The sequence below is a fragment of the Streptomyces sp. UH6 genome (genome assembly GCF_013421635.1).
GTDB lineage: Bacteria > Actinomycetota > Actinomycetes > Streptomycetales > Streptomycetaceae > Streptomyces > Streptomyces abyssomicinicus.
The window spans coordinates 1-46,219 of the sequence record NZ_JACADT010000003.1; the positions used below are offsets into that span (position 1 = coordinate 1).

A 46,219-nucleotide genomic window follows, 5' to 3' on the forward strand; every position below is an offset into this window, starting at 1 on the left:
CCAGCCACGACCGCTGGCTGCGCAGGCGCTGGCAGGGGCGGGAGATCCAGGTCCGCCCCGACCGCGAGGGGTAGCTTCCCGTGCCGGGACCTGCCGCCGTGGCGCGCGGCCACGGGGCGGGTCCGCGGGCCCGACGCCCGGATCCGGAAGCGCCCGGACCGGAGCCCGGGGGCGCATGCCGTCTCCTTCAGCGGTGGTGGACGCTGACCGCGTATCCGCCGCCGTCGTAGGGGTCCGCGTCCCACGTCGCGAAGCGGTCGACGAGGGTGAGGCCCGCCGCACCGCAGTGGTCGTCGTACTGGCGCAGGGTGAGGCTGGGCGGCACCGGCAGGTGATCCGCGTCCAGGCCGAAGCCGGACACCAGCAGGCCGCCCGGACGCAGCGCCGCGGTCAGGCGCTCGAGCGCCGCGGCGACGGTTCCCTCGGCGACCAGCTGGAAGACGTTCCCCGCGACGACGACCAGGTCGAAGTCCGCGGCGACGCCGAGGGCCCGCGGGTCGAGGTCGGCCAGGTCGGCCTGGTACCAGGGCAGCTCCGGCGCCTCACGCCGGGCCACCGCCAGCATCGACGCGTCCAGGTCCACGCCGACGCAGTCGTACCCGAGCTCCGCCAGCCGGATCATGACCCGGCCGGTGCCGCACCCCGCGTCCAGCACCCGTGCCCCGGGCGGCACGAGCGCGGCGCAGAACCGCGCCTCCCCGTGCACGTCCTTGCCGCTGCGGGCCAGTGCGGCGAACCGTGCGGCGTAGTCCTCCCCGGACGTTCCCCCGGTCAAGTCGTTCCAACGGCTCATGCGGCTCATGCGGCTCACTATAGGTTCGCGCCGATCAACGGCCCCGGTCGCCCGGGGTCCGCCGCCCGCACCGAATCGCGCCGGGTGGGAGAGCGGCCTAGTCTCGTGAGAGGTGCGGTGCGTCCGTCCACGCCCGGAGCATGGCCAGGACCACGGAGTCCGGGCCACCGACCGCCCGGCGTCGTACGCCTCCCGCCCCGGACAAGAACCCCGCGGCCGCCGTCGGCCCTCGCGCCCGCCGTCGCGGGACCCCTTCCTGAGCAGGAACGCAGGGACCCTCATGACGCACGAACACGAACCCGGCTCCGAGGCGGAAGGCGGCCCGGAGAACGACCGGTATCTCCCCGACGCCGGCGCCGCCCCCGTTCACGCCACGGCAGGGGAGTCCGACGCCCCGCCCCTGCCGCGGGACGACGAGGAAGGGCCGGCCGCGAAGGTCCTCGTGGTGCAGATGGGCCATTGCTTCCGCACCTCGGGCGCCACCGGCACGCCCGGTGAGCAGGTGTTCGCGAAGGCGGTGGCCGACGCGTGTGCCGCAGAGCTGGCGAAGCCGGGCCCGCCGGGCCGGGAACTCTGGCACCTGCGGGTCATCAAGGCCGACGAGCCCGTGGAGCAGTACGCCGGTGACGCGTTCGTCGCCTTCCACTGCGACGGATCACTCCATCAGAGCGCACGGGGCGCGAGCGTCGGCTACCGCGACGCCGCCGGACAGTCCCTCGCGCAGGCGTGGAAGCACGCCTACGAGCAGCGCGGCTGGTCCGGTGGCTTCCGCGACGACAACTACACCGAGAACCTGAAGAAGTACTACGGCACCCGGAAGGCCGACGAGGCAGGAAATCGGCGCGCGTTCATCGCCGAGTGCGGGTTCCTCACCAATCAGCACGACAAGGCCCTCCTCACCGGACCGGGCGGCGTCGACCGTGTGGTCCACGCGCTGTTCGACGCACTGGGCGTCTGAACCCCGACCGTCACCCGTTCGGGCTAATGCCCGGCTTCCGGGTCTCGCCGTTCGCGCAGGCAGGGCGGACGGTCCCGCGTCTTTCGCCGGCAGCGGCCCGCCAACGGTGGCGTGGCGTCCGGTGGGGCGTTTGGCTGGATACACGGGTGCGGCCCAGCGGCACCGGCGCGTCGCACCGCGCCGGCTGCCCCCGGCCCGCATCCGTACGACGGAACACAAGACACCACGACACGACACGACACGACGAACCGCAAGGAGGGCAGTCCGATGGCCAACGAAGCCGGCGGGAACACCCCGCTCGACACGGTCAGGGAGAGCCTCGAGCAGGCGTTCTCCGACGTCAACCGTGTCCTCGGCCTGCAGGGACTGCGTGCCGAGGGGGCGGATTCGCCCCAGGCCCACGTGGGCGGAGCCAGCACCTATTCGATCGGCTGCAGCGCGTACAGCCTGGGATGCGGCGGCACCCGGACCATGGAGCAGTGAGGAGGTCCGATGCGACAACCACCCCGCCGAGGCCCCGGCACCTGCCCCGGCCTCGGCAGCGGCAGCGGCGGTTGAGGCGCCGTGGACCGCCTGGCGGGGACGGCCACCCATCACTACGGTCTCGTCGACTCCCGGTACTACGAGCCCCTCTCGCGGCGACCGATCACCCCCGAGTACCGCGACGCCCTCCACCGGCTGCTGCCGGAGGACTGGGCCCTGCGGCACGGCGACATCTGGTTGCACGCACTGCGCCCGCCGGACACGGCCCGCCGGGAGGCGGAGACGCCCGCCCAGGGCTTCAAGATCCACGTGTCCTCCTCCCCCGCGCACGCGCTGCGGCTCCTCGATCTCGTGGTGCCCGTCTGCGTGGACCACGGCGTGGCGTTCAAGACCGCCGCCGACCCGGTGCTGCTCGGCGTACTCAACTCCAAACTCCAGGAGCGCGGCCGGTCGGGCAAGTTCATGACCGTCTACCCTCCTGACGAACAGGTCTTCACCGAGCTGATCGAGGCGCTGTACCGGCGCACGGTCGACGAGGCGGTCGAAGGCCCGTACATCCTGTCGGACCGTCGCTACCGGGACAGCAGGGTGCTCTTCTACCGCTACGGCGGTTTCCGCCCGCCCCGGCGGCTCAACGTCGACGGCACCCAGAGCTTTCCTCTCACGTCGCCCACCGGCACGCACGTGGCCGACGAGCGCCTGCCGTACTTCCAGCTCCCCCACTGGGTCCGCGATCCCTTCGCCTCCCCTTCCGGGACCGCCCCCGGGGACGCCCCCGCGGACGGCCCGGACACGAACGGCCAGGAGGGTGATGGCCCCGAAGCTGACGGCACGGAGGGTGCCGGCACCGTGCTGCACGGCCGCTACCGCGTCGAGGGCGCGCTCGCCTTCTCCAACGCGGGCGGCGTGTACCACGGCACGGACACCCTCACCTCCGCCCCGGTCGTCGTCAAGGAAGCCCGCCGGCTCACCAACTCCTGGACGAGCGAGGACCGTACCTGGGACGCGGTCGACGTGCTGTGCCACGAGTACGACATGGTGTGCCACCTGCGAGGGCTGGACTTCGTCCCCCGGCCGGTCGACCTCTTCCGCGAGTGGGAGCACACCTTCCTGGTCGAGGAGCGCGTCGAGGGCATCGCCCTCCACGACTTCTGGGCACGGGACGACACCATCCTCGCCCCCTACATCCGCCGACAGGGGCGGCTGGACCGGTTCGTCCCCCGCTTCCGGGAAGTGGCCGAACGCCTGATCACGATGGTGGAGGAGGTACACGCGCGCGGTGTGCTGCTCGGCGACCTCTCCCCGAACAACATCCTGATCGACCCCGTGACCCTGCGCATGCGGTTCATCGACTTCGAGTGCGCCGTCCGCGAGGACGACGAGGCGGCGATGCTGGAGTACGGGGGGCGGCTGGGCACCCCCGGATTCGTCCACCCGGAGCGCCCCTCCCGCGACAGGCTGCTGCCGCACGACGACTGGTACGCCGTCGGCATGATCCTCTACGGCTGCGTGCTTCCGGTGACGGCGTTGTTCGGCCTCAACCCGGCGGCGGAGGAACGCTTCCTGGACGAGTTCGTCGCACTGGGGGTGCCGGCCCGGGTGAAGGCCCTGGTCACACATCTGACGGCCGGCTCCGTCGACGCGGCGAAGGCCGTACTCGCCACCTGGGACGAGGACGGGACCGACACCGGGGGCGCGTTCGGGGCGGGGCTGCGGCCGACGGCCGGCGGGGCCCCGCCGGAGCGGGCCCCGGACGGTCTCGTCCCGGAGGTGCACCGGACCCTGGACGGCCTGGTGGACGGCCTGCTGCGGACGGCGGACGACCGGCGCTCCGACCGTCTGTGGCCCTCCGACCCCATGGTCTTCGCGACCCACCCGCTCGGTGTCGCCCACGGCGCCTGCGGCCCGGCGCTCCTTCTGGACGCGGTGACCCGGGAGCCGCTGCCCGAGGAGATCACCTCCTGGATGCTGCGACGCCCCGTCGGCACGGACACCTGCCCGCCCGGTCTCTACCTCGGTCTCGCCGGCATCGCCTGGACCTTTCACGACCTCGGCCTGACGGACAGGGCCGAGGAGTTGATGGCGGCGCTGTACGCGTCCCCGCTGCTGTACGAGGAACCCGGTGTGTTCCTGGGGGCCGCCGGATGGGGCACGGCCGCCCTGCGCCTGCACGCCGCGACCGGGGCACAGGTCCACCTCGACCACGCCGTGCGGGCGGGCGAACACCTCCTCACCACCGCACAGCACGACGGCGCGACCTCCTACTGGCGGTGCGGCCTGGACGACTCGGTGCACCACGGCCACGGCTACGGCGCGAGCGGGATCGCGCTGTTCCTGCTCCACCTGCATCACGCGACCGGCGACGACCGCTACCGGTCCTGCGCCGTCCGCGCCCTGGAGTTCGACCTGGCGCACGCCACCGTCGGCGAGCTGGGCATGCAGTGGCCGCGGATCCGGGGCGGGACGGTCGTCTACCCGTACTGGATCCACGGCAGCGCAGGCGTCGGCAGCACGCTGGTGCGCTTCCACCATGTGCTCGGCGGGGAGCGCTACGGAGACCTCGCCCGGCGCGTCGCGGACGACACCTACGTCAAGTACACCTACACACCGGGGCTGTTCGAGGGCCTCTCCGGCATCGGCGAGTTCATGCTCGACATGCACTGCTTCACCGGTGAGGAGCGCTACCGCCGTCGTGCCCTCGACATCGCCGAGACCCTTCTGTGGTTCGCCGTCGAGAGCGAGGACGGCACGGCGTTCCCCGGCAGATCACTCACCCGCGTCTCCCACGACTACGCGACCGGCTCGGCCGGCGTCGGCCTGTTCCTGTCCCGCCTCGTCCGGCCCCGTGCCCGGGCGTTCGTCGACCTCGATGCGACGGCGCCGTCATGAACGCCGCCAACTCTTGTTTCCCCGGCAGCCGTTGACGCGAAGCCGGCCGGCGACGCCACCCTGCTGAAGTAGACCCGGACGCCCGCCCGTTCACCGCGTGCCGGACACCAGTCCTACGCGGTGGGCGAGGACGACGGCCTGGACGCGGTCGCGCAGGTTGAGTTTCGCCAGGATGCGCGACACGTAGGTCTTGACGGTCTCGGGCGTGATGAACATCGCCGCGGCGATCTCCGCGTTCGACAGCCCCTCGGCGATCAGCTGGAGCACTTCCAGCTCGCGGGGCGTCAGCGCGCGCACGACCTCCTGTCGGGCCGGCCGGGAGGGGTCGGCCGGCCGCAGGTGCCGGGCGTAGTGGCCGATGAGGTGGCGGGTGACGGCGGGTGCCAGCAGGGCCTCGCCCCGGGCGACGGTGCGGATGCCGTTGACCAGTTCCGCCGGAGGCGCGTCCTTGAGGAGGAAGCCGCTCGCTCCGGCGCGCAGCGCGTCGTAGACGTAGGCGTCGACGTTGAAGGTGGTGACGACGAGGATCTTCGGCGCGCCTTCGACGTCGGGACCGGCCAGTTGCCGCGTCGCCTCGATGCCGTCGAGCAGGGGCATCCGGATGTCCATCACGACCACCTCGGGGCGCAGCCTGCGCGCCGCATCCACCGCCTCGTGGCCGTTCTCGGCCTCTCCGACGACCTCCATGTCGGGCTGCGCGGAGAAGATGGTGGCGTAGCCGGTCCGCACCAGCGCCTGGTCGTCGCAGACGAGCACACGGATCGGCGGCGTCACGTCGCTCACGGGGTCACTCGCATCGCTCACGGGGTCACTCCTGCACACGGAGACCTGAACACCGGGTCACTCCTGAAGGGGCTTCGACGGAATCGTGGCGCGGACCTCGAACCCGCCCTCGGGCCGGGGACCGGCCTCCAGTTCACCACCGAGCATCCGCACCCGCGCACGCAGCCCGGCCAGCCCTCGCCCGCCCGCGGGGCCCGGTGTCCACGTGACGGGTGCGGCGAGCGGCCCGTCGGTGGTCACCTGGAGCTCGACGTGCTCCTCGCCGTGCCGGAGCAGCACCCGTGTCGGCTGTCCGGCCGCGTGCTTCATGGCGTTGGTGAGCGCCTCCTGCACCACCCGGTACGAGGCGAGTTCCACGTCCACGCTCCGCGGCCGCCGTTCGCCGCGCTCGCTGAACTCGACCGGCTGTCCCGACCGGCGGCCCTGCTCGACCAGGTCCGCCACGCGCCCCAGGGCCGGCGCCCGGTCTCCACGCTGCGGGCCCTCACGGAACAGGCCTTCACGCTCCGGTTCCCGGCGCGCCGGCTCCGCACGCGCGGACTCCGCACGCGCCAGGTCCTCGGACGCCGACTCGCCGGTCGCCTCCAGGACGCCGAGCAGGTACCGCAGTTCCGTCAGCGCACGACGACCGGTGTCGCTGACGGCCGTCAGCCCCTGGCCGGCACGGTCCGGGGCGGACGTGAGCAGGAACTGCGCCGCGTCGGCCTGGACCACCATGGCCGTCACGTGGTGGGTGACCACGTCGTGCAGCTCGCGGGCGATCCGCGCCCGCTCCGCGGCCGTGGCCGCCTCGGCAGCCGTCCGCCGCCGGTTCGCCTCTTCCGCGCGCCGCCCGCGCACCGTGCTCCCCACCAGCCATACCGCGGCCGGGGCCACGTAGAACGCGAGGTAGTCCGGTACCGACTGCGGTGAGCCGAAGCGGTCGAGGACGACGGCCAGCACGACGTAGCCCGAACTCGCCACCACGGCCGCATCACGGCGGAAGCGGACCTGGTGGGCCCCGGCGGAGTACAGGGCCAGGTACAGCCCCATGCTCGCGAACGTGGTCGTGAAGCCCAACGCCTGGTGCACGGCGAACGCGCCCGCGACGACGGCCAGACAGGCGGCGGGCCATCTGCGGCGGACCGCCAGCGGCAGGGTCTGCGCCAGGACCAGCCCGACGCCCAGCGGGCTCGCCGGCCGCTCGGGCAGATCGCCGATCTGCGCGCCGAGGTGGGACAGCGTCGGAACGGCCGTCAGCAGGGTGAGCGTCAGGGCGAGGACGCCGTCCTTGAGGAAGACGCTCCGCTCCTGCCACCACTCGACCGGCACGTGGAGCGGCGAGAGGCTCCCGGGTGCCTGCTGGGACATCACTTCCCCTTCCTCCGACCGGCCGGTCTCAGTGGCCCGCCCGTCGGCGGTTCTTGACGCCACCGTTCCGACGGGCGAGGACGAGCATCGTGACGGCGAGGGCCACACCGATGAGGGCGGCCACGGTCGACGTCTCCATGCCGAAGCCGCCTCCGGTCAGGAGGTCGGAGCCGTGGACGTCGACGGTGAACAGGCCTTCGGGGGTGTGTCCGGAGACCGGGATGCCGAGCAGCTGTTCCGTGGTGTTCCAGGCGAAGTGCAGGCCCACGACGAACCAGATACTACGCCGCCACAGGAACGCGGCGCCGAGCAGGAGTCCCGCCTCCAGTGCGATCGCCAGGCCGCTCCAGGCGCTCGCCCCCGGGGCGCCCACGTGGGCGACGCCGAAGAACAGCGAGGTGATCACGAGGGCGGCCCGGCTGCCCCACATCTGCTCCAGGGCCTGCAGGGCAAGACCGCGGAACATCAACTCCTCGGTGACCGCGGCGCCGATCTGCACCGTGACCGCGGCCCAGCCGACCGACATGACGCCGTTGCCCGCCCAGGAGAACGAGTAGCCTCCGAACGCCGTGATCAGGAGGGCGGAGACGAGGATGAAGCCCAGCCCGATCCCGCCGCCGAGCAGCGCCTCCCGGCCTGCGCCGTGCCAGGCCGTCTCCGGCGTGGAGCGCCGCGCCACACGGCGCATGACCAGCCAGTACACGGCCCACGCTGCCGCGGCGCCCAGCACCGGTACCGGGCCGCGTCCGGTCGCGGTCAGGCCCGCGACCAGGCCGACGCCGACCATCCCCGTCAGCATCCAGCCGAGCGGCGAGCGCGCGATCCGGCGGAGACGGCCGCCGTCTTCGTCACGGTCCTCGTCCCGGCCGGAGCCTTCCTGCTGTGCGGCGGACGTCGTGTCCATGGTGCCCTCCCAGGGGTGGCCGCCCCTGCGGCGACCTCACGACCACGCTAGAAATCCCGCGGCGCCCGCGAATCACCCGCGTGTGGACAGCTCCTGTAGCTCTCACGGGGGATGCGCCACGCCGCGCGCTCCGGGGACTGCCGGGCCGCTTCCCCGGCCTTGCGCCTCGCGGCGTCCGTCGTAGCGGTCGGCGAGGGCTCGTGCCGTCTCCGCGATGCGATCGCGCAGTTCGGCCGGTGCCACGACCTCGACATCGGTGCCCAGTCCCAGGAACTCCCGGTGGGCGTGATCGACCGACTCGATGGGCACGCGGGCCTCCGTCCATCCGCCGTCGGCCGCGGGTGTGACGCCGAGGCGGCGGGCACCCTCCGGGGTGAGCCGTACCAGCGCCTGCGAGGTGTGCAGTCGCGCTCGGAAACCGGCCAGGTGGGCATCCCAGTACGCGGCCAGGCGGAACCCGTCCGGAGCGGCGAACTCCTCATCCAGGGGCCGGAGTTCGAGGATCTGGTCCACTCGATAGGTGCGGACCCCGGAAGGCCCGCCGGCGACCGTGTACCAGCGGCCGGCCTTGAGGACGAGCCCGTACGGCTCCACCCGTCGCTCGATCTCCTCCGGCGCCCGCCAGCGCCGGTACCGCAGGACCACAGCCCGGTGCGTCCACACCGCGGTGGCGACGGCGGCCAGGTGAGGCACCGGGTCGGTGTCGCCGTACCAGCCGGGGGCGTCGAGCAGGAAGCGTTCCTGGATCCGCGCGGCGTGTTCGCGCAGCTGCGCCGGGAGGGCTGCCCGCAGCTTGAGCTGGGCGGTGGCGAGGGCCTCGCCGAGGCCCAGCTCGGCGGCGGTGCCGGGGAGTGCGGCGAGGAACGCCGCCTGCGCCTCGTCCGCCGTCAGTCCGGTGAGCCGGGTCCGGTAGCCTTCGACCAGCCGGTAGCCACCCGCGTGTCCGGCTTCACCGTACAAGGGGATACCGGCGGCGCCGAGCGCCTCGACGTCCCGGTAGACGGTCCGGACGGAGACCTCCAGTTCCCCGGCCAGCTGCCGGGCCGTCATCCGGCCCCGGTGCTGGAGCAGCAGGAGCAGGGTGACCAGACGACTCGCACGCATGCCGGTCAGTATCCGGTCCACTGACAGGAGATGTCAGCGGACCGGCCCTAACCTGCGGCGCATGGACGACACCTGGTCCTCGGACCGCACGCACACCGGGAAGGCCACCGCATGAGCATCGTCGAACTCCGGCAGTACACCCTGCGTCCCGGCGCCCGGGAGACCCTGATCGAGCTGTTCGAGCGCGAGTTCGTGACCGGTCAGCAGGCGGTCGGCATCACCGTCGGCGGCCGGTTCCGTGACCTGGACGACCCGGACCGCTTCGTCTGGCTGCGCGCCTTCCCGGACATGGCACACCGCCGGCGCATGCTGGAGGCGTTCTACACCGGTCCGGTCTGGCAGGAGCACCGCGACGCGGCCAACGCCACCATGCTCGACAGTGACGACGTCCTCCTGCTGCGGGGGCCGGGCTTCCTGCCGGAGCCGGGGACGACCCGGGTGCCGGCGACCGTCTGCCACCCCACCGACACGGCCGGCTTCGACGCGTACGCGGCCCGGCACCTGGGCCCGGGCCACGCGCTGCACCGCACCGAGCACGCCGAGAACGACTTCCCCCGCCTGCCCGTGCGGACCGGTGAGGACGTCCGGGTATGGTTCGGCCCGGCCGAGCCGGCGCCGTGGCCGTCCCGACGGCTGCGGCTGGAACCCGTGCGGGAGCGGCCCTGATCCGTTTCGTCCGGACCGGCGGGCTGACCCCAGGAAGAGGCAACCATGTGGCGCCGGGCGTAGTCCTACCGGTGTGCCCCTCCCCTGATCCTGCGTGGCCGTGGCAGCACGGCACACCTCGAAGGCCGGTCGCTCCTGCTGGAGCAGAACGGCCTGCCGCCGTGACAGCCTTCGTCTCGGCGGTGACCTCGGTGCTGCCCGAGGGACGAGCTGCTCTCGACGGCATGGAGCTGGTGACCGAGGTGACGCCCGAGGCCCCGGCATGGCGTCTGTTCCTGACACGGCACTCCGTGGCGGTCACCGCGGCCGGGTGCATGGTGGTCCTCCGGGTCGTCCTCGTGCGGCATGTCGCGGTGACCGGAGAGCCCGGGCAGTGGCTCCTGCCCGTCTTCGGGGCGCCGCTGCTGCTCGCCGCAGGCCGACGGGAACGCACCTCCGTGGGCAGCGGGAAGATCTTCAGCCGCGACCCGCGCAGGATCGAGGTGCGCTACGACCCACGCCACCCCGACAAGCTCTACGCCCCTCAGCCCGCGCTCCTGTACGTCGTCGTCGGGGTCGTCGTCACGCCCATGCTGGCGGGCCTCCTCGCCCTGGGGCTGTCGCTCACGCTCGGGCAGCTCGTCGACACGCTCACAGCGGGTTGACGCACCTGCGGGACGGTCGTTCCGTTCCGCCGGGACACCACCTCCAGCCACCCGCGGTGGCACCGCGCCGGGCACAGGAGGACAGCTGAGCGGTGTGTACGAGCACCTCGTGATGTCGGTGCCCCCCGCCATAATGCGGGATCATCGAGCACACGTTCTGGAGGCCGGCTCGTGCCCGCACTGCATGACTTCACCACCTGGCAGCCCCTGCTGCGCCTGTTGTACGCCGCCCACGCGGAAGCGCTCACGGCGCCCGGCGGGCATGTGGCGGGGCAGATCGGTCCCGGAGGGTGGAGTGTTCCGCTGCCCTTCCGGGCGCCGCGGCCGGGGCGCGCCTCGCAGGTCTCCGACAACCAGGAGCAGTTCGACGCCGTGGGCCGGCTCGTCGACGCGCTCAAGGAGAACGGGGACGCCGATGTCTCCTTCGTGGTGGAGGCCTCTCCTCTTCCCGGCGGCGTCCGGCTGCACCTGATCAGCCTGGGCTCCTCCGCCGAACCGGGGGTCGCGACCGCGCACCCGGGCACGCTCCTCCTTGCCGACGGAGCGCTGCCCGAGCCGGTACGCCGCCTGCCCGAGCCGGTGCCGGGAGCGGGGCCGGCACCGTCCGCGGACGGGGAGCTGCTCCGGCGCACACTGCGCGAACGGCTCCCGGGAGCGGTGGGAGCCTCCGCCGAGGAGATCGCGGCGGCCGAGGCGCGTCTGGGCGTGCCGCTGCCCGCCGAGTTGAGGTCCCTGTACCAGGTCGTCCGGGGCCGGTACGAGGACTGGGACGACCTCCGGGAGCCGTACGACACCGTCGGCTGCGAGCTCCTCCCGCTCGACGAGGTGTACGTCGCCGACGCGGCCTCCCGGCATGTGCTGTGGAAGTTCGGCGCCATGGAGGCGGTCGTGACGGGGCCGGAGGACGCCGTGCAGGGGCTCGTCGGTTCGCCGGGCTGGATAGTCTTCGGTGACAACGGCGGCGGGGACCGGATCGCCGTCGACCTCACACCGGGTCCCGACGGGCACGTCGGGCAGGTGATCATCATCGGTCACGAGGGGAACATCGGAGCGGGCCTGGTCGCCGACTCCCTCACCGACATGGTCGTGCACCGTCACTTCGACGGCCGACCGGTCAGGACGGTCGAACGGCCGCCACTCGTCGCCCACGTCAACCACCGCTCCGTCCCCAGCATCGAGGCCGCGGCCCACCCTGGCCTGGAGGTCCTCAGTCTCGGGGTCTGGAAGAAGGAACCTCTCAGCCTCTCCCCCGTCTTCGGCCTGCCGCGCCTTCGGACCCTCTCGGCCCGTCCCGGTACTCTCGCCGATCCCCGTGAGATCGCGCGGCTCACCCATCTCGAGTACCTGGAACTCCCGCCCGCGGAATGGCGCGCCCTCCTCGACGCGGGGGCTGTGCCCCCGGGGCTTCTCGCCGCCGGCATCGAGGCCCACCGGCAGCGGGACAATCCGCTGCGGACCATCGACCTCGCGAACGAGATCCTCGCCCTCCATGGCCGGCCGCCGGTCGCCGACGTCACCGTGCTGGAGGGGGTGGCCTCGTAGGAGCGGTGGAGAGGCGTGCCGTGGAGAGGCGTGCCGCGAGGGCGTGCCTCTGCGGCGGTGGAGCGGTACGTGGACGCTCCCTCCCGGCACCTTGACGCGTCAGGCGGGCTCCCCGAGCTTGGTCACGAGCAGCCCTCCCCCGACGACGTGGCGTGGGCGACGCAGGGGCTCGACTCGCCGGAGCAGAGGACCGATGTGCTCGGCCGGGCCTGCGCGGCCATCTGGACCGGGCGCTCCGTCAGGCGTCCGGGCGCAGCGGCTTCGTCTTCCAGGTGGTCCTCCACAACCTCCCCGGCCGCGCGTGCGTCCACGCCGCCCGGCAGGGCGAACCCGGGCCCGGCGAACTCGAGGCGTACAAGGCGCGGTACGTCGACCCGATCGCCGCGATCCTCGGCCACCCGAAGTACGCCGCGCTGCGGATCGTGACCGTCGTCGAGCCCGGTTCGGTGCTGGACCTGGCCATGAACGCCGTCGACTCGCCGAGCCGTTCGCCCTTGTGCCGGACGATCCTGGGCAACGGCGACTACGTCACGGCATCGGGTACGCCCTGGCCAGGCTGGGGGCCGTCGCGCACACCTACAACCACCTCGACGCCGGGCACCACGCCGCCCTCGGGTATCCCTGCACCGCCGGGCCCTACGTGGAACTCCTGCGGCAGGCCGCTCCGGCCTCCGGCAGCACCCCCGGCAACGTCCACGGCGTCATCGCCGACACCGCCGAGTACTTCGCGCTGCACGAGCCGTACTTCTCGGCCGGCGACGTCGTGAACGGCGCTCCGGTCCACCGGTCGAGGTGGGTGGACCGGAACTCCTACGTCGTCGAGTTGCCGTTCGTGCACGACCTCCGCGCCGGTCTGGTCGACGGCGGATTCCCCGTCGGGATCGGGGCTCTGATCGGCACCTCCCGCAACGGCTGGGGCGGTCCGGCCCGGCCGTCGGGCCCGGGCCCGACGACGAGTGTGGACGCCTACGTGGACGGCAGCCGCGTCGACCGGTGCGATGCGTGACGCACCGCCGTACGGCGGTTGGTTCCCTGCCGCGTTCGGCAATTGGTGCGCAACGCCCACCCGCCGCCGACGGGCTGAGGCGACCTGCTGGTGTTCCGACGGGCGACCCCGCCTCGGGCAGCAGCAGCCACAGCCCCACGAGAGCGCCGCCGGCAGGTCGAACCCAGCGGCCCGCTGGCCGCCCCGGACCTCTTCGGAACGGCTGCGGGCGGGGTGGCCGGATCAGAACCGGAACACGTAGTTGCTGAGGATCGAGGCGTCGCAGTCGCCGCCGTACGTCTTGGTGAAGGACACCGGCTGCAGGCGCCAGGTGCCGGTGACGGTGACGGTGACGGGCCTCCAGACCGGAGGACAGCCGGTGTTCGGAACGTAGGGGAGCTTGTCGAACCGTCCGTCGACGGCGATGAGTTTGGTGCACGCGTCCTCGGCCGTCGGATGGGTCCCGCCGGTGGATTCGCACCGGAGGGTGACCTGCCTGCTCGAGCCGTCGGACAAGGTGGTCTTGGTGATGGTCAGGTTCGTCAGGGAGAAGGAGGCGGACGAAGCCGCGGAAGGCGTGGAAGCCTGGTCCGCCGCCGCGGCCGGTACGACGGACCCTGCCGTCGCGGCGAGGCCCGCGGCCAGGAGAATTCCGAGTCTGCTTCTCATGTTCCTCCGATCGTCGGCACTTTGTTCCGCTGAGCACCAAAATCGCGCGCCCGGAGGCTCCGGACAAGGCGGACATCAGCCTCTTTCACCGCCGCCGGCTCGTCGCGTGGCACGGCGTAACCCGGGTCAGGGGGTGAGGAAGCCCGCGCGCTGTCGCCGCCCGGCCCGCGTCCGCCCACCGCCGGGCGGTGTCCGACGCCCCTCAACCCCGGCTGAGGGGGAGCGCTGCCCGAGATGTCCCGCGCGCGGCCTCGGCGTATCTCCCGCGGGGAAGGGTGACGCCCGCGGGGGGAGGTGAAAGGGTGTCCGGTGGCCGGGGCAGACGGCTCCGGGTGACACGCCCGGGCAGTCGTTCCCGGTGTCACTGCGGCGCACGCCGGTCCGAGGAAGGCACTCATGACGAGGTTCCCCAGTTCCGACCCGGTCACCCCCGTCCCCGACGAGGGCCGACTGGCCACGGTCGGCCGCACCCTCTTCGCCAGGCTCGCGGCCGACCCGGTGTTGCGCGTCGTGGCCCTCCCCGACGGCCTCGGCGTCTGCCTCGTGCACACCGTCCGCGGCGGCGGCAAGATCTACGTCGCGCCCGACGAGACGGCCCTCTTCGTGGGCTCCGCGGTCGATTTCCAGGCCGGTCTCGCGGCGTTCCGGGACGGCGCGCGCACGCCACCCGAGAAGTTCGGCGTCGACCGGCAGGCCGCGGGCACCTGATCGCTCCCCCGGTCGCCGTTGCCGGCCCACCCGGCAACCGCGTGGTGAAGGCCGCCAAGGCCGCCACCCCGGGCGGAGCCCGGGCTCGGGCCCGCAAAGGAGGGTCCGTCCGGACGTCCCTCGCGCGGCTTCGGCGCTCGGAGCGGCGCGGTCGCCAGACTACGGACCATGAGTCGATCGTCAGCTGCTGGCTCCTCCCTTGCCAAGATCGGTGCGAACGACGGCGCACACGGACCTCTCCTGCTGCGCCTGGCACGGTGGGGGTGGCTGGTCCCTGGCCTCTTCCTGATCGGGGTGGTGGTCCTGGGCGTGTGGGCCTGGCCCTCCCCCGATGCCGACAACTGGCTGCTGATGGTTCCCCTCCTGGCGGCGGCCCTGTGCTCGGTGCGGGTGACGGCACTGTTCAGCTGCGCGGTCCTGCTGGTGAACCGGCTGGTCCCGGTCGCCCTGTCGACTCCGAGCCCGCGCCTGAACGGCCTCCTCCTCGATCTGTGCGTGGGCATCCTCGCGGTGCTGGTCGCGGTGCTGCGTTCCCGCACCCGGGCGTACATGACGCACTTGCAGAACGCGCTGCTCACCGCCCGCCAGGTCGTCGTACGACCCATCCCGCTCGGCTGGGGCGGTGTGGAGTCCTCCACCGCCTACCTGCCCGCGGACACCGAGTCCCGGATGAGCGGAGATTTCTACGACATCCTGACCACCCCTCATGGCACCAGGCTGGTACTGGGCGACGTGCAGGGCAAGGGACTGGCCGCGCTGTCGACAGCCGGAGCGGTGGTCGGCGCCTTCCGCGAGGCCGGGTACCACGAGGCCGACCTCGCGGTGCTCGCCGCGCGGTTGGACGACAGCCTGCGCCGCCACAACACGCTCATGGCCGCGAACGACAGCGGCCACGAGCCGCGGTTCGTCACCGCCGTGGTCATCGCCTTCCTCGAGGACGGGACGCACGCGGACGTGATCAACTTCGGGCACGAGGGCCCGCTCGTGTTCGGACGCGAGGGAATGCGTCAGCTTCCGCAGGAGCGCAACCCTCCCCTGGGCCTGATCGAACTGACCGGTACCCGGACACGGATCGACCGCGTCCGGCTGGAGAGGGAAGAGACCGTGCTGCTGGTGACCGACGGCGTCACCGAAGCCAGGAACAAGCAGGGCGACTTCTTCCCCCTCTCGGCGTGGGCGGACCAGCTGGCCCGCACCTCGGCCGACGGGACTCCGCCGCCCCCGCACGTCCTGCTGAACCGACTGGTGAAGGCGCTCACCGCCCACACCTCGGGGCACCTGGACGACGACGCCACCCTGCTCGCCGTACGCCGGCCGACGACAAGCCGCAGCGTGACGGACTGACGGTCTGCCGGCGCCGCGCCCTGCCCGGCCTCGGGCCGCGGGTGGACCCGTCGTCGACGGACGGTCCCCGGACTCCCCCGGGACGTCACCCGCGGCGGCGATGCCACGATGATCGCCATCGGCGCCTTCCTGCCGGTGGACCCCAGGTTCCCGCTGGTGGACCTGGCCCGCCGAGGATCCCGTCCCACCCCACCCCACACGCACCCGAAGGACACGGGCTCGCGGAAAACCGGTTCCCACCAGGTCGTCTTCGGCCTGACACTGGCGTCGAACGCGGTGCTCGCACCGGGCAGGCTCACCTGCCCCTGCCCGCGCCGACCGACGGACGACCGTCCCGCAACCCGAGCTGGAGCCACCCGCCGTGACCGCACCCGACCTCGCCGCCCTCAACAGCGCGACGAAGTACCCGAGCATCCCCACCTACCACCGCCTGGACCCGAAGAACGGCAACCTCCTCGAGGACCGGACCCCTTTCACGGGTGATGTCCTCCTCACCGAGAAGGTCGACGGCACCAACGGGCGGATCGTCCTGCTCCCCGACGGCGACTACTTCATCGGCTCGCGCGAGGAACTCCTGCACGCGCGAGGCGACCGCGTCCACAACCCCGCCCTCGGCATCGTCGACGAGCTGAGGCCGCTCGCCGACCGGCTCGAGCCCCGCGACGCGCACGGCCGCGTCACCGTGTTCTTCCTCGAGGTGTACGGCCGCAAGATCGGCGGCGCGGCCAAGCAGTACACCGGCGGGAACGGGGTCGGCCACCGTCTGTTCGACGTCGCGCTCCTGCGGCCCGATGTCCTCGACCGGGGTCTCGAACAGATATCGTCCTGGCGCGACGCCGGCGGTCAGGACTTCGGCGACGAGGCCGCCCTCCAGGAGATCGCCGGCACCCACGGCATCCCCCTCGTCCCCCGCCTCACGACGGTCCCCGGCGGCGAGCTCCCCGCAGGCGTCGACGGCATGGCCGCCTTCCTCGCCGAGCGTCTGCCCGCCACCCGGGTCGCCCTCGACGACGAAGCCGGCGGCACACCGGAGGGCATCGTCTTGCGTACCCCCGACCGGTCCGTCATCGCCAAGGCGCGCTTCCAGGACTACGCGCGCACGTTGAAGCGCCGGGCACGGCGCTGAACCCACGCGTGGGGAGCCTCCGCGGCCACCCCCGGCGTCGCCCGCCGCAGCGCCTGCCGGTCGGCACCGCCGACCGGCAGAGCGGCACGTGGGCGGGCAGGCTCCTCGTCCCCTTCCGCTCCGTCACGCCACGGGCTGTCGGTCCATGGCCGCCTCCAGAAGCACGGTGACCGACGGCGCGCCCACACCGATGACCCATCCCGCCAGAGACATCGCGAACTCGTCGGCGCCGCGATCGTCGTCGGGCCCCACCCGCCGTCGGCCACTCCCTCGACCTGAGCGCGATGCCGGGCCGGCGGACATCGACGCTTCCGTCCCCCGTCAGGCTCGCCGCCCCTGCCGGTGGATCGCGGACTCAGTTCACCGGCGGACCGTCGCCAGCCCGCCGTCGTCGCCCGCCGTCCGGCTCGAGTCCGCCCGGCGCGGGCCGTCGCCGAGGGCGCGCAGGATGTCCTCGACGCTCTGCTTGGCGTCGCCGAAGAGCATGCTGCTGTTCTCGCGGAAGAACAGCGGGTTCTGCACGCCCGCGTAGCCGGAGGCCATGGACCGCTTGAAGACGACGACCTGCTCCGCGTCCCAGACCCGCAGGACCGGCATGCCCGCGATCGGGCTGGCCGGATCGTCCAACGCCGCAGGGTTGACGGTGTCGTTGGCGCCGATGACCAGTACCACGGACGTGTCGGCGAAGTCGTCGTTGATCTCGTCCATCTCCAGGACGACGTCGTACGGCACCTTCGCCTCGGCCAGGAGCACGTTCATGTGTCCCGGCAGACGACCGGCGACAGGGTGCACGCCGAAACGCACCTGGACACCCCGATCCCGCAGTCGGCGCGTCAGTTCGGCGACCGGGTGCTGGGCCTGGGCGACGGCCATGCCGTAGCCAGGGGTGATGATCACCGAGCGGGCCTGCGCCAGCGCCTCGGCCACCTCCTCGGCGCGCGTCTCGCGGTGTTCGCCCTGCTCCTCGCCCCCGCCGGACGGTGCCTCGATGCCGAACCCGCCCGCGATGACGGAGAGGAAGGAACGGTTCATGGCCTTGCACATGATGTAGGACAGGTAGGCGCCGGAGGAGCCGACCAGCGCGCCGGTGACGATGAGCAGGTCGTTGTCGAGCAGGAATCCCGCCGCGGCCGCCGCCCAGCCCGAGTAGCTGTTCAGCATGGAGACGACGACGGGCATGTCGCCGCCGCCGATCGAGGCGACGAGATGCCAGCCGAGCGCCAGCGCCAGTACCGTCACCGCGATCATCAACGCCAGGCTCGGGCTGATCACGAACCAGACGGTGAGCAGCACGAAGACGCCGAGCGCGCCCAGGTTGAGCGCGTTCTTGCCCGGCAGCACCAGCGGACGGGAGTTGATGCGCGCCGACAGTTTCAGGTACGCGACGATCGAGCCGGTGAAGGTGACCGCGCCGATGAAGATGCCGATGAACACCTCGGCGTGGTGGATGCCCAGCAGGCCGGCGTCGGCGAGGGCCTGGCGCGCCCTGTCGTCGGTCTCCGCCTCCAGGTAGCTGTTCCAGCCCACGAACACCGCGGCCAGGCCGACGAAGCTGTGCAACACCGCGATCAGTTCGGGCATCTGCGTCATCTCGACCCGGCGCGCCTGCCACAGCCCGATCACCGCGCCGAGCAGCATCGCGGGCACGATCAGCGCGAGCGCGCGGGCGGTGCCGGACTGCGCCGCCACCACGGCGGTGGCGACCAGCGCGAGCGCCATGCCGGCGATGCCGTACACGACACCGGCTCGCGACGTGCGGTGCTGGGACAGCCCGGCCAGGCTGAGGATGAAGAGCAGGGCGGCGACCAGGTCCGCCGCGTGAGAGGCCGTCAGGGAGGTCATCTCGGCTCAGCCTTTCGAGAACATGGAGAGCATGCGGCGGGTGACGGCGAAGCCGCCGAAGATGTTGACGCTCGTCAGCAGGATCGCCGTGAAGGACAGGACGGTGACGACGGTGCTCTCGTGGCCGATCTGGAGCAGGGCACCGACCACGATGATTCCGGAGATCGCGTTGGTCACCGACATGAGCGGTGTGTGGAGCGCGTGGTGCACCTTCCCGATGACGTAGTAGCCGATCACCACGGCGAGGGTGAACACCGTGAAGTTCTGGGCGAGTTGGGCGGGGGCGAAGGCCACCAGCAGGAACATCGCCAGCATGCCGAGCCCGATCAGGCCGAAGCGTCCCGCGCGTGTGGAGCGGGACGGCTCCTTCCCCGCATCGGTGGGGGTGGTCGCGGTCTGCGCGGCGGGGGCGGCCGGGGCGGCCGACACCGCGACGGGCGGGGGCGGCCAGGTGACGTCGCCGTCGCGGACCACGGTCACGGCCCGCTGCACCACGTCGTCGAAGTCGATCGACAGCTGTCCGTCCTTGCCGGGGGTGAGCAGCTTGACCAGGTTCAGCACGTTGGTACCGAACAGCTGTGAGGCCTGGGCGGGCAGCCGGGAGGCCAGGTCGGTGTAGCCGAGGAGGGTGACGCCGTTGTCGGTCACCACCGCCCGCCCCGGCACCGTCCCCTCGACGTTGCCGCCCTGGGCCGCCGCCATGTCGACGACGACGCTGCCCGGCTTCATGACGGCGACGTCCTCGGCCGTCAGCAGGCGCGGCGCCGGCCGCCCCGGGATCAGCGCGGTGGTGATCACGATGTCCACGTCGCCGGCCTGTTCGTGGTAGAGCTCGGCGGCGGCGCGGTCGTAGTCGGCGGAGGTCGCCTTGGCGTAGCCGTCGGTGCTCGCCTCCTGGTCCACGTCCACCGCGAGGTACTCGCCGCCCAGTGACTTGACCTGGTCCGCGACCTCCGGCCGGGGGTCGGTGGCGCGCACGATCGCGCCGAGGCTGGACGCGGCGCCGATCGCCGCGAGACCGGCCACACCCGCGCCCGCCACCAGAACCTTCGCCGGCGGCACCTTGCCCGCCGCGGTGACCTGGCCGGTGAAGAACCGTCCGAAGACGTGGGCGGCCTCGATGACCGCGCGGTATCCGGCGATGTTCGCCATCGAGGACAGCACGTCCATCGACTGCGCGCGGGAGATGCGCGGCACCACGTCGAGGGCGAGGGCGGTCACGCCGGCGGCGGACAGCACCTCCAGCAGCTCGGGCTTCTGCGCCGGGGCCAGCAGACCCACGACGGTGGCGCCCGACCGCAGCCGCGCGATCTCCGGCTCGGAGGGGGCGTTCACCTTCAGGACGACATCCGCGTCCCAGGCCTCGCCGATTCCGGCACCGGCCTCGGCGTACGCCTGATCGGTGAAGCCGGAGGCCTCACCGGCCCCGGGTTCGACGACGACCTCGTAGCCGAGCTTCAGCAGCGAACGCACGGTCGTGGGTGTCGCCGCGACCCGTGTCTCCCCGTGGACGGACTCGACCACAACGCCTATGCGCTGGGGATGACGGTGCGTGGGTTCTTGGGCAGACATGTCCTGTATCTCTCGTCGGAAGAGGGCATGAGGGTGATCTGCGTGCGGGGAGGGCGTACGGCACCTCCCTTTGATCGCTGGAACCTACCGGCCGCACAGGTGCGGGCCAACGAGAGCGGACGGTGATGTGTTTCACCCTTGTGGTACAGGCCCTGGACGGTGGAACGGGCGACACCGAACCGGAAAGGCACTCCGACGGCGCACGCCCGACTGACCGACAGCGCGGCCCGGTATGCCCTGACAGGTCCTTCCTCGTCCGCGCCCTCGACAAACGGGCCTCGGCCCCTGCCGCGTGCAGAAGGGGCGCCTGGCCATGGCCCTCTTCTCGCAGCGCGGTTCCTCGGCCAGGACCGTCAAGGGCTCGTGAAGCCGGGGCCGGGGGCCGGTCGAGACGCTGTCTTCCATGCCTCGAGCCGTTGTGAGTTCGTATCCCGGCCCGCCGACGGGCAGGCAAGGAGGGCAGACGTCCTCTCCACCGACGGTCGGGGCCCAGGCCTTGCCGGGCGCCAGGCCGCCCTCCCCCGCGAACCGCAGGTCGACCGTCCCGGCGAGTACCTCGTCGCCGCCCACCCGGATCCCGAAGGTCCGGAGCGACCCCGCGGTGTCCCACTGGTCCTGACAGTGCCGGATGTAGGTCTCGAAGCCCTCACGCGTGCCGGGACCGCCGTTGAGCCAGCGAACGAGCAGCTCGTCCTCCGCCGCCAGCTGCGCGTCGACGTCGCCCAGGCGCAAGGGGGACGGAGTGACGATCCCGTCGGAGAGCCTGCCTTCACGCATCCGGTGAATTTCGACCCCGGCACCCGGTCGTGCCACCGGTTTCCGCGGTACGGCAAGTTCGTCCCTCCGGTCCGATCCGGCCCCGTACCGGGGGCGGAGATGGATACGCTCCTGGAGCCCGGTGCGCGCCGCCAGGGGGGAGCACGTATGCGACGCGTCGGGCTGCATCTGCGTCACCGCGCGTCCGCCGACGAGGCCCACGCGCGGCCGGCCGAGGCGATCGGCCGGCGGCCCGCCGACACGGCGTGGACCTGACGCCCCCACCAAGCCCACCGAACCCGCCGAACCATCCGAGAGGAACACAGGCATGTCCGCACCGACCTCCGCGTCCCCGGACGCTTCCACGTCTTCGGCGTCGCCGCCCGAGCACGTCCTCGTCGTGGGTACGGGTCGTGACTTCCCGGCACGACTGCGCGCCGCGCTGCCCGGCACCCGCACCACGGTGATCTGCCACCTCGACTACATAGGCAAGGTCCAGGAGCCGGGCGCGAACGCCCGGGTCGTCGGCGTCCGCGGCGACGCCCCGGACGAGGAGTGGATCGCCCTCGCGGCAGCCGCACACGCCGTCGACCCGTTCACCCGGATCGGCACCTTCGGGGAACGCGACCAGGGACGGTACGCGGCCATCGCGGAAGCGCTCGGGCTGCCGGCCCACAGCGCGGAGACGGTCACCCTCGTCCACGACAAGGCCGCCATGCGGGCCCGTCTGGCCGAGCGCGGCGTGGACACGACGGCCTCCGCCCGCGTCGGTGACCTTGCCGCACTGCGTGCCTTCGTCCGCTCCGTGGGCGGCCCCTGTGTGGTGAAGCCGGTGTCCAGCTCCGGCAGCGCGGGCGTCGCCAAGGTGTCCGGCGAGAGCGATCTGGCCACCGCGTTCGAGCTCGCCGCCGGCAGCTACCTGGGCCTGACCAGCGCCGGCGTCCTGGTGGAGGAGTTCCTGTCGGGCCCGCAGTTCAGCGTGGAGGCCTTCTCCGAGGGCGGCGAGCACCTGGTGATCGCGGTGACGCGCAAGTACTCCGACCCGGCGGGGTTCGTGGAACTGGGGCATGTCTCACCGGCCGACGTCCCGGCGGACACGAGGGCGGAGATCGAGGCGTACGTGACGACCGTCCTGGAGGCCGTGGGCATCGAGTTCGGCCCCTCGCACACGGAGGTCGTCCTCACGCCGGCCGGTCCCCGGGTGATCGAGACCCACATCCGCATGGGCGGCGACATGATCCCGACGCTGGCGCTGGAGGCGACCGGAGTCGACATCGACGACTGCACGGCACGGCAGGCACTGGGCGAGAAGGTGCTGCCCGGCATACGGGCGCGGCTCGCTGAGGGTAGCGGCCAGGGCTGCTCGGCCATCTGGTTCGCCTCGGTCGCCGCCTCCGGCACGCTGGAGGAGATCGTGGGCCTGGAGGAGGCCCGCGCCTTATCCGGTGTGACGGAGGTGGAGCCGATGGTCCGCCCGGGTACGGAGGTGGGCGGCCTGGAGAGTTCGGAGTCGCGGCTCGCGTACGCGCGCGCCCTGGCCCCGACGGAGGAGGAGGCGGTGCGCGCGGCGAAGGCGGCGGCGACGGCTCTGGAGTTCCGTCTGCGGGTGCGCACCCCGGACATCGAGACGGTGTAACGGAGGCCGCGGGGCCACCAGCGCCGCGCGGCTCACGGCTCCGGTGTCCAGGGGCGCGCCCGGGAGTGCCGCAGAAGGAGCGTCGACCTGCGCTGTCGCAGGCCGGACGCCTCTTCTGCGGCTTCCTCGGCGGGCGAAATTCAGGGGAGCCGCCGACCGTGCGCTGCTACGGTCGGGCGCCATGAGCTGGCTTCCCGATGACTTCGTCCATCCCGTCCTGGTGCCGCTGCCGGACGGTGGCCATCACCTGCGGCCGATCCGGGAGGCGGACACCCCACTCGATTATCCGGCGGTGATGGGTTCGCGCGAGCGGCTGTGGAGCATCTACGGCCCGGCCTGGGGCTGGCCCGCGGCCACCATGACCTATGAGGCCGACCAGGCCGACCTGCTGCGCCACGAGCAGGAGATCTCCGCACACCAGTCCTTCAACTACGCGCTGTTCGACGCGGCTGAGACGGTTCTGCTCGGCTGCGTCTACATCGACCCGCCGGAGAAGGCAGGCGCCGACGCCGAGATCTCCTGGTGGGTGGTGGACGAGCTGGTGGGCAGCGACCTCGAGCAGGACCTCGACGCGCTGGTGCCGCGGTGGATAGCCGCCGATTGGCCGCTCGAGCAGCCGCGCTACATCGGCCGCGAGATCTCGTGGTCGGACTGGCTCGCCCTGCCGGAGCATCCTGACACGTGAGGGAAGGTCGCGGCACCGGCAGGGACTCACCAGGCCGGTGCCGCGGTCATGACCTCGTAGGTGTTCCGCGCACCTCCGACGCGGTCCCGGAGGGGAAGTGAGGAGCGGACCCGGCTCCTACCCGGGTGGCGGTACGCCGACAGCGGTGGCTCGGTGCGCGCCACACCGTCGGCGCCACGGGCCAGCGCCAGAGCCAGAGCCGGGGCCCGGGCCAGGGTGAGGGCCAGGACCCTTCGGCCTGGGGGCTCACTTACGAGAGGACGATGTTGCGGCCCGGTCCGCCCTTGAGGACGTCCTTCCCGGAACCACCGAGGATCAGGTCGTTGTCGCCCTCGCCCTCCAGTGTGTCGTTGCCGGGTCCGCCGAGGATGACGTCTCGGCCGTCCCCGCCCGTGGCGTGGTCGTCGCCCTGGCCGGCGTACACGACGTCGTCACCGCCGTACCCGTGAAGCATGTCGTTGCCCCGGCCGCCCCACATCTGCTGGTTGCCGTTGTCGCCCATCAGTTCGTCCATGCCGTCGCCGCCGTACAGGGCCGCGGCTCCCATGACCATGTCGTTCCCGGCGTCGCCCAGCACCGTACGCGCGGTGTGGGCGTGCAGTTCGTCGTCCCCGGGGCCTCCGCTGACGGTGCCCATCCCGGGGTCGAACGCGGAGATCGTGTCGTCGCCGTCACCGAGGAAGACGTCGATCTTGTCGGGCCGGGGGCCGTCGACGGGCAGTTCGCAGGTGACGGAGGTGTTGTCCCCTTCTCTGGAGTAGGCGCAGTGGTCGCCCGGATCGAGCGGGACCACGTCGGTGAAGCCGATCCGGCGGACCCCGTCAGCGGTGTACATGGAGAAGATCTGGAGGTCGTTGGCCTGCCCGTCAGCGGCGGTGAAGACGATCGACTGAGTGTCCCAGTCGGCGCCGACGCGCGCTTTCGCCTCCTCGGGGGCGGCGGCTGCCGGGCCGCCGGCCAACCCGGCGGCGAGCAGGGCCACGGCGACGGCGCGGACGGTAACTCGGTTTCGGTTCATGGGGGGGCCTCGTTTCGGGTGTGGTGACGGTGGATCGAGTTGCCGGACTTTCCTCACGGCCGTCCGCCCGGTCCCCCGGAAACACCCCGCACCTGCTGCTCCGCATGGGCGAATGAATGGTCGCCACTGTCGAATTCGCCTCACCACCAGTCGGAATGCCGACGCACTGCGGGGGCATTCCGACAGCCGCCCTGCATGCCGTTCCGCGGCGTGGTGACGGCCTCGGCGGTGTGGGCGGTGTGGGCGGTTTCGGACAACAGCATTGACCCGGCGTCGGCGGTCAACTCGGACCACCTGCGCGGGTCAGGAAGTTCCTGTGGTCGAACCCGGGTGAGTGAGGAGTGTTCGGGGTGGGGGTTTCGTCCTGGGCATGAGACATCGCGGAGTTGACGGGCGGCCGGGGAAGGCCGGGCAACACGGGTGAGCAAGACGGCGGGACACGCCCCGGTGGGCTGACGGGGCCGAGGCGTCTCCATGGCAGTTACGTGCCCACGTCGTACGACGAGCCGGTGGGGGGCCGGCCGGCGCGCGTCTGCCGTGCGATCGGGCGCGTTCCCACCAGGAGCGGCGGGAGCCCCGCCGGGGCGGGGTGACCGCATGGGTCCCCTGCCCCGACGGAGCTCGGTCGGCCGGGCGGCGGGTTACCGGCGCCCGACGGAGACCGGTGCCGTGTGCGGCGCTCTCCGGCTCAGCCGAAGTTCACGTCGCTGCACCACATGTAGGCCTGGTCGAGGTGCGAGGCCTGCCAGATCACGAACACGATGTGGTGTCCGCTGTAGCCGGAGGTGTTGACGTTGAACGTGATGTTCTGTGCCGGGGCGTAGCGACCGGTCTGCGTGATGTAGTCGAGGTTGCCCCAGCCCAGGGTCTGGGTCTTGGGGTTGAACCCCTGCTTGCTCACGTAGACCTTGAAGTAGTCCGCACCGTGGGACGCCTGGTCGTACAGCTGGACCGAGAAGTTGTTGCCGACGGTGGTCGTCTTCCAGGAACCGGGCTTGTTCAGGCTGGCGTTCCTGGAGAGGTTGTTGCTGCAGAGCGTTCCGTCGGGGGTCTTCGCCTGGAACTGGCCGCCGAGGCCGTCGCGAAGCGCGCTCATCCAGTTCCACATGGTGTCGGGGTTGGCCTGGAAGGCCTGGTAACACATGGGGTCTTCGGTCTGCATGGCAGGGCTCGTGTGGTTGCTACCCCACTTCTGCCAGCACTGGTACGCGCGGGTGGCGGGACCGACGATGGTGCCGTGAGCCTGGGCGGGGGCCGACCAGGCCAGCGCGCCGACAACCACGGCGAACAGCATGACGAAGGCCTGGAGAGGCCGGCGGAAAGCCGACCGGGTACGCCCGGCTAATCGACTCTTGTTACGCATGTGGGGGGAACTCCTTCCAGATGAAGCTACTATGGGAGCGCTCCCAGCGTTACGGCGTTTTAATGAAATGTCAATGAAGCAAACCGAGTTGGTTACAGATGCGAGCGTCGCGCAGGGAATCCGCAGTGATCCAGGGGGCCTGAATCCTTCCCCGAGCAGGAAGGCGCGACTGTGGCCTGACGCAGCGCTTCGGAATCTCTTCACCAAGGCTGATCTCGAGGAATGGTTCTGGCCGGCATCCGGGGCATGACCGGATCTCATACACGTATGCATGATCTACTTACTTGCCAACCGCAACTTCGCATGGCTGGTTCTGATACTCCGGTCCACGTCACCTGACGAGACCACTCGGCCCACGGATCCGGCCACCGGAGCGTGTCCCAGGCCGACATGCCGCCACCTCCCCTCGTTCGGACGGGTGTCGGTCATGCCATGCGGTCGAGCAGCGCCTGAGCCTCCTTGCTGCGGCGGTGGTCCGGGCCGAAGGCGGTCATACAGGCATGACGGCCGGCCTGGGCCAACCACCCAGCGGCGCGGACCGGCCGCTACCCGTCACCGGTCGCCGTCGTTGTCGCCGTCCCCGGCTCCCGTCAGTCCGGTTGCCGCTCGAGGAATTGCAGGTCCCGGACCTCCTCGGACCAGCGGTACACCAGCTCGCCCGGCGTTCCGTCGAGCGCGAGGGAGACGATCGCGCCGCGGACGGAGACCAGGATCCGGTCGTCCGTGATGCTCACCGAGCGCACGTCGGGTCGCCCGTGCACGTCGACGAGCCGACGGAGCAACGGCCTCAGCCGCTTGCGCCGCCAGCCGCGGCCGGGCCGATGGAGGTACAGGTGCCGGTCGGTCACGGCGCGGACCACGCGGTCCGCACCGACCCGCAGGGCCAGCACCTCGCGGCCGAGGCCCAGTTGGGCCGTGGACGCCTCTCCCCCGCGCAGGTCGATCACGTACAGCCGGTGGATGTCGTCCCAGGCGTAGAGGTCGACGATCTCGGTGGAACTGCTGTATACGAGAAGACCGTCCCGCAGGTGGAGGTCGCCGACCCGGGGGACGGCCCACTCCGGGCGGTGGCGGTACAGGCGCAGCGGGTCGCGCCAGTGCCGCCGTCCGCGGAACTCGCCCACGGGCACTTCCATGAGCTGCCGGTCGGCCGTCCGCAGCGCGAACAGGGCCGGTCTCGTCCCGGTGCCTGCCTGCGACCCCTCGCGTACCACTCCCGCCAGGAGCAGCGCCCCCGTCTCCCGGCCGACCGTGCCCCACAGTCGAACCGTCCCCGGCGTGGGCAGGTGCTGCCAGGAGGAGGCGCCGGGAGGCAGCAGGTACAGCTCGTCCCGGTCCACCAGCGTGGTTCCCCCTTCCGGCTCGGCCAAGGCCTCCTGGCAGCGGGCGACCGCCACCACCGTGCCGTCGTCGGTCACCCCCAGGTGGTCCGCGTCCCACTGCCCCCTGGCTTCCGGCAGGCTCGGCAGCGGACGCGGCGGTTCCCCGTCCGCGCCGGCCAGGGGCCGCCAGACCGAGGCGTCCTCATGGGCCTCCACCGCGAGCCCCCACCGCATGGGCCAAGTCCGTCGGCCCCCAGGCCCCTTCGACGGCAGGCACAGCTCACCGTCGCGCAGCTCCCGGCGGAGGATCCGCTCCTCGGCGTCCTGCACGACGACTCGGAGCGCCGGCCCGTCGTCCGCCGTACCCGCCGTACCCGCCGTATCCGCCGTATCCGCCGTACCCGCCGTACCCGCCGTATCCGCCGTATCCGCCGTGTCCGCCGTATCCGCCGTGTCCGCCGTATCCGCCGCGCCCGCCTGTCCACCCGCCACGCGCATGGTCCTCTCGACCCTGTCCGCTGTCGCTGTGATCTTCGAGCGACCATGGCCCGCAGTCAACTCCCGCCTTTCGTGCGGTCCGCGGGAGGGTGCGGTGCCAAGTAGGCGAACGCGGCACACCAAGGGCGGGCGGACGTGTCACGGGGCCGCCCACGATCCCTCCTCGCCCGGGGCGGGCCGCCCTCACGTATCCGTACGTTCCGCCTGGAGCCGGCGCTGCTCCCGGTCGTCCGCCGCCGTGACACCCCGGTGGACGTCGGCGAACGCGCGGAGCTGCCCCAGGAGTTCGTCGCGCGCCAGGAGCCCCTGACGGCCGGGCCGGGACAGCGCTTCGCGCAGCGCGCCCCGGAGGGTGTCGAGGACCTCCTGCCAGGGACTCGTGACGGGGCGCGCCTGCTCCACGTGGTCCCCGAAACCGTCGAGAGCCCGCATCGGTTCCTCACCGATCCGCGCACGGTGCGGGTGCCACCGCAGCGCGCCGAGGGCGGGCCGGAGAACCGCCTCGGGAAGGGTCACCCTCACCGTCCCGGTCGCGTCGAGGTGGTCCCTGAGCGAGGCAAGACGCTCCCGGTCCCTCCCGCCGGCGTCGTCGGCGGCCGCCCGGAGGAGCGTGTCCAGGGCGTGCCGCACCCGGACGAGATCCTCGGGAGGCATGGACACCGCGACAGATTCGGCGTCCTGACGGCCGGCCCCGGCGCGGGTCGGCCGCCACGGCCCCCGGTCGAAGCCCACGACGTCGAACTCCACGCCCGCCTCCGGAACGGCGTCCGTGTCCGGTCCCCTGCGCTCGCACTCACGCTCGGCGAGGCAGCGGTCGACGTCGGCCCAGGCAGGCGGAGGCAGCGGCGGCCCCGAGGGGTCGCTCGGCCGCCGCGCGCCCTCGGGCAGGACGGGGATCCGCATCTTCCGGTGGCCCTCCCCCTCCCCCATCGTGACGTCGACGGTCCAGGGCCTTCCCGGGTCGAGCCGGGCCCTGCCTCGACGCCTCGAGGCCAAAGTCATCCGTGCGCCTCCCGCCGGTCTTCAGGACAGGTCGCTCCGGACCCGGTGCAGGTAACTGAACTGGTGCTCGTCGCGGGCCCGTAGCAGCGGGCGGATCTCCCGCGTGGCCACGTTCAGGGCGTACCCGCCGACCGTCCCGAGGAGCCAGCCCAGGTCCGGCACCAGCAGGGCACCCGCCGCCGCGGCCGCGACGGCGATCGACACGGTGACCGAGCGGTGCACCCACGCCACGCGGCTGCCACGGCAGGCGGCCTCGTAGTCGGAGACCGCCCGGGTCAGCTCCGCGCGCACCTGGGCGAAGACGTCCGCGGGATGCTCGTAGTCGCGGCGCAGGTCGCCGAGCAGGCGGTGCAGGGCCCGCATCAGCCGGTCGCGTTCGTCGGCGTGCCTCTCACGGAAGGTGAGCACGTCGGAGGTGGGGGTTCCCGGCGCGGGCACGGGAAGCAGCCGGCCGAGCTCCGCCTCCCATGCGAGGGAGGTGCGGGCCGAGGCCGGGCGCAGACTGTTGCGGAACGCGTCCTCGCTGTCCGTGTACGGAAACAGGGCGACGTCGGGGTTGTGGGCCAGTTCGCGCGCCAGCACGCCAATGATCAGCGACTGCACCTCTTCCGGGACCAGCAGGCCCCACATGACGTCCGCGCCGCCCTGTCTCGCCAGTCCCAGCTCCAGCAGCAGGCGCTCGAGCCAGTGGCTCAGCTTGGAGGTGTGGATGACGGCTTCGCGCTGCCCGGGCTGCGGTCGCACCGGCCCTTCCGCGATACGCCGTAACTCCCGGTCCAGCAGCGAGGAGGTCTGCGTGCCGGGCCGGACGCCGTACGATCTGCCGGGATCGGACAGCATGTCCAGCGTCGTGTCCGTGAAGGCCAGCGGCCGGTACAGGCCGCGGTCCTCCAGCTGCCTCAACTCCCGGCCGGCCACGGCGCCGTAGACGCGCGGGTCCCTCGGCACGACCGAGGCCAGGCCGTCCCAGTAGAGCAGCGCCTGATGCACGATCTCCGTGGGCGGATTCACGGTCGGGTAGTACAGCAGCAGACCCATCGCCCCCCCTTGTCGCCCCCCTTGTCATCGCTCCCGGGACGTCGCTCCCGGGACAACGAAGACAACACCGTGCCGACAGTATGGCTGAGGCGCCGCTGCCCCGTGTTCCCAAAAAGGGTGCCCGCCGCCACAGGGCGAGGGCCGCGACGGCGAGTCCGGCCACCCGGGTGTCGAGAACCAGGCGCTGGTCGGAGACGAAGGTCTGCGTGGCGATGAGCCCCGCGAGCAACGCGACCGGCACCGCGCCGGTGACGCGCGCCACCGACGGCCGGCCGAGCACCCGACCGGCACCAGCAGGCCGGCCAGCTTCAGCACGTAGCAGGCCGCCGCCGCGAGCAGGATCCACGACCAGCTCATGCCGCGTCCCTCCGCCCCGTGGTGTTCGCCCTCCGCCTGCCGCCCCCGGCCTCCGCGGGCGGCAGCAGCGCGACGCCCAGCGCGGTGAGACCGGCGGCGAGAGCACCGGCAGACCCGAACCGGCGAAGGGGGCCACGGCCGCGGCCACCCCCACCGCCGTCGCGTAGACCAGCCGCCCGTCCCGCTCCCGCAGCCGGGGGGCCACCAGCGCCAGGAACGCGGCCGAGGAAGCCGTGTCGAACCCGAGGGCTTTCCGGGTCCGCGAGCAGGGAGCCGGACAGGGCCCCGGCCAGCGTGGCCAGGTTCCAGAACAGGAACACCACGGAGCCGGTGACCCAGTAGGCCACGCGGCGCTCCCGAGGCGTCCCGCGGGCGATCGCCATCGCCGCGCTCTCGTCGCTCAGCAGGTGCGCCGCCGGCACCAGAGCCGCCCCCCGCAGACCGAGAACCGGCCGCAGGCTCACTCCGTAACGGCGGCTCGGTCCCGGCCGCGCGGTGCCGCTCCCTGTCAGGAACGCTTCGGCGAGGTGGCGGACCTCGGCATCGGCCAGGACGCCGTCCTCCAGGGCCGCCCCGGCTACCGGCTGAACCCCCGGAGCGTCCACCGCTTCACGCACTGCCCGACCGACGCGCCGCGCGAAGGGGCGTGAAGAACGCGGAGGCACTGCTCTCCCGCCGCGAGGTCGCGCCGCCGGCCAGGTCCCCCACGCGGGGGTCCAACCCCGCGCGCGGGACGGCAGGTCGCGGGCTCAGCCCAGCGCTGTCGGGCGCCTCGGAGGCGGCACGGCGCGCAGCAGCTCCCACAGCGGACGCGATCCCGACGCCCAGGCGGCCAGCGTCCGACGGTCCACGACATGCAGTTTCTGTTGCTTCGCGAACGCCACCGCAGGCCCGCTCACCCGGCCGTTCGTCACGATCACCGCGACGTCCGCACCATGGACCTGCCGGGCGGTGCCGTTGAGCACCTGCAGATCCGGCGTACCCACGGCGGAACCCTGGGCCCCTTGACGGCGGTGCTTGCACTGGATCACCCAGCGTCGACCGAAGGGGTCCGTGGCTTTCACGTCCGCCCCCAGGTCGCCGCGGCCGCCGACCCGCTGGGCGTCCCGGCAGCCGTCCCGGTGCATCAGGTCCCGGATCGCGTCCTCGAACCGCGAGTGGTGCAGTGCGTCGAGCTGGGCCAGGCCGTAGCGCAGAGCTTGTGCGCGCGCGGCCTCCCACCGGATCCGCTGCTGCCGGCTGTGCAGCCGTGCGACGCCCACCAGGACCGCGAGAGCCAGGGCGACCAGGAGCACCCACCAGTGCGCCAGCACCCAGTTCACCGCCGTCACGATCAGGACCACGGCGACAACTGCCGCCCCGGCCAGACCGAGCAGCTGTGCCTCCTGTTGCTGCCGCCGCCTGCTGGGACGCCGTCGGCGCCGCGGGCTCACTGGTCCGCCTCCGGCCAGGAGAACGGCCCCACCGCTGTGACTGCCACCTCGGCAGAAATCACCGTTTCCCGTCGAGCCCTTGGAGCCCTTGGGGCCCTTGGAGCCCAGCGTGGGTGTCCGCGGACCTGTCTCCCGTCAGAGCGCACATACGACCGTACCCAAGGCATCCGGGCCTCCCCCTCGCGACAGCCTTCCCCTCGAGGACCCATCCTGACAGGCGCCACTGACAATGGGTCAGGGAAAGCTGACAGAAGGTGACCAAGAAGGGTGAGCAGGTCTTGGAACGACCCAGGCGCAGCTGTGGTCGGCCGGTGCGCGCCTGCGTGCTCCGGCCGGCCACGTCGGCCGCAGGGTGGGTGGTCAGCGGGTGATGAACGGCTCGGTCAGGTGCGGGGTCGCGAGGTGGAGAGTGTCCGCAGCGTGGCTCCGGAGCACCTGTTCCCTCGATGCCCTTGCCTGCCCGGGGTCCATCTCGTGCGCGTAGGCGAGCTCGGGATGGAGCACCTGGATCGCGTGCACGAGCAGGTCACCGGTGACGGCGACCAGTTCGCGCCCGGACGCCACGAGGACGCTCTGGTGTCCGGGGGTGTGACCGGGCGTGGCGAACACGCGCTCGCCGCCGGGCAGCGAGGTGTCGCCGTCCAGCAGCCGCAGATGACCGCCCCTTCGGAGCGGGTCGATCACGGTGGACCGCAGCTGCGGGTTGATCTCCTCGAGCGCATCGAGTTCCGCCCGCTGCAACAGATACGCGGCGTTGGGGAAGAACGGTCGCGCCTGCTCGCCGCCGATGACGGCCCAGCCCACGTGGTCGGTGTGGAGGTGCGTGAGTACCACGGTGTCCACTTCGGACGGTTCGATACCCGCGGCGGCCAACGAGGCAGGGAGCACCCCCGGCACGGGCGCCCATGAGGCAGCCGGGCTGTCCACCGGACCGATCCCGGCATCAACCAGTGTCACGCCCCGCTCGCCGCGGATCGCGAACGCGCGGAACTGGAGCCGCCAGCGCCCCTCGGCGTCGAGCGCGCCGGGATCGAGCCGGTCGGCCGCCGCCCACTGCTCGGTGGTGGCGTCGGGGAACGCCTCCGACCTGGGGGAGAAGAAGGGGCCCACGCCGTCGGCGAGCGCGATGACGGTGTAGGGACCGACCTGAAGGGAAGGGGGCATCCCCCAGATGGTGCCACCACACGGCGGCCCACGACCAGGGCGATCGCCCCGGAGTCCGCTGCGGGCCGTAGGGGCCTCGTGGAACCTCGCGGGCCTCGACCCCGTCCACGGCACCAGGCGTCGGCCGCCGCCCCCTTCGGAAGGCCGCACGGGGTGGTTGAGCGTACCGAGGAGGGGATCAACACCTGAAAACCCGCCAAATCGCCCTGCGGGGCGCGATACTGGTTCCTCCGACGACAAGTAGCAGGGAGACGCATCGGTGGATTCCGTACGGAGGACAGGTCGTTCGGAGTACAGGGGCAAGGATCGCGGCGGGCGGCATGCGGTCGTGGTGGGCGGGAGTCTCGCGGGACTGCTCGCCGCCCACGTCCTCGCCGGGCACGCCGACCGGGTGACCATCGTCGAACGGGACCGGTTCCCGGCCGGTACCGGGCCGCGGCCCGGGGTGCCGCAGGCCCGGCATCCGCATGTCCTGCTGGAGGGCGGGCAGCTGGCCCTGGAGTCACTGCTTCCCGGTTTCGTCGCCGAGCTGCGGGCGGCGGGTGCGCCGCGCGTGGGCATGCCGTCGGACCTGGTGCAGCAGCAGGACGGGCGCTGGTTCAGGAGGCTTGCCGCGACGACCCACATCTACACCGGTTCCCGTGCGCAACTGGAGGAGCTGGTGCGGCGGCGCGTCCTCGCCAACCCGTTGATCGGCGTGGCGGAGACTGCCGAGGTCGTCGGTCTTCGCGGTGACGCCCGGCGGGTGCGCGGCGTCCTGGTCCGGGAGCGATCCGGTGACGCCCGGGGAACGCAACAGGTCCTCGAGGCCGACCTGGTCGTCGACGCCTCCGGCGCGGGGACGAAGGCTCCGCAATGGTTGACGGCCGTCGGAGCCGAGGCCGCGCGCGAGGAGACGATCGAGACGGGTCTGGCGTACTCCTCCCGCGTCTACCGCGGCCCCACCGGTGTCCTGGACGGCGACACCCGCGGTTACTACGTCTACCCCAGTCCCGCCCAGGTCTACGCCGGCGGTGCGCTGCCCCTGGAGGACGGCACCCACATGGTCGTCGTCTCGGGGCTCCGCGGCGACGAACCGCCCACCAAGGGCGACGAGTTCGTGACGTACGTCAGGAAGAGGCTGCCGCATCCGCTCCTGCACCGGTGGTTGGACGAGGCCGAACCCCTGACTCCCGCGTTCGCGTTCCGGCGGACGGCGAACGTCCGCCGCCGCTACGACCTTCCCGGCCGCCGTCCCGCCGGATTCCTCGCCATCGGCGACGCCCTGTGCACGTTCAACCCGATCTACGGCCAGGGCATGGCCGTCGCCGCGATGAGCGCGGTCGTCCTGCGCGACGCGCTGGCCGACGCACGTCGGCCCCCCACGACGCGACGCGTGCAGAAGGCGCTCCTCGCGGCGTCCCGGCAGGCATGGGACATCTCGGCCGGCTCCGACCGATCGATGCCGGGCGCGGTGGGCAACGCCCTGGCCACCGGGCCGGCGGGCCGCGTCGCGGACCGGTATCTGCAGCGCGTCCTCGAACGCTACCCCGGTGACCCCGTGGTGGGGCCTGCCTTCCGCTCCGTGCTGGGCCTGTGCGCACCGGTCACCAGCCTGTTCGCCCCGTCCGTGGCCCGAGCCGTGCTCTTCGGGCCGCCCGCGCCGACACCCGTCGAGCCGCCGACGGCACCGGAGGCCCCCGGGAGGTGAGCGCTCCGCGGGTCCTCCGTGGTCAGCCGGCCTCGGTGACCTTGCCGTCGGCGACCTCGACCCGGCGTGTGGTGCGTACCGCCTCCAGCATCCGCCGGTCGTGGGTCACCAGGAGCAGCGTCCCCGTGTACGCCTCCAGCGCCGACTCCAGCTGCTCGATGGCCGGCAGGTCGAGGTGGTTGGTCGGCTCGTCCAGGACCAGCAGGTTGACCCCCTTGCCCTGGAGCAGGGCGAGACCCGCGCGGGTGCGCTCGCCGGGCGAGAGCGTGGTCGCGGGCCTCAGCACGTGGGCGGCGCGCAGGCCGAACTTGGCGAGGAGCGTGCGCACCTCGGCGGGCTCGGTCTCGGGGACGGCGGCGCAGAAGGCGTCCAGCAGGCTCTCCGTGCCGTGGAAGAGCTTGCGCGCCTGGTCCACCTCGCCCACCACGACGCCCGATCCGAGGGAGGCGTGGCCCGAGTCCAGCGGCAGCCTGCCGAGCAGGGCGGCGAGGAGCGTGGACTTGCCCGCGCCGTTGGCGCCGGTGATGGCGACCCGGTCGGCCCAGTCGATCTGCAGGGTGGCCGGTCCGAACGAGAACTCACCCCGGGCGACGGCGGCGTCGCGAAGGGTGGCCACCACGGAGCCGGAGCGCGGCGCGGAGGCGATCTCCATCCGCAGCTCCCACTCCTTGCGGGGCTCCTCGACGACGTCGAGCCGCTCGATCATGCGCTGGGTCTGCTTGGCCTTGGCCGCCTGCTTCTCGCTGGCCTCGCTGCGGAACTTGCGGCCGATCTTGTCGTTGTCGGTGGCCTTGCGACGGGCGTTCTTGACGCCCTTGTCCATCCATCCCCGCTGCATCTGGGCACGGCCTTCGAGCGCGGAGCGCTTGTCGGCGTACTCCTCGTACTCCTCGCGGGCGTGCGTGCGGGCGCGTTCGCGCTCCTCCAGGTAGGAGGCGTACCCACCGCCGTAGAGGTTGATCTGCTGCTGAACGAGGTCCAGTTCCAGGACCTTGGTGACCGTACGCATCAGGAACTCGCGGTCGTGGCTGACCACCACGGTGCCGGCCCGCAGCTCGGAGACGAAGCGCTCCAGGCGTTCCAGCCCGTCGAGGTCGAGGTCGTTGGTGGGCTCGTCGAGGAGGAAGACGTCGTAGCGAGAGAGGAGCAGCGAGGCCAGTCCGGCGCGTGCGGCCTGCCCGCCGGAGAGGGCGGTCATCGGCAGGTCGAGGCCGACGCTCAGGCCGAGGTCGGCCGCGACCTCGTCGGCCCGCTCGTCCAGGTCGGCGCCGCCGAGCGCGAGCCAGCGCTCCAGGGCCTCCGAGTAGGCGTCGTCGGCACCGGGTGCTCCGTCGACCAGCGCCTGGGTCGCGGCATCCATCGCCGTCTGGGCGTCGGCGACCCCCGTGCGGCGGGCGAGGAACTCCCGTACGGACTCCCCCGCGCGGCGCTCGGGTTCCTGCGGGAGGTGGCCGACGGTGGCGGTGGGCGGGGAGAGCCGGAGCTCGCCCTCCTCGGGCCGGTCGAGTCCGGCGAGCAGGCGGAGCAGCGAGGACTTACCGGCGCCGTTGGCTCCCACGAGACCGATCACGTCTCCGGGCGCGACGACGAGGTCGAGTCCGGTGAAGAGGGTGCGGTCACCGTGTCCGGCGGCGAGTTCCTTGGCGACGAGGGTGGCAGTCATCAGGGTGCCGATCCTAACGTCCGGGAGCGTGGCCCTCGGTCACCCCGGTGGTCACCCCGGAGGTCACCCCGGTGGGTGAACGCCACCCACCCTGACGCCCGCGGGACCGAGCCGGTCGGTGCCGTCGAGCGGATGCCGTCGGCGCCGGCGGAGGCGGCTTCCACGACGCGCGGCGGAGCCCCTACGGAGAGCGTTGCTCCGGCAACTCCACGCGACGAAGGAGCCTCGCACTTGTGAGGACAAGCATGGGGCGCGCGTCACGTACGAAGGAGGCTCGAAGCCACAAGCGGACGACAGATCTACCTGAGCTGTGGCGATGCACCTGCGCAGGGATTCGATGACAGGCAGCTACGGTCCGGCATAGTAGATCACACCTTTGCTTTGCGATTTCCCCGTCGCTAAGAATTGCCCTCGTCGCTCAGCAAGCCGCGTCATCCGACCGCGGCCCCCGTGCCAATGAGGGCACCCCCTGGTCCGCAGCGAGCGGACACCGACCGAGGAGCGACTCCCGCGCCAAGTCGAAGAGGTGCCCCATGCGTAACTTCACCTTCACCGCCCCCTCCGTGGCCAAGATGCAGAAGATGGGCGTCGCCGGCGGTTTCGCCGCGCTCGCCGCGGCCACCACGTTCGGTCTCGCCGCGACCGCGGACCAGCAGCCGGCTCAGGCCGCCGCCCAGCCCGCGCCCGTCGCCGCCACCACGACCCTGTCCGGCGTCACGGACAAGGCCGCCGGTGAGCGCACCGCCGACACCGTGAGCCGCTCCGCCGAGCGGATCGAGGTCCAGCAGATGGCCTACAAGAATCCGGTGTCGTCCGAGAAGGCGGAGCAGCCCGAGAAGAGCGAGAAGAAGACCGAGAAGAAGGTCTACCCGAACAACCTCGACGGCTGGATCCGCGAGTCGCTCGACATCATGCAGGAGAAGGGCATCCCGGGCACCTACCACGGGCTGCACAAGAACATCATCCGTGAGTCCTCGGGCAACCCGAAGGCCATCAACGACTGGGACATCAACGCCATCAACGGCATCCCGTCCAAGGGACTGCTCCAGGTGATCCCGCCGACCTTCGAGGCCTACCACGTCGAAGGCACCCCCGACGACATCTGGAACCCGGTCTCCAACATCACCGCCGCCGCGAACTACGCGGCCGACAAGTACGGCTCCATCGACAACGTCAACAGCGCGTACTGAGCGGACACCACCTCTGACGAAGAGGCACCACGCGGGACCGAAGGGCGGCGCCCCCCACCAGGGGCGCCGCCCTTCGGCACGTCCAGCGGGGTCGCCCTGACGCACGGGTCGCCGACGACGACGGGGCCGGCCGCGTCAGCCGAGATCCAGCCGCTCCGCGAACCGCTCGTGCGCGTGCCGGCTGGCGCGGGTCTCCGGATGGTCCGGGCCCAGCACCCAGGCACGGTCGACCACCAACGCGGCGAGCAGCCGGACCGCCTCCTCCACCTCCCCCGCGTCGCCCGCACTCGTGGCATGCAGGTGGCGGCTGACGAACGTGTCCGGGTGGTCGACGCCGAGCACGCGGGTGCGGTCCTCGACCACGCCCGCGTGGAGGTCCCTGGCGGTGAGTGTCCGGCCGGTCTGCCCCACCCGGCGAGCGTGCTCGCTGCGGCTGATCAGCGTGTGCGGGTGGTCCGCGCCGAGGACCCGCACCCGGTCCTGGACGACGAACGTGAACAGCAGGGCCGCGGCGTCCTCGTCACCGGCCTCACCGACGTGGAAGGCGTGCTCGTGACGGCTCAGCAGCGTGTCCGGGTGGTCAGGGCCCAGGACCCGCACCCGGTCCTCCACCACGGAGACGAACAGCCGCACCGCCTCGTCCGGGGCGTGCGACCGGCCCACGTACAGCGCGTGGAGGTGACGGCTCAGCAGCGTGTCCGGGTGGTCGGGGCCCAGAACCCGGGCACGGTCGGCGGCGACGGCCGCGTGGAGGTCCGCGGCCTCCCGGGTACGGCCCGCGTCGTCGAGCGAGTCGGCGTGGTTGTGGCGGCTGAGCAGCGTGTGGGAATGGTCCGGTCCCAGGACCCGGGCCCGGTCCCGCACGATCCCGTCGTACAGGAGCACCGCACCCTCGCAGTCCCCCGTCGCCGATAGGTAGAACGCCTGGTTGTGGCGGCTCGTCAACGTCTCGGGATGGTCCGGCCCGAGCACGCGGGCGCGGTCCTCGACCACCGAGGCGTACAGCCGCACCGCCTCCTGGGAATCACCGGCGTCCCCGACGTGCGAGGCGTGGTGGTGCCGGCTCGTCAGCGTTTCCGGGTGCTCCGCGCCGAGTACCCGGCCACGGCCGGCCACCACCGCGGCGCCGACCCGTGCCGCCTCCGCCGCGCGGTCGGTCAGCCCCAGGAAGTACGCGTGCTCGGCATGACTGAGCAGCGCGTCGGGATGGTCGGGACCGAGGGCACGGTCCCGGTCGGCGGCGACGGCCGCGTGCAGCCGCGCGGCCAGTTCGTGCTCACCCGTCTCTCCCGCGCAGTACGCGTGGAGGTGACGGCTCAGCAGCGTGTCCGGATGGTCCGGGCCCAGAACCCGCGCACGGTCGGCCGCCACCGCCGCGTGAAGAGCCGCCGCCTGCGCCGTGCCGCCCGCGTCGTCCAGACAGTCGGCGTGCCGGTGCCGGGCGAGCAGCGTGTCCGGGTGGTCGAGCCCGAGGACCCGGCGGCTGTCCTCGGCGATCTCCGCGAACAGCTTCACCGCCCCGGCGTGATCACCGGACTCGGCCACCGCCTCTGCCCGTGCGTGGCGCGCCGCCGAGTCGTCCACCGCCCCACCCCCGTGGCATCCGGCCCGGGCGCCGCCGCGGGAGTCGTGTCGTCCACTTGATCGAATCCTACGAGGGGCGCTTGCGGCCTGCGGAGCTCGTGACGTCATCACCGCGGGCCGGGACGTGGAGCCCGGCCGCCGACGGTGCTCCCGCCCCCGCGGGTCTACCGGGTCGCCGGGTAGAAGTGGGTGAGGGATTCCGCCACGCAGGCCGGCTTCGCCGAGCCGTCGAGTTCGAAGGTGAAGGCGCGCGTCATCTGGACGCCGCCCCGCTTCACCGGCTGCACGTCCGTCACCGCGGCGTGCAGCCGGACGCGGCTGCCGACGGGCACGGGGGCGGGGAAACGGACCTTGTTGACGCCGTAGTTGAGGGCCATGCCGACGCCGGAGACCTGGAGCAGTTCGGCGAAGAGCGGAATGCCCCAGCTCAGCACCATGTAGCCGTGCGCGATCGTCCTGCCGTACGGGCCGTCCGCCGCGCGCTCGGCGTCCGTGTGGATCCACTGGTGGTCGCCGGACACGTCCGCGAAGCCGGAGATCAGCTCCTGGGTCACCTCCTTCCACGCGGAGTGCCCGAGGTCCTTGCCCGACAGCCGCATGATCTCGGGGATGCCGTGGACGGTCAGTGCCATGGTGTGCGTACCTCCTGGTGCGGGCCCGCCCCCTCCCGGGCGGAAGGGGGCGGGGCGGAACATGGTCGAAGCGGTGGACGGACGGCTCGCGGCCGGCGGCGGGCGCCTGCGCCGTCAGGCCGGGACGGTGGCCGGGGCCGCGGCCTCGGCGGGACGGTCCGCGGCGCGCTCGTCGTAGTTCGGGCGCTTGAGCAGCAGGAGCATGCAGCCGAGGGTCAGGGCCACCTGGAAGACGGCGTAGGCGATGACCGCGACGATCGACTGGGTCTGGTTCAGCAGGAACTGGCCGATGATCGGAGTGGTGCCGCCGAGGAGCGTGCCGCAGAGCTGGTAGCAGAGCGAGATGCCGGTGTAGCGCACGCTCGCCGGGAAGCGGCTGGCGAGCATGCCGGCCAGTGCGGCGTAGTAGAGGCAGTGCGGGATGGTGGCGACGGCCATGCCCAGCATCGCCAGCCCGTAGTTCTCGGTGCCGATCAGCAGGAACATCAGCGGCATCAGGACGAACTCGGGCAGCAGCATGAACGTCACCGCGCGGGACCAGCTCCGCATCTTCGTCGCGATGACGGCGCCGAACGGCTGGACGAAGATCTGGACGATGTTGGCGACCAGAATGATCGTCAGGAAGGAACTGCGGTCGAAGTCCAGGCTGGAGGTCGCCCAGGACAGGGCGAAGGTGGACTTGAAGTACGTCGCCGACAGACCGATCGTGCAGGCGCCGATGCCGAGCACGATCAGCATCGGCTGGGTGCGGATCACCTCGGCCACCGGAAGCTTGGCGACCTTGCTCTTCTCGATCAGGTTCGCCATCGCCGGCGACTCCTCGACCTTCAGCCGCACGAACAGGCCGACCACCACGAGCAGCGCCGAGGCGAGGAACGGCACCCGCCAGCCCCAGGAGACGAACGCGTCGTCCGGCAGCTGGCTGATCGCCAGGAAGGCGAGCGTGCTGAGCGTGTTGCCCACCGGCGAGCCCTGCTGGGCGAACGCGCCGTACAGCACCGACTTGCCCTTGGGCGCGTGCTCCGAGGCGATCAGGACCGAGCCGCCCCACTCGCCGCCCAGGCCGATGCCCTGCACCATGCGGATGCAGACCAGCAGGATCGGCGCGGCGATGCCGATCGAGGCGTAGCCGGGCAGCAGGCCGATCAAGGTGGTGGAGACGCCCATCATCAGCAGCGTGATGACCAGGGTCTTCTTCCGGCCGAGCCGGTCACCGATGTGGCCGAAGATGATGCCGCCGAGCGGACGGGCGAGGAAGCCGACCCAGAACGTCGCGAAGGCCACCAGGGTGCCCAGCGCCCCGTCCAGCTCCGGGAAGAACACCTTGTCGAAGACGAGCGCGGAGGCCGTGCCGTAGATGTAGAAGTCGAACCACTCGATGGTGGAGCCGATGAAGGCCCCTATACCGGCGCGCTGGGCGGTCTTGTTCCGCCCCGTCGTGGCAGCCGCGCTCATTGTTGCTCCCAGAGGTGTCGGTGAGTCGAAGTGCAGGGGACGGGCTCAGGCGGCGACGCGCTCGAAGACGGCGGCGAGGCCCTGTCCGCCGCCGATGCACATGGTTTCCAGCCCGTAGCGGGCCTGGCGCCGGTGCATCTCGCGCGCGAGGGTCGCCAGGATGCGCGCCCCGGTGGCGCCGACCGGGTGGCCCAGCGAGATCCCGGAGCCGTTGACGTTGATCCGCTCGTGGTCGGCGTCGGTGAGGTCCAGCGCCCGGGTGCAGGCCAGCACCTGCGCCGCGAACGCCTCGTTGAGCTCGATCAGGTCCATGTCGGCCAGGGTGAGGCCGGCCCGGCCCAGGGCCGCGCGGGTCGCCGGCACGGGACCGATGCCCATGGTCTCGGCCGGAACGCCGGCGCGGGCGAAGGACACCAGCCGCAGCAGGGGGGTGAGGCCCAGGCGCTCCGCCGTGGCGCGGGTGGTCACCAGGCAGGCGGCGGCCGCGTCGTTCTGGCCGCTGGCGTTCCCCGCGGTGACCGTCGCCTCCGCGTCCTTCCGCGCCATCACCGGCCGCAGGGCTGCCAGTTGGTCCGCCGACGTGTCGGGACGCGGATGCTCGTCCGCGTCGACGACCGTCTCGCCTTTGCGGGTGCGCACGGTCACCGGGACGATCTCGTCCCGGAACCTGCCCTCGGCCACGGCCCGGCCGGCGCGCTGCTGCGACCGCAGCGCCAGGGCGTCCTGGTCCTCACGGCTGATGGCGAACTCGCGGCGCAGGTTCTCCGCGGTCTCGATCATCCCGCCCGGCACCGGGTGGTGGACGCCGCCCGCGGTGGCCCTGCCGCGGGCCAGGGAGTCGTGGAGCTCCAGACTCGGCGTCCGGATGCCCCAGCGGCCCTCGTGCGTGTAGAACGGCGCGGCGCTCATGACCTCCACGCCGCCGGCCACCACCACGTCGCTGAAACCGCACCTGATCTGCATCGCGGCGTCGAGGACGGCCTGCAGGCCGGAGCCGCAGCGCCGGTCGACCTGCACGCCGGTGACGGTGTCCGGCAGGCCGGCGTCCAGGGCGGCGACCCGCCCGATCGCGGGCGCCTCGGAGGTCGGATAGGCGTGGCCCAGGATCACCTCGTCGATCCGCTCCGGGTCCACGCCGCTGCGGGCGACGACCTCGGACACGACGAGCGCGGCCAGGGCCGCCGGCCGCTGGGACGCGAGCGCGCCGCCGAAACGGCCGATCGGGGTGCGCAGCGGTTCGCAGACGACCACGTCTGCGGAGTGATCGGACATCGTCGTCCCTTCACGGGTGGAAAGCGGTCCCGCCGACCTTGGCATCCCCCACCATGAAGGTCCAATATCTAATTCGTCCTCCATTGAGACGTCATCGCTCTTGGTGGGGCGAAGGGAGGCTCGGCGTCGGCAGCGCCTTCTCGGCCGCCGCCAGCACCGAGCGCAGGGCCGCGGACGGGTTGTCGGTGCGCCAGGCGAGCGCCGCCTCCAGGCGGACGGGCGGCCCCGCGAGCGGGCGGTAGACCAGGCCGGTCTGCTGGATGTGCTGGCAGGAGGTGAGGGTGAGCGTCACGCCCACGCCGGCCGCGACCAGCGCCAGGATGGTGTGGGAGTCGGGCGCCTCCTGCACCACGCGTGGAAGGAAGTCCGCGGTCTCGCAGGACGCCACCATGGCGTCCCGCAGCGAGGAGCCGGCGTTGGCGGGGAAGCTGACGAAGGGCTCCTCGGCCAGCGCGGCGAGCGGGATCTCCTCGCGCTGCGCCAGCCGGTGGTCGGAGGGCAGCGCGCAGACCAGGGTCTCCTCCGCGATCACCCGGGTCGACACACCGGGCACGTTCACCGGCAGACGGACGAAGCCCAGGTCGAGCGAGCCCTCGGCGACCCGGGCGAGCGCCACGTTGGCGTAGGTCTGGCCCGCCATGACCAGCTCGATGCCCGGATGCGCGGCCCGCACCGCACGCGTCAGCAGCGGCAGCGTCTCGTGGCTCGACGCGCCCGCGAAGCCCACCGTGACCCGTCCGAACTCACCCCGGCCGGCCGCCTTGGCCGCCCGCACGGCGCTGTCCAGGTCGTCGAGGACCGTGCGGGCCGGGACCAGGAAGGACTGACCCGCACTGGTCAGCCGCACCGAACGGGTGTTGCGCTCGAAGAGCTGGACGCCCAGTTCCTTCTCCAGTTGCCGGATCTGCTGGCTCAGCGGCGGCTGGGCCATCTGCAGCCGCTTGGCGGCCCGGCCGAAGTGGAGTTCCTCGGCCACGGCGAGGAAGGCGGTCAGGTGGCGCAGTTCCATGGGCGGCTTCCCGGTCCTGGTCGGGGCCGCCCGGCGGACGAACCCGCGCGATTGATAATCCTGAGGTATCGGTGCGACCTTAATTCGGTATTGGACACTAATCAATAGGTGCTGGCACGGTGTGGAGACCTTGATTTCCATGACGCCGAGGGAGCACCACCATGGGACCGGACGACCCGGCAGTCCCCGTCACGGCACCCGCGCCCGCGCCCGCCGCGCGACCGGTCGCGGACAAGACGATGACGATGCGGGACGCGATCGCCGCCTTCGTCCACGACGGCGACACCGTCGCGATCGAGGGCTTCACGCACCTCATCCCGACCGCCGCCGGGCACGAGATCATCCGGCAGGGCCGCAGGAACCTCACCGTCGTCCGCATGACCGCCGACATCGTGGTGGACCAGATGCTGGCGGGCGGCTGCGTCGCGAGGCTGGTGTCCTCGTTCGTGGGCAACTCCTCGGCCGGTTCGCTGGGCGAGCTGCGCCGCCGCATCGAGCACGCGCTGCCCGAACCGCTGGAGTTCGAGGAGTACAGCCACTACGGCATGGTCTGCCGCTACCTGGCGGGCGCCCAGCGACTGCCCTTCTACCCGCTGCGGTCCTACGCCGGAAGCGACCTGGTAGCCGTCAACGACGGCATCCGCACGGTCACCTCGCCCTACCCCGGACCCGACGGGCGCCAGGAGCGCATCCATGTGGTGCCGCCCGTCAACCCCGACGTCACGATCGTGCACGCGCAGCGTGCCGACCGGGCCGGCAACACCCAGATCTGGGGGCTGACGGGCGTCCAGGCGGAAGCGGTCTTCGCGGCCCGCAGGGCCGTGGTGGTCGTGGAGGAGGTCGTCGACGACGAGGTCGTCCGCTCCGACCCCAACCGGACGGTCATCCCCGCACACGCCGTGGACGCCGTCGTCGCCTGTCCGCGAGGCGCCCACCCCTCCTTCGCCCAGGGCTACTACGACCGGGACAACGCCTTCTACCGGGCCTGGTCGCACATCAGCAAGGACCCCGAACGCCTCCGGGAATGGATGGAGCGGTGGGTGCACGGCACGCGTAACCACGCGGAGTACGTCGCCCTGCTCGGCGAGGAGCACTGGGCCGGCCTGGCCGTCGGCGAGGCCCTCAGTCTGCCCGTCGACTACGGGCGGCGTCTGTGACACCCGACGAACGAGAGAAGGAGAGGGACGTGAACGCCGCCTCCGCGACCGCACCGCACTCCCCCGACGGCGCGAGCACCGGCTCGGCCGACGGTCCCGCCACCGCCTCGGCCGAGAGCGCGGGCACCGCCTCGGCCGACGGCCCTGCCGCCGGTTCGGCGACCCGTGAGGAGGTGACCTCCTCCGAACTCCTGTCGGTGGTCGCCTCGCGCGAACTGGCGGGCCGCCGCACCGTCTTCGCCGGCATCGGCCTGCCGACGCTCGCCACCGCGCTCGCCCAGCTCACCGTCGCCCCCGAGGTCGAGATCGTCTACGAGTCCGGGGTCTGCGGCGCCCACCCGTCGCACCTGCCCGAGACCATCGCCGACGCCGTGCTCATCACCGGCGCGGAGGCCGTGCTGTCGATGCCCGCGCTCTTCGGCTACGTCCTCCAGGGCGGTCACATCGACGTCGGGTTCCTCGGCGCCGCGCAGATCGACAAGTGGGGCAACCTCAACTCGTCGGTCATCGGCGAGCGGTGGGACCGGCCGTCGGTCCGGCTGCCCGGACCGGGCGGGGCCATGGAGGTCATGGCCAACTCCCGCGAGGTCTTCGTGGTGATGCGCCGCCACACCCCGCGCTCCTTCACCGCCGAGCTCGACTTCTGCACCTCGCCGGGCCCCGACCGTGCCCTGGCCGAGGGCATCCGCCCGCTCGGCGCGGGCGTGACCCGGGTCATCACCGACCTCGGCATCCTGGCCCGCGCCGGTGTCGGCGAGGAGCTGCGGCTGGTGGCGACCCACCCGGGCGTCACCGCCGAACAGGTCAGGGCCGCCACCGGCTGGGACCTCCAGGTCGCCGACAGCCTCACGACCATCGAGCCGCCGACCGCCTCCGAACTGCGCCTGCTGCGCGAGGACGTCGACCCGGGCCGCGTCTACCTGCGCTGAACCCGCCACGGGGCGCGGCGCCGAACGACCGCGGCGCCGAAACGAACGCATCACCGAGAGAAACACGCGTGAGAAGGAGGAAGCAGGTGCGCATCAGGATCGCCGGCGCCGGCGTCATGGGACGGGGCATCGCCCAGTGGGCGGTGGCCGCGGGCCACACCGTCGAGTTGTGCGACGCCCGCCCGGAAGCCGTGCCGGAGGCTGTCGACTTCGTCCGCGCCATGCTCGAACGGGCCGCGGCGAAGGGCAGGACCACCCCCGCGGAGGCGGCCGCCGCCGTCGCGCGGCTGGTCCCGCTCGACGCCCCGACCGCTCCGGGCGAGGAGGTCGACCTGGTCGTCGAGGCGGTCCGCGAGGACCTGGCCACCAAGACCGACCTGTTCCGGGCGCTGGAGCAGGTCCTGCCCGCGCGGACCGTCTTCGCGACCAACACCTCCTCCCTGCCGGTCACCCGGATCGCCGCCGGCCTCTCGGACCCCACGCGACTCGCCGGGCTGCACTTCTTCAACCCCGTGCCGCTGATGAAGATCGTCGAGGTGGTCCCGGGCGCGCTGACCCGGCCGGACATCCCGCCGGCCCTGGTGGAGCTGGTCCAGGACACCGGACACGCGGCGGTGGTCGTGGCCGACACCCCGGGGTTCCTCGTCAACCACGCCGGCCGCGGGCTCGTCACCGAGGCGCTGGCCCTGCTCGAGGAGTCGGTCGCCGACACCGTGGGCATCGACCGCGTCGCGCGCGACGTACTGGGCCTGCGCATGGGCCCGTTCGAGCTGATGGACCTCACCGGCCTGGACGTCACCGCGGCCGTGATCGACTCCATCTGGCACGGCTTCCGGCACTCCGACCGGCTCCGCCCCTCCTTCCTCACGCCCGGCCGGGTGGACGCCGGACTGCACGGCCGCAAGACCGGCCGCGGCTTCTACCCGTACGGCGACGAGGACCCCGCGCCCGCCGCCGTGCCGGAGGAGCCGGTCACCGGTGACACGGCGCGCCCCGTCCTGGTC

Annotated in this window: 41 protein-coding genes and 1 pseudogene; 19 read left to right on the forward strand and 23 right to left on the reverse strand. The window is 72.2% G+C overall.

All coding sequences use genetic code 11. The annotated features are described in order from the left end of the window. Positions 1-187: 187 nt before the first annotated feature. Complete coding sequence (locus tag HW445_RS00580; RefSeq protein WP_180219066.1) at positions 188-793, reverse strand: bifunctional 2-polyprenyl-6-hydroxyphenol methylase/3-demethylubiquinol 3-O-methyltransferase UbiG; 606 nt, start codon at positions 791-793, stop codon at positions 188-190. 280 nt (positions 794-1,073) lie between these two features. On the opposite strand from HW445_RS00580, the gene HW445_RS00585 reads away from it, so the two are divergent. The 3 genes from HW445_RS00585 (at position 1,074) to HW445_RS00595 (ending at position 5,123) form a co-directional block, all read left to right on the forward strand. Continuing rightward, entirely contained in the window at positions 1,074-1,751 is a 678-nt protein-coding gene (locus tag HW445_RS00585) for an N-acetylmuramoyl-L-alanine amidase (protein ID WP_180219035.1), read from the forward strand. A 267-nt stretch (positions 1,752-2,018) separates the two neighbouring features. After that, a complete protein-coding gene (locus tag HW445_RS00590) occupies positions 2,019-2,234 on the forward strand; it encodes a hypothetical protein (protein WP_180219036.1) in 216 nt (71 codons plus the stop codon). An 81-nt stretch (positions 2,235-2,315) separates the two neighbouring features. Further along, positions 2,316-5,123, forward strand: a complete 2,808-nt coding sequence (locus tag HW445_RS00595; RefSeq protein WP_180219037.1) for a lanthionine synthetase LanC family protein — start codon at positions 2,316-2,318, stop codon at positions 5,121-5,123. Positions 5,124-5,213: 90 nt separating this feature from the next. Here the strand turns inward: HW445_RS00595 and HW445_RS00600 are convergent, their stop codons facing one another. The 4 genes from HW445_RS00600 to HW445_RS00615 all read right to left on the reverse strand — a co-directional run bounded on the left by HW445_RS00600 (position 5,214) and on the right by HW445_RS00615 (position 9,264). Next, positions 5,214-5,906, reverse strand: coding sequence for a response regulator transcription factor (locus tag HW445_RS00600; RefSeq protein ID WP_180219067.1), 693 nt, complete (start codon positions 5,904-5,906; stop codon positions 5,214-5,216). Between the two features lie 57 nt (positions 5,907-5,963). Next, positions 5,964-7,259, reverse strand: coding sequence for a sensor histidine kinase (locus HW445_RS00605; RefSeq protein ID WP_374939597.1), 1,296 nt, complete (start codon positions 7,257-7,259; stop codon positions 5,964-5,966). Positions 7,260-7,284: 25 nt separating this feature from the next. After that, complete coding sequence (locus HW445_RS00610; protein ID WP_180219039.1) at positions 7,285-8,160, reverse strand: CPBP family intramembrane glutamic endopeptidase; 876 nt, start codon at positions 8,158-8,160, stop codon at positions 7,285-7,287. Positions 8,161-8,262: 102 nt separating this feature from the next. Then, on the reverse strand, positions 8,263-9,264 hold the full coding sequence (locus HW445_RS00615; protein ID WP_180219040.1) for a YafY family protein: 1,002 nt from the start codon (positions 9,262-9,264) through the stop codon (positions 8,263-8,265). A 111-nt stretch (positions 9,265-9,375) separates the two neighbouring features. Here HW445_RS00615 and HW445_RS00620 point away from each other — a divergent pair, with 111 nt between their 5' ends. The 5 genes and pseudogenes from HW445_RS00620 (at position 9,376) to HW445_RS00640 (ending at position 13,122) form a co-directional block, all read left to right on the forward strand. Beyond that, positions 9,376-9,930 (forward strand): NIPSNAP family protein, encoded by a 555-nt coding sequence (locus HW445_RS00620; protein ID WP_180219041.1) that lies wholly within the window; start codon positions 9,376-9,378, stop codon positions 9,928-9,930. Between the two features lie 161 nt (positions 9,931-10,091). Next, positions 10,092-10,574, forward strand: coding sequence for a hypothetical protein (locus tag HW445_RS00625; protein ID WP_180219042.1), 483 nt, complete (start codon positions 10,092-10,094; stop codon positions 10,572-10,574). Between the two features lie 171 nt (positions 10,575-10,745). After that, complete coding sequence (locus HW445_RS00630) at positions 10,746-12,116, forward strand: SMI1/KNR4 family protein (protein WP_180219043.1); 1,371 nt, start codon at positions 10,746-10,748, stop codon at positions 12,114-12,116. A 152-nt stretch (positions 12,117-12,268) separates the two neighbouring features. Then, a pseudogene (locus HW445_RS34340) lies at positions 12,269-12,526 on the forward strand (glycoside hydrolase family 6 protein); the annotation flags it as partial. Positions 12,527-12,612: 86 nt separating this feature from the next. Then, complete coding sequence (locus tag HW445_RS00640) at positions 12,613-13,122, forward strand: glycoside hydrolase family 6 protein (protein WP_180219044.1); 510 nt, start codon at positions 12,613-12,615, stop codon at positions 13,120-13,122. A 222-nt stretch (positions 13,123-13,344) separates the two neighbouring features. On the opposite strand, the gene HW445_RS00645 is transcribed toward HW445_RS00640, so the two are convergent. Then, complete coding sequence (locus HW445_RS00645; protein WP_180219045.1) at positions 13,345-13,770, reverse strand: SSI family serine proteinase inhibitor; 426 nt, start codon at positions 13,768-13,770, stop codon at positions 13,345-13,347. A gap of 396 nt (positions 13,771-14,166) precedes the next feature. On the opposite strand from HW445_RS00645, the gene HW445_RS00650 reads away from it, so the two are divergent. From HW445_RS00650 to HW445_RS00660, 3 genes are all read left to right on the forward strand, one after another. Next, positions 14,167-14,478: a hypothetical protein gene (locus tag HW445_RS00650; RefSeq protein ID WP_180219046.1), complete on the forward strand. Its 312-nt coding sequence runs from the start codon at positions 14,167-14,169 to the stop codon at positions 14,476-14,478. 168 nt (positions 14,479-14,646) lie between these two features. Next, positions 14,647-15,822 carry a PP2C family protein-serine/threonine phosphatase gene (locus HW445_RS00655; protein WP_180219047.1) on the forward strand — a complete coding sequence of 392 codons (1,176 nt, stop codon included), beginning with the start codon at positions 14,647-14,649 and terminating at the stop codon, positions 15,820-15,822. A gap of 361 nt (positions 15,823-16,183) precedes the next feature. Then, the gene (locus HW445_RS00660) at positions 16,184-16,948 is read left to right on the forward strand and encodes an RNA ligase family protein (RefSeq protein ID WP_308798012.1); all 765 of its coding nucleotides are present in this window, start codon (positions 16,184-16,186) and stop codon (positions 16,946-16,948) included. 123 nt (positions 16,949-17,071) lie between these two features. On the opposite strand, the gene HW445_RS33040 is transcribed toward HW445_RS00660, so the two are convergent. The 3 genes from HW445_RS33040 to HW445_RS00670 all read right to left on the reverse strand — a co-directional run bounded on the left by HW445_RS33040 (position 17,072) and on the right by HW445_RS00670 (position 20,362). Further along, entirely contained in the window at positions 17,072-17,200 is a 129-nt protein-coding gene (locus tag HW445_RS33040) for a hypothetical protein (RefSeq protein WP_257230733.1), read from the reverse strand. Between the two features lie 108 nt (positions 17,201-17,308). Next, on the reverse strand, positions 17,309-18,790 hold the full coding sequence (pntB, locus tag HW445_RS00665; RefSeq protein ID WP_180219048.1) for a Re/Si-specific NAD(P)(+) transhydrogenase subunit beta: 1,482 nt from the start codon (positions 18,788-18,790) through the stop codon (positions 17,309-17,311). A gap of 6 nt (positions 18,791-18,796) precedes the next feature. Beyond that, the gene (locus HW445_RS00670) at positions 18,797-20,362 is read right to left on the reverse strand and encodes a Re/Si-specific NAD(P)(+) transhydrogenase subunit alpha (RefSeq protein WP_180219049.1); all 1,566 of its coding nucleotides are present in this window, start codon (positions 20,360-20,362) and stop codon (positions 18,797-18,799) included. 1,084 nt (positions 20,363-21,446) lie between these two features. On the opposite strand from HW445_RS00670, the gene HW445_RS00675 reads away from it, so the two are divergent. Together HW445_RS00675 and HW445_RS00680 are read left to right on the forward strand one after the other, a co-directional pair. Then, the gene (locus tag HW445_RS00675) at positions 21,447-22,754 is read left to right on the forward strand and encodes an ATP-grasp domain-containing protein (RefSeq protein ID WP_180219050.1); all 1,308 of its coding nucleotides are present in this window, start codon (positions 21,447-21,449) and stop codon (positions 22,752-22,754) included. Between the two features lie 181 nt (positions 22,755-22,935). Beyond that, complete coding sequence (locus tag HW445_RS00680; protein WP_180219051.1) at positions 22,936-23,439, forward strand: N-acetyltransferase; 504 nt, start codon at positions 22,936-22,938, stop codon at positions 23,437-23,439. Between the two features lie 250 nt (positions 23,440-23,689). Here the strand turns inward: HW445_RS00680 and HW445_RS00685 are convergent, their stop codons facing one another. The 6 genes from HW445_RS00685 to HW445_RS00710 form a co-directional block, all read right to left on the reverse strand. Then, positions 23,690-24,457 carry a calcium-binding protein gene (locus HW445_RS00685; protein ID WP_180219052.1) on the reverse strand — a complete coding sequence of 256 codons (768 nt, stop codon included), beginning with the start codon at positions 24,455-24,457 and terminating at the stop codon, positions 23,690-23,692. Positions 24,458-25,145: 688 nt separating this feature from the next. After that, positions 25,146-25,751 (reverse strand): lytic polysaccharide monooxygenase, encoded by a 606-nt coding sequence (locus HW445_RS00690; RefSeq protein WP_218956436.1) that lies wholly within the window; start codon positions 25,749-25,751, stop codon positions 25,146-25,148. A 659-nt stretch (positions 25,752-26,410) separates the two neighbouring features. Then, entirely contained in the window at positions 26,411-27,376 is a 966-nt protein-coding gene (locus HW445_RS00695) for a hypothetical protein (protein WP_180219054.1), read from the reverse strand. A 447-nt stretch (positions 27,377-27,823) separates the two neighbouring features. Beyond that, positions 27,824-28,543, reverse strand: coding sequence for a hypothetical protein (locus HW445_RS00700; protein WP_180219055.1), 720 nt, complete (start codon positions 28,541-28,543; stop codon positions 27,824-27,826). A gap of 120 nt (positions 28,544-28,663) precedes the next feature. After that, positions 28,664-29,680 carry a DUF6236 family protein gene (locus HW445_RS33045; RefSeq protein ID WP_257230734.1) on the reverse strand — a complete coding sequence of 339 codons (1,017 nt, stop codon included), beginning with the start codon at positions 29,678-29,680 and terminating at the stop codon, positions 28,664-28,666. A 353-nt stretch (positions 29,681-30,033) separates the two neighbouring features. Then, positions 30,034-30,501 (reverse strand): AzlC family ABC transporter permease, encoded by a 468-nt coding sequence (locus tag HW445_RS00710; protein ID WP_180219056.1) that lies wholly within the window; start codon positions 30,499-30,501, stop codon positions 30,034-30,036. A gap of 63 nt (positions 30,502-30,564) precedes the next feature. Here HW445_RS00710 and HW445_RS33055 point away from each other — a divergent pair, with 63 nt between their 5' ends. Next, positions 30,565-30,687: a hypothetical protein gene (locus HW445_RS33055; RefSeq protein WP_257230735.1), complete on the forward strand. Its 123-nt coding sequence runs from the start codon at positions 30,565-30,567 to the stop codon at positions 30,685-30,687. A 99-nt stretch (positions 30,688-30,786) separates the two neighbouring features. Here HW445_RS33055 and HW445_RS00715 read toward each other — a convergent pair whose 3' ends face one another. Then, the gene (locus tag HW445_RS00715) at positions 30,787-31,470 is read right to left on the reverse strand and encodes a restriction endonuclease (RefSeq protein WP_180219057.1); all 684 of its coding nucleotides are present in this window, start codon (positions 31,468-31,470) and stop codon (positions 30,787-30,789) included. A 360-nt stretch (positions 31,471-31,830) separates the two neighbouring features. Continuing rightward, positions 31,831-32,634, reverse strand: coding sequence for an MBL fold metallo-hydrolase (locus HW445_RS00720; protein ID WP_180219058.1), 804 nt, complete (start codon positions 32,632-32,634; stop codon positions 31,831-31,833). A gap of 331 nt (positions 32,635-32,965) precedes the next feature. Here HW445_RS00720 and HW445_RS00725 point away from each other — a divergent pair, with 331 nt between their 5' ends. Next, positions 32,966-34,324 (forward strand): FAD-dependent monooxygenase, encoded by a 1,359-nt coding sequence (locus HW445_RS00725; protein ID WP_180219069.1) that lies wholly within the window; start codon positions 32,966-32,968, stop codon positions 34,322-34,324. A gap of 22 nt (positions 34,325-34,346) precedes the next feature. Here the strand turns inward: HW445_RS00725 and HW445_RS00730 are convergent, their stop codons facing one another. Next, positions 34,347-35,987 carry an ABC-F family ATP-binding cassette domain-containing protein gene (locus tag HW445_RS00730; RefSeq protein ID WP_180219059.1) on the reverse strand — a complete coding sequence of 547 codons (1,641 nt, stop codon included), beginning with the start codon at positions 35,985-35,987 and terminating at the stop codon, positions 34,347-34,349. Positions 35,988-36,520: 533 nt separating this feature from the next. On the opposite strand from HW445_RS00730, the gene HW445_RS00735 reads away from it, so the two are divergent. Then, on the forward strand, positions 36,521-37,177 hold the full coding sequence (locus HW445_RS00735) for a transglycosylase SLT domain-containing protein (protein ID WP_180219060.1): 657 nt from the start codon (positions 36,521-36,523) through the stop codon (positions 37,175-37,177). Positions 37,178-37,312: 135 nt separating this feature from the next. On the opposite strand, the gene HW445_RS00740 is transcribed toward HW445_RS00735, so the two are convergent. The 5 genes from HW445_RS00740 to HW445_RS00760 all read right to left on the reverse strand — a co-directional run bounded on the left by HW445_RS00740 (position 37,313) and on the right by HW445_RS00760 (position 43,129). Further along, positions 37,313-38,761 carry a tetratricopeptide repeat protein gene (locus HW445_RS00740; protein WP_180219061.1) on the reverse strand — a complete coding sequence of 483 codons (1,449 nt, stop codon included), beginning with the start codon at positions 38,759-38,761 and terminating at the stop codon, positions 37,313-37,315. 164 nt (positions 38,762-38,925) lie between these two features. After that, the gene (locus HW445_RS00745; RefSeq protein ID WP_180219062.1) at positions 38,926-39,393 is read right to left on the reverse strand and encodes a MaoC family dehydratase; all 468 of its coding nucleotides are present in this window, start codon (positions 39,391-39,393) and stop codon (positions 38,926-38,928) included. 114 nt (positions 39,394-39,507) lie between these two features. Next, a complete protein-coding gene (locus tag HW445_RS00750) occupies positions 39,508-40,848 on the reverse strand; it encodes an MFS transporter (RefSeq protein ID WP_180219063.1) in 1,341 nt (446 codons plus the stop codon). 45 nt (positions 40,849-40,893) lie between these two features. Further along, on the reverse strand, positions 40,894-42,120 hold the full coding sequence (locus HW445_RS00755) for an acetyl-CoA C-acetyltransferase (protein WP_180219064.1): 1,227 nt from the start codon (positions 42,118-42,120) through the stop codon (positions 40,894-40,896). A gap of 91 nt (positions 42,121-42,211) precedes the next feature. After that, a complete protein-coding gene (locus tag HW445_RS00760) occupies positions 42,212-43,129 on the reverse strand; it encodes a LysR family transcriptional regulator (protein ID WP_180219065.1) in 918 nt (305 codons plus the stop codon). Between the two features lie 239 nt (positions 43,130-43,368). On the opposite strand from HW445_RS00760, the gene HW445_RS00765 reads away from it, so the two are divergent. From HW445_RS00765 to HW445_RS00775, 3 genes are all read left to right on the forward strand, one after another. After that, complete coding sequence (locus HW445_RS00765; protein WP_180219070.1) at positions 43,369-44,286, forward strand: CoA transferase subunit A; 918 nt, start codon at positions 43,369-43,371, stop codon at positions 44,284-44,286. 173 nt (positions 44,287-44,459) lie between these two features. Beyond that, a complete protein-coding gene (locus HW445_RS00770; protein WP_180219071.1) occupies positions 44,460-45,215 on the forward strand; it encodes a CoA-transferase in 756 nt (251 codons plus the stop codon). A gap of 86 nt (positions 45,216-45,301) precedes the next feature. Then, positions 45,302-46,219, forward strand: a 918-nt coding sequence (locus tag HW445_RS00775) for a 3-hydroxyacyl-CoA dehydrogenase NAD-binding domain-containing protein (RefSeq protein ID WP_308798022.1), incomplete at its 3' end; no start/stop codon positions are given.

Excerpts from the sequence above, each read along its gene's own strand:
- HW445_RS00735 (WP_180219060.1), top strand. The coding sequence starts at position 36,521 with ATGCGTAACTTCACCTTCACCGCCCCCTCCGTGGCCAAGATGCAGAAG.
- HW445_RS00760 (WP_180219065.1), bottom strand. The coding sequence starts at position 43,129 with ATGGAACTGCGCCACCTGACCGCCTTCCTCGCCGTGGCCGAGGAACTC.
- HW445_RS00750 (WP_180219063.1), bottom strand. The coding sequence starts at position 40,848 with ATGAGCGCGGCTGCCACGACGGGGCGGAACAAGACCGCCCAGCGCGCC.
- HW445_RS00675 (WP_180219050.1), top strand. The coding sequence starts at position 21,447 with ATGTCCGCACCGACCTCCGCGTCCCCGGACGCTTCCACGTCTTCGGCG.
- HW445_RS00695 (WP_180219054.1), bottom strand. The coding sequence starts at position 27,376 with ATGCGGTGGGGGCTCGCGGTGGAGGCCCATGAGGACGCCTCGGTCTGG.
- HW445_RS00690 (WP_218956436.1), bottom strand. The coding sequence starts at position 25,751 with ATGCTGTTCGCCGTGGTTGTCGGCGCGCTGGCCTGGTCGGCCCCCGCC.
- HW445_RS00610 (WP_180219039.1), bottom strand. The coding sequence starts at position 8,160 with ATGGACACGACGTCCGCCGCACAGCAGGAAGGCTCCGGCCGGGACGAG.
- HW445_RS00730 (WP_180219059.1), bottom strand. The coding sequence starts at position 35,987 with ATGACTGCCACCCTCGTCGCCAAGGAACTCGCCGCCGGACACGGTGAC.
- pntB (WP_180219048.1), bottom strand. The coding sequence starts at position 18,790 with ATGACCTCCCTGACGGCCTCTCACGCGGCGGACCTGGTCGCCGCCCTG.
- HW445_RS00700 (WP_180219055.1), bottom strand. The coding sequence starts at position 28,543 with ATGCGGATCCCCGTCCTGCCCGAGGGCGCGCGGCGGCCGAGCGACCCC.
- HW445_RS00745 (WP_180219062.1), bottom strand. The coding sequence starts at position 39,393 with ATGGCACTGACCGTCCACGGCATCCCCGAGATCATGCGGCTGTCGGGC.
- HW445_RS00590 (WP_180219036.1), top strand. The coding sequence starts at position 2,019 with ATGGCCAACGAAGCCGGCGGGAACACCCCGCTCGACACGGTCAGGGAG.
- HW445_RS00585 (WP_180219035.1), top strand. The coding sequence starts at position 1,074 with ATGACGCACGAACACGAACCCGGCTCCGAGGCGGAAGGCGGCCCGGAG.
- HW445_RS00670 (WP_180219049.1), bottom strand. The coding sequence starts at position 20,362 with ATGTCTGCCCAAGAACCCACGCACCGTCATCCCCAGCGCATAGGCGTT.
- HW445_RS00620 (WP_180219041.1), top strand. The coding sequence starts at position 9,376 with ATGAGCATCGTCGAACTCCGGCAGTACACCCTGCGTCCCGGCGCCCGG.
- HW445_RS00615 (WP_180219040.1), bottom strand. The coding sequence starts at position 9,264 with ATGCGTGCGAGTCGTCTGGTCACCCTGCTCCTGCTGCTCCAGCACCGG.
- HW445_RS00720 (WP_180219058.1), bottom strand. The coding sequence starts at position 32,634 with ATGCCCCCTTCCCTTCAGGTCGGTCCCTACACCGTCATCGCGCTCGCC.
- HW445_RS00645 (WP_180219045.1), bottom strand. The coding sequence starts at position 13,770 with ATGAGAAGCAGACTCGGAATTCTCCTGGCCGCGGGCCTCGCCGCGACG.
- HW445_RS00650 (WP_180219046.1), top strand. The coding sequence starts at position 14,167 with ATGACGAGGTTCCCCAGTTCCGACCCGGTCACCCCCGTCCCCGACGAG.
- HW445_RS00765 (WP_180219070.1), top strand. The coding sequence starts at position 43,369 with ATGACGATGCGGGACGCGATCGCCGCCTTCGTCCACGACGGCGACACC.
- HW445_RS00755 (WP_180219064.1), bottom strand. The coding sequence starts at position 42,120 with ATGTCCGATCACTCCGCAGACGTGGTCGTCTGCGAACCGCTGCGCACC.
- HW445_RS00655 (WP_180219047.1), top strand. The coding sequence starts at position 14,647 with ATGAGTCGATCGTCAGCTGCTGGCTCCTCCCTTGCCAAGATCGGTGCG.
- HW445_RS33045 (WP_257230734.1), bottom strand. The coding sequence starts at position 29,680 with ATGGGTCTGCTGCTGTACTACCCGACCGTGAATCCGCCCACGGAGATC.
- HW445_RS00580 (WP_180219066.1), bottom strand. The coding sequence starts at position 793 with ATGAGCCGTTGGAACGACTTGACCGGGGGAACGTCCGGGGAGGACTAC.
- HW445_RS00680 (WP_180219051.1), top strand. The coding sequence starts at position 22,936 with ATGAGCTGGCTTCCCGATGACTTCGTCCATCCCGTCCTGGTGCCGCTG.
- HW445_RS00685 (WP_180219052.1), bottom strand. The coding sequence starts at position 24,457 with ATGAACCGAAACCGAGTTACCGTCCGCGCCGTCGCCGTGGCCCTGCTC.